Below are 55,567 nucleotides of genomic sequence, written 5' to 3' on the forward strand. Positions count from 1 at the left end.
CGGTTCCACACGAGCGGCAGCCGTCCCGGCACGGTGAAATCGTGCTGCTGCACCACGACCTCACCCGTGATGCCGTTGACCGGTTCGCCAAAGACCCATTGAGCGACGAGTCTGACGAAGTTGCCCCATCGTCCGTTGCCCACGCGATCCTGAATCGCTCTGGACACGTGGCAGGCACGCGACGGTTTGGACAGGCCATGCGAGAAGGCTGCACGCATCGCCATGCCCGCGAGCGCCGCGATGCTGGGCACGGGCGGACCGCCCACCAGCACCGGACGGGATGCCGGAATCGGCAGCATGATCGAGGTGGGCAGCGACATGCTTCCACGCCGGGTGTGCTCACTGTTGTGTGACAGCGAAAGCATGCCCGTGAACCAGCAGGTCAGCGCGGGCAGCACCGCATAGGCCATAGGATCACCGTTGGCCTGCACGGTCATGCTGCCTAGGAAGGCCTCGCCGTTACCCGCGGGCTTGGGCGCATCAGAGCCAGTAAAGACACCGCCGATCGGAAAATGCAGCCCAGGCAGATGCATGGTCTGCGTGCCGGCGGTCGAGCGCATCAGGCCGTTGATCCAGATCGGACCACCGCCACCGCCGGCAGTCACCGCAGCGGCCATCGCGCCCGCCGCGACCGCCGCCGCGCTCACACTGCGCATCCCAAGCTTGACGATGGCTCCCGCACTCATCGCCATCATGCCCGTCGACACCATGCTGCCGACACCTTCCGGCAGCGTCGACAGGTATTCCATCGGATCGAGCACGAAGCCCACGTGCGGATGCGGCAGCGGCATGACGACGCCCGCAGGCGTCTGAATCAGATGCACGTCCACGCCGACGACGGGCGTCAGGTGCGTGACCGCCGGCATGCCCATCAGACTTCTTCCCTGCCGATTGACTGCTGAACATGGATTTCCGCCATGCTCAGCTTGAGATCGATCCGGCAATGGTCAACCAGATGGATAAGGTGCCCTGTCTGCATCATGCGCCCGAAGCCTCGTTGATCGAAGCTATCAAGCCTCCTGCATCCAGGCCTGCAACGGAATGATTAAAGTCTGAATTGTGAAATTGATGAAGGGAAGCAGATGCGCTGCATTCCCGGGGACAGTTCCGACAGCTTCTTGATGGCCCTTGCCACTACCCCAACCAATGCCGCGATCACGCCCGGGCCCATCGTTCCAAACCGACACTGTGATGGCGGCGCGTCGTGCGGCCGTGTTGCCGGTGGCGGCGGCACGCATCCCATTTCCTCAACTTCCTCGAACAGGAGAATGCCATGCGCGTTGGTCAGAGCCCCTATCCTCAGCAAACCACCACCGACTATCTCGATCCTCAAAGTCATCAGAACCTGAACCGCGTCACTCAGAAACCCGACGGCGGTTACAGCGTTAAGGACTATAACGGCCGCCGCAACGTCGGCTCGCTGCACGAATACGACGCCTCGCGCAAGCCCCTCCAGTCGACGGTTTCGATCCCGGCGAAGGCCGGGGCGGCACGCTTACCAAGGTCAAGTTCCATCCCGACGGCAGTCGCACGGTGTCCAAGCTGGGGCAGAACGCGTTGATGACTTATGACGTCGGCAAGGATGGCAAGGATGGCAAGGAAACGAATATTCAAAGCCGGCCATTGACGGCGAATGAATTTCGGGATTATTTGAAGTGGCGATCCGAGGCTGACACGCCGGAAAACGGAGCCGATACGCAATCGGAGGCCGCGCCTTCACCTCAGGCAGCAACTCAGCAACAGACGGCCCAGGCTCCCGAGCCTCCGGCTCAGCAACCCATGGACGATGCCTCACAGAACGCCGGGCAGCAGCCGACGATGACCCCGCAGACCGCGCTCCAGCAGCAACCGGCGACGGCCATGCAAACCGCAGCGCAGCGGCAGACAACACCCGATCAGCAGACCGCCTTGCAGCCGTTGAAGCGACCACGCAGAGTTATTTCGATCCGCAAAGCGGCCGCGAATTGAACCGCCTGGTTACACGGCCTGACGGCAGTCACACCATTTACTCGTTCAACGAAAATGGCAAGGAAGCGAGACAGGACAGCTTTGACAGCAGCGGCAAGCCCACGCATTTGATCGGCTACGATCACGGCGAGGGTCCGGGGGGGACGTTGACGGTTTCCAACTTCAAGAACGACGGCCGCGACGTAACGAAGGCGAATCAAGCCGGCATGACAACTACTCGGTCGACGCCAACGGCAACGAGTCGAATATTCATGGGCAGGCGCTGACGCCGCAAAACAACGTGAACTATGCGACATGGCAGCAGCCGGGCGCCGCGGCACCACAGCTCGCCAGCGCACAGGCGCAGACTCCAACGCGGTTGCAGTTGGCACCGGCTCCGACGCAACAGCAGCAGCCGGCAACACAGACTCCGTCGCAACAGGATCAACGGGATCAACAGGATCAACAGGAGCAACAGGAGCAACAGCCAACACAAACTCCGACACAGCAGCAACAGCCGGAAGCCCTGCCCTCCGCTGAGCAAACGCCCGCCGCAGCCGACCCTGCCAACCAGCCCGACACCACGGCTGTGAACAGCGACGCTCCGGCCAAGGAAGCTCCGGAAGCCCCCACCGCTTCACAACCGGACACAAACTCCGTCGATACGTCCTCCACCCAGAGCGACTAACCTTCCCAGGCGCGCCCACCCGGGCGCCGAACCTCACCGCGTGCGCGCCCACCCCGCAAGCCCCGCGCACGCGATCAACAAACTGCCCGTCACAAAAAACACCGAATGCAGGCCGAGCATCACGCCGATCTGCCCGCCGATCACCGGCCCGATCACCTGTCCGCTGAACTGCGCGGATTGCAGATATCCGAGCAGCGTGCCGCTGCTGTTCTCATCGACGGCACTGCGCGCGAGCTTGGCGATGGACGGCAGCAGTCCCGCCAGCGTCATGCCCATCACCACGCGCAGTCCGGCGAGCTGCCACCAGTGGTGCACAAAGGCTTGCGGCAGCATCGCGAAACCCGTCAGCACGAGACAGCCGACGATCACGTTCCAGCTGCCGATACGATCCGCCAGCGCGCCCAGCCGCGCCGCCGTCAACATGCTGCCAAGCGCCGAGCACGCCATCACGAGGCCCGCGATGCGCGTCACGTGATCGCCCGCCACGCCGAGACCGCTGATGTACACCGTGATGATCGGCTCGATCGACATGTTGGCGAGCAGCACCATCATCGCCGTCGCGAGCAGCGCGGCGACCACCGCGTAATTCGTGCGCCGGGCCGGTTCGGCAACATGGCGCGCGCCGCGGCGCTTGGCATCGCCGGGATGGAAGTCCTCCCTGACGAACACGATGCTCAGCAGCGCGGCCACCGCGATCATCCCCGCGCCCGCGAAGAAGGTCCCGCGTATGCCGATCAGCCCAGGCAGGAACCCGCCCACCAGCGGCCCGGCGAGATTGCCGGCGAGCGCGCCCGTCGAGAGAATCCCGAGCGCCCAGCCCGCACGTTCGCGCGGGGCCTGCGTGCCGATCAGCACCGTCGAGGCCGACGCATAGCCGCCGATCAACCCCGCCAGCAGCCGCAGCGCCACGAGCTCATACACCGAATGCGCGACGCCGATCAGCGACATCACCACCGCCATGCCGATGGCGGCGCGCACGAGCATCGGCTTGCGGCCGTAGCGGTCGGCGAGCCGGCCCCAGAGCGGCGCGGTGACGGCGGTGCCGAGAAAGGTCGCGCTGAACGCGACGCCTGACCACTGGATCACACCCGCCTGCGACTCGACGCCCAGCTGCCGTACGTAGAGCGGCAGGAACGGCAGCAGCATGCTGAGACTGACGAGCGTCGTGAAGGAACCGAACACGCACACCGCGAGATTGCGCCGCCAGTAGCCGGCGTTGCGTTCGGCGTAGCCAGCAGGCGGCACGGCCGCTGACATGATCTGGCTCATCGCGTTTCTCCCCGTGTCGCCGCGAACAGGTCGATGGCGAGCGCCATCACGAGCGCCCCCGCGCCGATGCCGAACAGCAAGCGGTAGTCGCCGCCGCTGTTCGCAAAGAGAAACGACATGCCGTACGCCGCGAGCGCCTGCAGGATGGCGAAGGACGTCGTCGCGGTGCGCCACGCGCCCTTCTGCTCCGCCGGATGATGCGCGAGCAGTTCGTTGACCCGCCCCAGCACGAGCGGCACGATGCCCGGCGTGAACGCGCCGACCATCACGCTCGACACCATCAGCAGCGCCGTGTTCGAGGTCAGCGCGGGAATCGCGACGGCCAAGGCCTGCAGCAGATAAGCCACGCGCAGTGCCGGCCCGAAGCCGGCGCGATCGGCGAGATGACCGGCCAGCAACGGCCCGGCAATCGCGCCGATGCCGTACAGCACCCAGAACTCGGCGCCGGCATCGACACCCTTGCCGAGACCGCGCGCGACGAAATCCACCAGGAAAATCATGTGCGGCACCAGACCGGCCGCGTTCAGCGCGTATTCGGCGAAGAGCGCGCGCAACGCGGTCGGCCGCGCGGCCTTCGCGTGACGGCGCGGCGCTGCTTGAGTCACATGAGTCACATGAGCGGGTGCATCCTGCGCAGGCCAGCCCCGCCACGCGACAACGGTCAGCAGCAGCGACACCACCGCGAGCCCGAGCCACGTCGCCGTGAGTCCATGCCGCAGCAGCAACGGCACGATCGTGCCCGAGGCCGCGATGCCCAGCCCGATGCCCGTGAAGATCGCCCCGCTCGCAAAGCCGCGCCGCGCGGGCGCGACGTGCGCGATGATCGTCGGCGCGGCGAGTACCATCAGCGCGCCGCCCGCGATGCCCGAGAGAAAGCGCCACGCGAAGAACCATACGAACGACAGCGGGATCGCGCAGGCGACGAATGCCAGCGTGGCGAGCACCATCATCGCGCGCAGCACCGTCGCGGCGCGCGCGTGGCGGGCGAAGACACCCGCCATCAACGCGCCGGCGAGATAGCCGCCGAGATTGGCCGCGCCGAGATAGGCGGCCGTCGAGGCCGGAAACCACTGCGCGCCGATGATCGCCGGCAACAGCGGCGTGTACGCAAAACGCGCCAGCCCGATGCCCACCAGACTTGCACTCGCGCCGGCCAGCACGCCGCGCCACACCTGAAACGTGCTGCGTTCCGTCCGATTGAAAACTGCATCACTCATACCGCCTCCACGACTGCGGCGAACGCGGTCTACGCATCCTGCCCATGGAGTCAATATAGTTTCAACCGGATGTCGAGAGAATCAGCACTCAATGGAAGACACTCTTCCGAGCGGCGGTTGAATCACATGAAAATCAATCCAGTCGCAGCCGCTTGAATTCGCGGCGCAGGCGCGGTGTCGCGAAATCGACGAATGCGCGCACCTTCGGCACGGCAAGGCGTCCGTGCGGTGTGAGCAGATGTACGGGCAACGGCGCGTGCTCGCGATCATCGAGCACGATCTGCAGCGACGCATCGCGCACTTCCTTCGCGACGTGATACGAGAACAGCCGCACGAGGCCGTGCCCATCCACCGCCGAAGCAATCGCCGCCCGCACCGTATTGACGATGAAACGCGGCGCGAACTGCACGACTTGCGGAATCGCCACGCCGCCCGAGGTTGGAAAGCTCCACGAATCCAGGCCGAAATGGGTCATCGAGACAATCTCGTGGCGGGCGAGATCGGCGGGCTGGAGAATCGGCGGATGCTTCGCCAGATAGCGCGGCGACGCCGCCACGACGCGCCGCACCTCGCCCACTGGCACCGCCACCAGGGTCGAGTCCGGCAGATGCCCGATGCGCAGCGCGATATCGATGCCCTCGTCGATCAGGCTCACCGGCCGGTCCAGCAGTTGCAGCCGCACGGAAACCGCCGGAAAGCGCGCGATGAAGTCGTCGAGCATGGGGCGCAGCAGATCTTCGCCCGCCGCGACCGGCGCGGTCAGCGTCAACAGGCCGCGCGGCGCGGAGCGTTCGTGGGCGATCAGGAGATCGGCTTCCTCGAGATCGGTGAGGATCCGGCGGCACGCGGCGGCATAGCGCTCGCCGGCGTCGGACAGCTTGATGGTGCGCGTCGTGCGATGCAGCAGCGCCGTGCCCGTGTGCTCCTCCAGGAACGCAATCGCCCGGCTCACGGCGGCGGGCGAGCGGCCGAGCCGCCGTCCCGCGCCCGCCAGGCTGCCTTCGTCCAGCGTGGCGATGAAGACTTTCATCGCGTCGATTCGGTCCATTGGAGGATCGGCGGCGCCGGGTCGTCTTGAGAAGCGCCCAGTCTAACGCGGGCGCCCCTTCCGGGCCGCGTCAGACCACGGTGATCGTCACGTCGATATTGCTCTTCAGCGCCTTCGAATACGGACAGGTCTGATGCGCCATCTGCGCGATCTCTTCGGCCAGTGCGCGCTCGATGCCCGGCAGGCTCACGTTCAGGCGCGCACGCAGCAGATAGGCATCGCCGTTCATGCCGAGATCCACTTCCGCGTCGACGGCCGTCCCGGCGGGCAGGCGCGTCTTCAGTTTCGCGGCGGCCTTGCCCATCGCGCCGATGAAGCACGCCGACCAGCCCGCGGCCAGCATCTGTTCCGGATTCGTGCCCGGTCCGGTCGAGCCCGGCGGCGAGAGCTTCACGTCGAGACGGCCGTCGGTGCTGCGCGCATGGCCTTCGCGGCCGCCGACGACGCGGGTCTTGCCGGTGTACAGCACGGTATCGATCTGAGTGGTCATGATTAATCCCTGTCCTCTGTTGATGACTGATTGAACTGAATGGTTTAGTGATGAGCGAACAGCCGGGCGGTGTCGCTGACCGCCACGGCGCGCGCGCCGGATTGCGACCGGGTGTCGTCCATGCCGCCGTAGGCCTCGGCCGGCGCGGCTGCGGCTTCCTGCGCGAGGGTCTGCACGCTGACGCCGCGCTGCGAGGCGGGCGCGCCGGCCAGCGGGTCGTAGTGCGGCGCGGGGCCGTAGCCGCTGCTGGCGAAAGCGGAACCGGTGGCGGCCGCGCTGGCGGCGATGATGGCGGCGGTAACGAAGTGCTTGATCATGATCGGTGCTCCATACGAGAGAGTGATTAGGGATGACGGGTGCGTCGGCTGAAAGTCCCTGCTGCGCCGTCGGTGGATGCATTTGAATGCCCGGAGGTATCCGGCATGTGTCCGGCAAGCAGGTCCGCTGCAATGTTTTGTATCGGCCACGCGGCAGATACAGTGAGATACGAAGGCCGCGCGCGCCGCCGTTCGCCGCGACATGCGATGGCAACCTTATGTATCGCCCGGCATGCGGGATACACTGCGATACAAACCATCCGCCGGGACGCGCTATAACGCATTCATCGACGCAAGCAACGCGTCACCCGCCGGAGCTTCCCGCATGAAACGCTTGCTCGCGATGTTCGCCTTCCTCGCAGGCGGCCTCGCCACCGAATTGGCCCATCCGGTCCAGTGCCTGCTCGTCAATCCGGGCCGGATGCAATCCTGGCGTCAACGACCACGGTCCATCGATGGAAAACACTGACCACGTATTGATCGTCGACGACGATCGCGGGATCCGCGAACTGCTCGCGTCCTATCTCGAGAAGAACGGCATGCGCGTGTCGCTGGCCGCCAATGGCCGGCAGATGCGCACAGTGCTGGAGCAAGGCGCGCCGGACCTGATCGTGCTCGACCTGATGCTGCCCGGCGAAGACGGTCTCGTGCTGTGCCGCGAACTGCGCGCGGGCAAGTTCCGCGACGTGCCGGTGCTGATGCTCACCGCGCGCAACGAGGAAGCGGACCGGATTCTCGGCCTCGAAATGGGCGCCGACGACTACCTGCCCAAACCCTTCGCGGTGCGCGAGTTGCTGGCGCGCATCAAGTCGGTGTTGCGCCGCACGCGCATGCTGCCGCCCGGCATGGAAGTGAGCGAATCGAGCCCGATGCTCGGCTTCGGCGACTGGAAACTCGATACCACCGCGCGTCATCTGCTGGACGCCGAAGGCACGATGGTCTCGCTGTCCGGCGCGGAATACCGGCTGCTGCGCGTGTTTCTCGATCATCCGCAACGCGTGCTGACGCGCGATCAACTGCTGAATCTGACCCAGGGACGCCAGGCCGACGCCTTCGACCGCAGCATCGACCTGCTCGTGTCGCGCGTGCGCCAGCGGCTGCGCGACACCGCGCGCGAGCCGCGTTACATCAAGACGCTGCGCAGCGAAGGCTATGTGTTTTCTGCCGAAGTCAAACCGCTCGGACCCTCAGAATGAGCACACTATCCACCGCTTCCACGACTGCCGCCGCCGCTCCGGCTGCGGCGCTGCTGCGCGGGCCGCGCACGCTGTTCGCGCGACTCGCGCTGATTCTCGTCGTCGGGCTGGCGCTCGCGCAGACCTTTTCGTTCCTGCTGACCATGCACGAACGCGACGACTCGATGACCCACATGATGGTCGGCTACGTCGAGCGTGAGGTGGCCACGTCGGTCGCGCTGCTCGATCACCTGCCGCCGGACGAACGCGCGCAATGGCTGCCGCGCCTCGCGCGACGCAGCTACAGCTTCGTCCTCGGGCCGGGCGAGAGCGGCACGCCGCCCGCCGCGCCGCTCTCGGCGCGCTTCGCGCAATCGATGGTCGCGGGCGCCGCAGCGGGCCTCGGCACGCACGTTCCGCCCACCGTGAACGCCGTGCCCGGCGGCAAGGAACACTTCCAGGTGCATCTGAAGCTCTCGGACGGCACGCCGCTCACCATCGACATGCGGCCGATGGTCGGCATGCCGCTGTCCGACTGGCTGCCGCTGGTGCTGCTGCTGCAGCTCGTCGTGCTGGGCGCGTGCTGCTGGCTCGCGGTGCGCATCGCGACCGGGCCCCTCAAGCAGCTCGCGCGCGCCGCTGACACCCTCGGCCCCGATCTCAAGGCCAGCCGCCTGCCGGAAAGCGGACCGGAGGAAGTGGCGCATGCAGCGAAAGCGTTCAACGCGATGCAGGACCGCGTCGCGATGTACATGACCCAGCGCATGCAGATTCTCGCGGCCATCACCCACGACCTGCAGACGCCGATCACGCGCATGCGGCTGCGCGTCGACACGATGGACGACGACGCCACCGGCGCGCGCCTGCGCCAGGACTTGCAGGAAATGGAATCGCTCGTGAAGGAAGGCGTGACCTACGCGCGCACGCTGCATGGCACCCAGGAAGCGCCGCGGCGCATCGACCCGGACGCGCTGTTCGAGAGCATCGCCGACGACTATCGCGATGCCGGGCAGGACGTGACGCTGCGCGGCAGCATCGGCGGCGCGCTGATGGCGCCGCCGCAGGCGCTCAAGCGCGTGGTGGGCAATCTCGTCGATAACGCGCTGAAGTATTCGGGCGCCGCCGAGATCGAGACCGGACGGCAGGACGACGGCCGCGCGTTCATCGCGGTGCTGGATCGCGGGCCGGGGATTCCCGAGGAGTCGCTCGCCGCCGTATTCGAGCCCTTCGTGCGGCTGGAGGAATCGCGCAACCGGCAGACGGGCGGCACCGGACTGGGACTTGCGATCGCCCGTCAGCTGACGCTCGCGATGGACGCCTCGCTGACGCTGCACCGGCGCGAAGGCGGCGGACTGGAAGCGCGGCTGGTGCTCAAGCCGGCGTAGTCATCGCCCCATGAGAGCCATGAGTCTGCGGACGGCCAGAAGCGGCAGCCGCAGCACGAAGCCCGCCAGCAGCCTGAGGTGCATCCACGTCAGCAGGAGGTTGTCACGGCCATACTGGAAGTGCGACACGCCGCCCTCTTCCGCCGTGAAATAACGCACCGGCGCGTCCAGGTTGATCGGGCGCACACCGCGCCAGCACAGCCGCACCACCGCTTCGGGATCGAAGTCGAAGCGGCGCATGAACGGCTGCGAGCGCATCACGGCGGCGAGCGGCGCGATCGGATAGACGCGAAAGCCGTACAGCGAATCGCCGATGCCCATCCACAGCGTCTCCAGATTCGCCCAGCCGTTCGATATGCGCCGGCCCTGCACGCGCAGTTGCGGCGCGCTCGCGTCGAAGCGCGGACGGCCGAGGATCATCGCGTCCGGCGCGGCGCGCGAGCTTTCCATGAATTGCGGAATCAGCGCGGCGGGATGCTGGCCGTCCGAGTCCATCGTCAGCGCGTGAGTGAAGCCCAGCCGCGCCGCTTCCTCCAGCCCTGCGAGAATCGCCGCGCCCTTGCCGCGGTTGTGCGGCAACACGATCACGCGCAGGCCCGCATCGGCTTCGGCCATCTGCGTCAGGCGTTCGGCGCTGCCGTCGGTGCTGCCGTCCACGACGACCCACACCGGATTCCACTGCTCGCGCGCGCCGCGCACGGTTTCCTCGACTTTCACACCGGGGTTGTAGCTCGGAATGAGGACGAGGTGCGTGGACGATGCGCGTGACGAAAGCATTGAGAAGAAATCGAACAGAACGGGATGCGACGAATTTTAACGGCTGCGGGACAACCCGCCCGTCAGCCGCGTGGACGATGCGGGTCCAGTTCGCCGGCATAGAAGCGCTGCAATTCGGCGATGAAGCCTTGCAGCGCGGCGTGATCGCGTGCCGGCGGCGCGAAGCGGCGGCCGAGCGTGACGCGATAGGTGATCGGCAGCGCGGGCTTGCGGAAGATCTGCCAGCCCTTGCCGAGAAAGCCCGAATCCGTCTCGATGATGAGCGTCTGCACCGGCGCCTGCGCGCGCGCCGCAATCAGCGCAATGCCGCCCTTCAGCGGATTCACGGACCCGGAGCCGACGCCGGTGCGCGTGCCTTCGGGAAACAGCAGCAGTGGACTGCCGCGCTGCAATTCGCCGACGGCCGCGCGAATCAGCCCGACCGGCGAGTCGTTGACGATATAGCCGGCGAGCAGCGCGCCCGGCCCGAGGAACACGTTGCCCGCGACATCGCCCTTCATCACGCAGCAGGTGTCCGGCACGCGCGACGCGATCAGCAATGCGTCGAGCAGGCACGGATGGTTCGGCGCGAGGATCATGGCCGGCTGGCCGGCGAGCGCATCGAGGGCCGAGAGATCGAAACGGCACGCGCCAAGCGAACGCAGCAGCACGAAATACAGATGCCAGACGCGCTGCACCGCCGCGCGGCCGACGCGCCGCCCGTCAGCGGCAGACAGCACGCGCCGCAGCAGCCACGCGAGCGGACACCACGTCAGACACACGAGCGCCAGCACCAGCAGCGCAAAGTAGAACGCCACGCATTGCCACGCGTATTCGAGCCCGCCGCCCGCCGTGATGCGTTCGCCCGCGCCGCCGATCTTGCGCTGCGCGTCACTCATCGCTCGCCACCATCTTCGACGACTGCCCGAACACCCACGCCACCGCGATGCCGCCCGACAGCACGCTCTTCTGCCGCACGAGCGGGCTGTCGTCGAAGTGCGCGCCCGCGAGATTCGCATAGCGCACGAACGCGCCGACCCAGTAGCGGCTGAAGCGCCGCGACATCGACACCTGCGCCTGCGAGCCGGCGTAACCGCCGCTCGCATGGAAGGCCGGACGCGCGGCGGTCGCGTATTGCGGGGCGACGGTGTAGTAGTGGTCGCTGTACTTGCTGTCGGCGAACATCGGGCCGGCGAATACGGCCGCGTGCAGCCCGGAGACGTGGCCGACGTCGGTGAAATCGAGATTCAGGTTCGGCGTGAACTGCCAGCCGACCGTCTTCGGCGACGACTCCAGCGTGATGCCCAACCGCACCGGCATGCGCAGGTCCAGTTGCATGTCGCGCGATGCCGAACGCCACAGATGCACCTCCACCGAAGGCCCGACCTCGATGGTCGGCTTCAGGTCGGGCATGCCGGCGCGGGCGTTGTCGTCGCGGCTCGACACGGGCAGCGAACCGAGCACGCTGATGTTGAAGTTCACGCGATCGGTGTCGAGCAGCTGGCCGCGCACGCCGTCGCGATCGGCGCGCAGATACTTGCCGCGGTAGACGATGTACGGAAACGGAAAGACCCACGCGCGCGTCTGGTCCGAGCCGGGATAGTGCGGAAACGCGGCCACGCCTGCGCCGACGCCCACTTCCCAGAGCGGCTTTGAAGGCGGCGGCGCTTCATCGGCTGCGGCGGAGGCCGTCATGACTAGCGCGAGCCACGCGAGATGCGCTGGACGGAACACGGTCGGCGTGATCAATTGGCCGGCCGCTCCATGTGCTCCGCCTCGCTCAGGTTGCGCCGCCGCATGCGCCACGCACGCAGCGAATTGCGAAAGTCGAGCGCCGCCGTCACGTAATAGACGCCCTTGAACGCGCGCAGCGAATGCCAGATCGGCGTCTTGCCGAAGATGTCGCCCGCCAGCAGCGACAGCAGCGCCTCCTTCATGCGCAGCGGATTGCGCGGGCCCATGAAGAGATTGCGCATCGTCGGCGACGTCATGCGATAGATGAACCACGAGAATTCGCGCGGGCCATGCCGCACGTCGCGGTCGAACTTCGCGAGCGCAGCCTGGGCGCGCGCCGGATGCGCCAGCGCCGTGTCGATGGCTTCCGCGCCCGCGAAGGCGCTTTGCATCGCCAGCATCACGCCGGAGGAGAACACCGGGTCGATGAAAGCGAAAGCATCGCCGAGCAGCAGGAAGTTCGGCCCGTGCGTCATCTCGCCGGTGTACGAATAATTGCCGGTGGCGTGGACTTCGCTGACGAGCTCGGCGTCCTTCAGGCGTTTCGCGAGCGGCGCGCACAGCGCGATGGTGTCGCGGAAAAACGCTTCCACCGAAGTGCCCTTCGGCCGCTGCCTGAGATACGCGGGCCACACCACCGCGCCGATGCTGGTCGTGCCGTCCACGAGCGGAATGAACCAGAACCAGCCGTGCTCGAACCAGAACACGGTGATGTTGCCTTCGTTCTCGCCGGGGTTGCGCTGTGCGTGGCGGAAGTGCGCATAGAGCGCCGACGAATTGTGCCGCTCGTTGCGCCGCTTGGTCTTGAAGTGATTGGCGAGCAGCGTGTCGCGGCCCGAGGCATCGACGACAAAACGCGCCTGCACCGTCTCACTGCGGCCGTCATCGTGCTCGGCGTGGATGGTTGCGCTCGCGCCGTCCGCCGCGAACACGACTTCGCGGGCGCGGCACCCTTCGCTCACTTCCGCGCCGTGGCGGGCCGCGTTGCGCAGCAGGATTTCGTCGAGTTCGGAGCGGCGCACCTGATAGGCGCTCGGCATCGACTTGTCCCAGGCGTCGGCGAACAGGAAGCGCTGCATGCGCCCGTCGTGCTGCGGCGACACGAATTCCGCCGCCAGCTTGACCATGCCGATGCGGCGAACCTCGTCGGCCACACCGAGTTGCTCGAACAGGCGCAGGTTCGCGGGCAACAGCGACTCGCCGATATGAAAGCGCGGATGCCGCGCCTTCTCCAGCACGCGCACGCGATAGCCGCGCCCGGCGAGCAGCGTCGCCGCCGTCGATCCGGCCGGTCCGCCGCCGATCACGGCCACGTCCCAGGCCTGCGTCGCTTCAGTCATCCACGCTCCTTGTTTTGTCTCGTTTCGGCAGATGCGCCGGTTCAGGCGATCCCGCCATTGATCGACAGCACTTGCCCGGTGACATACGCCGCCGCGTCCGACACCAGGTACGCGACCATGCCCGCGACTTCCTCCGCCGTGCCCGCGCGCTGCGCCGGCACCAGCTGCTTGATGCGCTCGGGTGGAAACGCCGCGCCGAGCATCGGCGAATCGATGACGCCGGGCGCCACCGCGTTCACCGTGATGCCGCGCGACGCCAGTTCCTGCGCGAGCGCCCGCGTCGCGCCGATCAGCCCGGCCTTCGCCGCGGCGTAATTGACCTGTCCGCGATTGCCCATCAGCCCCGCCACCGACGACAGATTGACGATGCGTCCGTGGCGTGTGCGGATCATCGGCAGGAGCAGGGGCTGGGTGACGTTGAAGAAGCCGTCGAGCGTGACATCGAGGACGCGTTTCCATTGCCGGCGCGTCATGCCGGCCATGGGCGCGTCGTCATGGATGCCGGCGTTGTTTACCAGGATCTGCACCGGCCCGTCCGTCAGGATGCGTTCGATGGCGTGCTGGGCGGCGTCGGGATGGGTGACGTCGAAGGCGATGGCGTGCGCCGTGCCGCCCGCCGTGCGAATGGACTCCACGCACGCTTCGGCCCGCTCGACGCCGCCGTTGGCGTGCACCCAGACTTCGTGTCCCGCGGCGGCCAGGGTCCGGCAGATGGCCTGTCCGATGGCGCCGCTGCCGCCCGTCACGAGCGCGCGCATGGCTCGGCTTGTGTCATCGATTGCACTCCGCTGGTTGATTGCGCCGTCCAGTCTCGAGGCACTGGATTTCACCCGCGTGAAGGCGCCCGAGCCAAGAGGCTGAGCGCCGTTATGGGGTCTAGCGCGTGCGATGCGCCGCGACGTGTGCCGCGAGCGCGCCCAGGCTGGCGAAAATCTTCTGGTTGTCGGGATTGTCCGAGCGCAGCTCGAACCCGTATTTTTTCGAGATCAGCAGCGCGATCTCGAGGATGTCGATGGAATCGAGCCCGAAACCTTCTTCATACAGACGCGTGTCGGCCGATACGGCCTTGGGATCGACGTCCTCGAGATTCAGATCGGCGACGATCAGCTCGGCCAGCTCTCTTTCCAGTTCGTTCATCGTATTTGCAGAGCGGCGCAAAAAAACGCGCCAAAGGCCGCCCGGCGATAGTGCCCCGCGCGCTTGCGCACGCTTCCGGCGGCCTGATTTCGAGATAATTGCGGTTCGCGAAATTCTAGACGAAGCCCCTTGGGACGCCTAGTAGGAAAGGTAACCGCTCGTACGGCAGGCCCCTATGCGAAATTTCTGAGAAGAATCAGTGATTTCCACGCGGGACCGGGCGCAGGTGGCCGTAGGGTAGAATCCGGCCCGTCCGACGGTTGTAAGAGCATCGAACAATCGGTTACAGACCGGGCGCGCACCCGCACGAGAAAATAAGCGTCAGGCAGGCGACTGCCGCATTTTTGTTCAACAAACGGGCGTTTTCGACAACGCCGCAGCCGCAATTCATGGTGCGTACTCTTTTTCTTCCGCGAGCCTGCTCGCAGCCGTTGGTGCATCTGCTTCCGGAGTCCGGCCGGTGAAGGCCGCCCGCGTCCTGCGCGCGGCGGGCGTCGTCGCCGGCATCGTCGCGTACCAGTGCGCCGCGCATTACGCGGTGTCCACGCCGGGCGCGCACGGCATCGGCCTGGCGCTGGTCCTCGCGCCGCTCGCGCTGATCCTTTTGAACGCCGCCGCGCGTTCCTCGGCGCGCGCCTGGCTGCTGCCGCTCTGGGCGCTGGCCGGCGTGGTGCTGTGGCTCGGACGGGCGCCGCTCGTCGAGCATTTCGGCTGGGGGTTGTGGATCGAGCACGCGGGCTTCAACCTCGCGCTCGCCTGGACCTTCGGACGCACCCTCGCGGCCGGTCGCGAGCCGCTCTGCACCCAGTTCGCCACCCTCGTCCACGGCCGCATCGAGCCGCGCGTGATGCGCTACACGCGCGGCGTCACGCTGGCGTGGACCCTGTTCTTCAGCGCCACGGCGCTGGTCTCCACGGTGCTGTTCGCGGGTGCGTCCATCGTCACGTGGTCGACGTTCGCGAACTATCTCGCGCTGCCGCTCGTCGGACTGATGTTCGTCGTCGAATATGCGTGCAGGCGCATCGCGCTGCCGGGCATGAAGCCGTCGAGCATCATGGACGCCGTCCGCGCGTATTCGCAGTCCACGCAGATGCGCCGCGGCGCGCCATGATCCCGCCGGGCCCGTTACTCATGCAGACCTTTCCGCTGGTTTTCCACGCATCGCCCGATCAGACGCTCGCCTGGCGCGATGGCGCGCCCGTCAGCGTCCGCGCGTTCCTCGCCGACGTGCGGCGCGTGGCCGCCGCGCTGCCCGAGGGCGGGCATGTGTTCAACGTCTGCGCGGACCGCTACCGCTTCACCGTGAGCCTGTGCGCGACGCTGTTATCGGGCCGCATCAGCCTGCTGCCGTCCACGCACACGCCCGAGATGGTGCGCGCGCTGGCGTCGTTCGCGCCCGACGCGTTCTGCCTGCACGACAGCGACGACTGCGCGATCGACCTGCCGCGCATGCGCTATCCCGAAGACGCCGCGCCCTGTGACGGCGCCGACGATCCCGATGTGCCGATGATCGGCGGCGCGCGCGTCGCGGCCTATGTGTTCACGTCGGGCTCGACCGGCGCGCCGGTGCCGCATCGCAAGACCTGGGGCTTCCTGGTGAAGAACGTGCGCGCGGCGGCGGCGCGTCTCGGTCTGCTCGGCGGCGCGCCCGCCACGCTCGTGGGCACAGTGCCGCCGCAGCATATGTACGGTTTCGAATCGACGGTGCTGCTCGCCCTGCTCGGCGGCCTCGCGTTCAGCAACCGCCAGCCGTTCTATCCGGTCGATATCCGCGCCGAACTCGCCGCCGTGCCCGAACCGCGCGTGCTGGTGAGCTCGCCGATCCACCTGCGCGCGCTGTTCGCCAACGAAGCGCCGCTGCCGCCCGCCGCGCTGGTGCTGTCCGCTACCGCGCCGCTGTCCGAGAAACTGGCGCTGGACGCCGAGGCGCGGCTCGCCGCGCCGCTGATGGAAATCTACGGCAGCACGGAAACCGGCCAGATCGCGACGCGCCGCACCTCGCGCGGGGCGGCGTGGGAATTGTTCCCCGATGTCACCCTGACGCCGCGCGCCGATGACAACGGCGACACCACCATGTGGGCCTCGGGCGGACACGTCGAGACGCCGGTGCCGATGGGCGACGCACTCGAACTCATCGACGGCGCTTTTTTCCTGCTGCACGGACGGCGTGCGGACCTGATCAACATCGCGGGCAAGCGCACTTCGCTGGCTTACCTGAATCATCAGCTGAATGCGATTCCGGGCGTCATCGACGGCGTGTTTCACATGCCCGACGACACCCACGCCGACGACGAACCCGTGCGCCGACTGATGGCGCTCGTCGTCGCGCCGGAACTCGACGCGGCGGAATTGCAACGCGCGTTGCGCGAACGCATCGACGCCGCGTTCATGCCGCGTCCGCTGCTGTTCTTCGATTCGCTGCCGCGCAACGCCACCGGCAAGCTGCCGCGCGACGTGCTGACGCGGCTGGTCGCGCAGGAACGCGGGCGGCGCGCGGCGCTGTCGTTTTCCGTGCCGCCCGGCCACCCCGCGCTCGCCGGGCACTTTCCGGGGCGGCCGATCGTGCCGGGCGTCGTGCTGCTCGATCACGCGCTCGATGCGCTCGGCATCGCGCTCGGTCAGCGTTTCGATGCCTGCCGGATCGATTCGGCCAAGTTCCTGAGTCCGGTGGCGCCGGGCGAGGCGCTGGACGTCGCGTATGAGACGGCGGCGAGCGGCGCGATCCGCTTCACGATCCGCGCGGGCGCGCGTGCGGTGGCGAGCGGTTCGCTTACCGCACCGTCCGCACGGTCCGCGACGTGAGCGACATGAAGCGCGCGCGCATGAACCGCGACGACTGGGCCGAGCGCCAGGAACGCAGCAATTTCGCGTTGCTGCGCTTCATGACGTGGATTTCGCTGCGCTTCGGCCGGCGCGCCGGGCGCGTCCTGCTGCGGCTCATCACCGCTTATTTCGTGCTGTTCTCGCCGGCGGCGCGACGCGCGTCGCGCAGCTATCTGAATCGCGCGCTCGGGCGGCATGCGGGCTGGCGCGACGGCTATCGGCATGTGTTTTCGTTCGCCTCGACGATCCACGACCGCATCTACCTGCTCAACGATCGCTTTGACCTGTTCGACATCCGCACCCACGGCGTCGCGGACGTCGAGGCCGTGCTCGCGGACGGCGGCGGCGCGTTCCTGATGGGCGCGCATCTCGGCAGCTTCGAGGTGGTGCGGGCGATCGGCCGGGCGCAGCCACACATTCGCATTGCGATCACGATGTACGAGGAGAACGCGCGCAAGATCAACGCGATCCTCGCCGCGATGAATCCCGCCGCGCATCACGACGTGATTGGCCTCGGCAAGGTGGACGCGATGCTCAAGGTGCGCGAGCGGCTCGATGCCGGCAGCCTCGTCGGCATCCTGGCGGACCGCACGCTGCGCCAGGCCGGCGACACGCTCAAGGAACGCGACTTCCTTGGCGCGCCTGCCGCGTTTCCGCTCGGCCCGCTGCACATGGCGGCAGTGTTGCGGCGGCCGGTCATCTTCATGACGGGGCTGTATCTCGGCGGCAACCGCTACGATATCCACTTCGAGACGCTCGCCGATTTCTCGAAAGTGGAACGCGGCGAGCGCGCCGCCGCCGTCGATGCCGCGCTCACGCGTTACGTGGCCTTGCTGGAGAAGTATTGCCGGGCGGCGCCGTACAACTGGTTCAACTATTTCGACTTCTGGCAGGCCAATGCGGCGTCCGCGCCGCAACGCGCGGCCAAGGCATCCGGCGCCGCCCAGGCTGCAGATGCCTGCGTGCCCGAAGTCGCACGGGATTCCTGAGCTTATGCGAGTTTTGATCGCGGCCCTGACCGCTGCGCTGGTGTGCGGCGCTTCCTCACTCGCCACCGCCGCCGACGCGCCTTCCTCCGCGTGGACGCTCGACCGCCTGATGAACACGCTCGGCGCGAAGAAATCCGGCCGCGCGCATTTCACCGAGACGCGCTATCTGAAGATCGCGCAGGAGCCGCTGGAGTCGTCGGGCGAACTGGTGTTCGTCGCCCCGGATCATCTGGAAAAGCATACGGTCAGTCCGAAGCCGGAGAACCTGGTCGTCGATGGCGACATGCTCACCGTCGACCGCAACGGCCATACGATCACCATTCCGCTGCGCAATTACCCCGAACTGGGCGCGTTCATCGAGAGCATCCGCGCGACGCTCGCCGGCAACCGCTTCGCGCTGGAGCAGGCGTACCGGGTGTCGGTGACGGGCAAGGGCAACGACTGGACGCTGACGCTCGTGCCGATCGATTCGCGCATGCAGAAGAAGGTCAGTGAAATCACGCTCGCCGGGACCGGCGCGGCGCTGGCGCGCGTCGAGATCAGACAGGCCGACGGCGATCATTCGCTGATGCGCCTGCAAGACGCTTCCGCCCACTGACGCCGATGTCCTCAGGCGCGCGCGGCCTCGTCGCGGTGTGGCGGGTGCTGCGCCAGCCCGCCGTGATCCTCTGGGTGTGCCTGCTCGCGGCGTGCGCGGGCGTGATTGCGCGCACGCAGTTTTCCGCCGATCTCTCCGCCTTCCTGCCGCGCACGCCGAGCGAACAGCAACGCGTGCTGGTCGAGCAACTGCGCGACGGACTGGTGTCGCGGCTGATTCTCGTCGGCATCGAGGGCGGCGACGCGGCCGGGCGCGCCGAGGTGTCGCGCAAGCTGGCGGCGACGCTGCGCAATGACGCGCGTTTCTCCGCGATCCATAACGGCGAGCCGGTCGCGCAGGCGCGCGACGAGCGCTTCGTGTTCGAGCATCGCTATCAGTTGAGCCCTGACGTGACGCCCGAGCGTTTCAGCGAGGCGGGCCTCAAGGATGCGCTGGCGGGCAGCCTCGACCTGCTCGAATCGTCGGCGGGCATGATGGCGAAGGACCTGCTGCCGCACGATCCGACCGGCGAAGTCACCGCGCTCGTCAGCCAGCTCGACAGCGGCGCGCAGCCGCCGTTGCAAGATGGCGCGTGGGCGTCGCGCGACGGCCGGCGCGCCGTGCTGCTCGCGCAGACCGCCGCCGCCGGCTCCGATACCGACGCACAGTCCGCCGCGCTCGGCGCCCTTCAACATGCCTTCCGGCAGGCCGCGCCGGCGGCGTCGCCGTATCGGCTGCTGCTGACGGGGCCCGGTGTGTTCGCCGTCGAGACCCGCGACACCATCATGCGCGAGGTGCGCTGGCTGTCGGCGGCGAGCATCGCGTTGATCGTCGTGTTGCTGCTGGCCGTGTACCGCTCGCTGCCTACCCTCTTGCTCGGCCTGATGCCGGTGCTGACGGGCGTCGCGGCCGGGGTCGCCGCCGTGAGCCTCGTGTTCGGCACGGTGCATGGACTGACGCTGGGCTTCGGCACGACGCTGATCGGCGAGGCTGTCGACTATTCCATCTACCTCTTCGTGCAGTCCGCCGGCATCCGTTTCGGCGGCCGGCGCGAGTCGCTCAAGGACTGGGTCGCGGGCTTCTGGCCGACCATCCGTCTGGGCGTGCTGACGTCGATCTGCGGCTACGCGTCGATGCTCTTCTCGGGCTTTCCGGGCCTCGTGCAACTCGGGCTGTATTCGATCGTCGGCCTGGCGACGGCGGGCGTCGTCACGCGTTTCGTGCTGCCGTATCTGCTCCCGGCCAACTTCACGATTCGCGATGTCTCGCGCCTCGGCACGCTGCTCGCGCGCGGTGCGGCGCGCGCCTCGAAGCTGCGCGGCGCGCTCGCGGTGCTGCTGATCGCCGCGCTCGCCGTGCTGCTGATGCAGCGCCACGGCCTGTGGAGCCAGGAACTCGCGGCGCTGAGTCCGGTGCCGAAGGCCAGCCAGGATCTCGATGCCCGCCTGCGCGCGGATGTCGGCGCGCCGGACGTGCGCTATCTCGTGGTGGTGTCAGCGGCGACGGAGCAGGCGGCGCTCGAACGCGCGGAGGCGGTCGCGCGGCCATTGCAGCCGCTCGTCGATGCACACGTGATCGCTGGTTTCGAAAGCCCGGCGCGCTATCTGCCAAGCGAGGCGGCGCAGCGCGCGCGCATCGCCAGCCTGCCGCCCGCCGACACACTGCGCACGCGGCTCGCCGACGCGCTGCGCGAGCAGACCGTTCGTATCAAGCCGGAGGTGTTCGAGCCGTTCATCGCCGATGTCGACACGGCCCGCGCCCAGCCGCCGTTGCATCGCGCCGACTTGCAGGGCACGTCGATGGCGCTGGCCGTCGATTCGCTGCTCACCGGAAGCAATGGCCGCTGGACCGCGATGCTGCCGCTGCGCGCCGCCGCGGGATCGGACCTGCAGGCGCAGCGGATTCGCGCGGCGCTGGCGGAGGCGCACGTGCCCGACGCGCTGTTCGTCGACATGAAAGCCGAAGCCGACCGGCTCTACCAGAACTACGTGCACGAGGACATCCGGCTGTCGCTGGGCGGCTTTGCGGCGATCGTCGTGCTGCTCGTGCTCGCGCTGCGCTCGCCGGTGCGCGCGGCCCGCACGCTGGCGCCGCTGGTGGCGGCGGTGATCGTCGTGATCGCCGGGCTGGCGGCGGCGGGCAAGGCGCTGACGATCCTGCATCTGATCGGCATGCTGCTGATCGTCGCGGTCGGCTCGAACTACGCACTGTTCTTCAATTACCGCCCGCACGGCGAACGCGGCGCCGTTTCGCCGCAGACGCTCGTCTCGCTGCTGATCGCCAATCTCGCGACGGTGCTCGGCTTCGGCCTGCTCGCGTTGTCGCATGTGCCGATGCTCGAAACCTTCGGACTCACGGTCGGCCCCGGCGCGATTCTCGCGCTGCTGTTCTCGGCGATTCTCGCGCCGCGTGCGGAGTCCCGGCGATGACTTCGCCGCTTGCACCGCCCGGACAGCCGCGCCGCTGGCGTGCCACGCCGCTCGTCGGCGGCGCGGCGGCCGTGCATGCGGGCGCGCTGGCCGCGCTGCTGGCGGCGCCCGCAAGCTGGCCGTGGGCGGCGGGCGGCGTCGTGGCCTCGCATCTGGCGCTGACGGCGGCGGGACTCTGGCCGCGCAGCGCGCTGCTCGGCCACAACTGGACGACGTTGCCGGACGCGGCCGGCGCGTGCGTGGCGATCACCATCGACGACGGTCCTTCTCCCGAAGTCACGCCGCGCGTGCTCGACCTGCTCGACCGGCATCAGGCTCGCGCGACCTTCTTCTGCATCGGCGAGCGGGCGCGCGAACATCCGGACATCGTGCGGGAAATCGTTGCGCGCGGGCATGCGGTGGAGAACCACAGCCAGCGGCATCGGCATCATTTTTCGCTGCTGGGGCCGCGCGCGTTGCGGCGCGAGATCGAAGCCGCGCAGGACACGCTCGGCGATATCGCGGGCACGCGGCCGCTGTTCTTCCGCGCTCCGGCCGGCCTGCGCAATCCGTTTCTTGAGCCGGTGCTGTGCGGGCTCGGCCTGCATCTCGCCAGCTGGACGCGGCGCGGCTTCGACACCCGCACCGGCGACGCGGCGCTCGTCGCGCGCCGTCTGCTGGACGGCTTTGCGCCGCGCGACATCCTGCTGCTGCACGACGGCCACACCGCCCGCGATGCATCCGGCGCGCCGGTCATCCTCGCCGCGCTCGACACCGTGTTGCACGCGGCCGGCGCGCGCAGCCTCGCGGCCGTCACCTTGCGCGAGGCGATCGCGTAGACTGCACGGGCCCATCGTTCATCAGGTCCCGCATGGTCCCGGCCGAGCTCATCGAGACAGCCCGTCGTCCTTTCCGCGCCGCAGGGCGCTTTGCGTGGCATTTCGCGGCCGCCAAGCTGCGGCACGATCCCTTCTTCTCCCATCTGCTCGCGCACGGCCTGATTCCGGACGGCGCGCGCATCCTCGATCTCGGCAGCGGTCAGGGGCTGCTGGCCGCCTGGCTGATGGCCGCGCATGCCTGGCATCGCGATGGCGCGCCCGGCACATGGCCCGGGCATTGGCCCGCGCCGCCGCTGCTGGGCTCGCTGCATGGCATCGAACTGACGCCGCGCGATATCGAGCGCGCGCGCATCGGCTTGCGGGCGCATCGGGCGCGCGTGCAGTTCGTCTGCGACGACATTCGCGCCGCGCCGTTTCCGCAAGCGGACGTGATTGTCGCGTGCGACGTGCTGCATTACGTCGATGCCGACGCCCAGGAATCGGTCCTGCGCCGCATCCGCACGAGTCTGGCGCCGGACGGCGTGCTGCTGCTGCGCGTCAGCGACGCGGCAGCGGGCTGGCGAGCGGGCCTCGACCGGGCCGTCGATTTCGGCATGCAGATTGCGCGCTCCGGCCGCGCGAACGGTCTGACCTGCCGCAGCGAGGCGCAATGGCTGGCCTTGCTCGACGCGCTCGGCTTCAACGTGACGACCCGTCCGATGGGCGACGGCGCGCATGAGGCAAATCGGCTGATGATCGCCCGCCTTGGGCGCATCGGCCGCCTCGGTCGCTGAGCCCCTGAGCCCCTGAGCCCCTGAGCCCCTGAGCCCCTGAGCCCCGCCCGGCGCGCGACAGAGCGTTTGTTACAATTCATCGAATATCGAATGCCTGAGCCCGTAGTGAACCCTTTTCTGCTGACGCACTTCACCGCCACGAGTTGCGCGGGACGCGGCCTCGACGCGACGCGCGCCGCGCTCGTCGAAGGACGCGGCGGACTCGCCCCATGCGACTTCGACGGGGCCGATCTCAAGACCTATACAGGCAGGGTTGCCGGCATCGAGGACGAACCCGTCCGCGCCGATCTTTCCGCCTTCGACTGCCGCAACAACCGGCTCGCGCAGATCGCGCTGACCCAGGACGGTTTCGACGCGCGCGTGCGGGACGCCATTGCGCGGGTGGGCGCGGCGCGCGTCGGCGTGTTCATGGGCACGAGCACGGCGGGCATCCTCGAAACCGAGCTTGCCTATCAGCGCCGCGATCCGCTCACCGGCGCACTGCCCGCCGACTTCAACTACGCCGCCACCCACAATCCGTTTTCCCTCGCCGCCTTCGTGCGCGTGTATTTCGGCGTGCGCGGGCCGGCGGTGTCGGTGTCGTCGGCGTGTTCGTCGGGGGCGAAGGTGTTCGGCTCGGCGCGCCGCATGCTCGATACCGGCCTGATCGACGTGGCCGTGGTGGGCGGCGTCGATACGCTGTGTCTCACCACGCTCTACGGCTTCAATTCGCTCGAACTGCTCGCGCCGGGACCGTGCAGGCCGTTCGATCTGCATCGCAACGGCATCAACATCGGCGAAGCGGCGGCCTTCGGGCTGCTGGAACGCGATACGCCCGAGGCCGACGCCCAGGCCATTCGCTTCCTGGGTATCGGGGAAACGAGCGATGCGCATCATATGTCGTCGCCGCATCCGGAAGGTCTCGGCGCGCGCATGGCGATGGAACAGGCGCTGGCGAGCGCCGGACTCGATGCACGCGACATCGGCTATGTGAACCTGCACGGCACCGCGACGCCGAGCAACGACGCCGCCGAAAGCCTCGCGCTGAACAGCGTCTTCGACAGCGTGCCGTGCAGTTCCACCAAGGGCGCGACGGGGCATACGCTCGGCGCGGCGGGGGCACTCGAAGCCGTCATTGCGGCGCTGGCGCTGCAACACCAGATGATCCCGGCGGGCGCGAATACGACCGAACCGGACCCGGCGCTCGGCCTCGATTACGTCACGGCGACGCGCCGCGCACCGTTGCGCGCGGTGCTGTCCAACTCGTTCGGGTTTGGGGGCACCAATTGCAGCCTGGTGTTCGGGCTGGGCGCGCGCGAAGGGGGATCGGCATGATTCCGCTGCGCGCGTATATCGAAGGGATCGGAGTGATCGGGCCGGGGCTTGCGGACTGGCCGCAGGCTGCGGAGGTGCTGACGCAGCGCGCCGCGCTGCATGCCGCCCGGACCGTGTTGCCCGCGCCGGCCGGACTGCCGTCCGCCGAGCGTCGGAGGACGGGTCCGGTAGTGCGCGCCGCGCTCGCCGCCGCGCATGAAGCGGTGGCGCAGAGCGGCCGCGACGCCGCGACGCTCGCGGCCGTGTTCGCGGCATCCGGCGGCGATGGCGGCAACTTCCACGCGATCTGCGAAACCCTCGCGAGCGACGAGCCGCAACTCTCGCCGACCCGTTTTCACAACTCGGTGCACAACGCGCCGGCCGGCTACTGGAGCATCGCGACGCGCGCGATGGCGGCGTCGAACGTGCTGTGCGCGTATGACGGCAGCTTCGCAGCGGGGCTGCTGGAGAGCCTGGCGCAGGTGAGCGTCGATGGCGCTCCAACCCTGCTCGTCGCCTACGACACGGACTATCCGGAACCCTTGCGCAGCGTGCGTCCGATCGACGATGCCTTTGGCGTGGCGCTCGTGCTCGCGCCGCAGAAGAGCGAGCGCTCGCTCGCGTGCATCGAGGCGCGGCTGTGCGCGACGCCTGTCTCCGCGCTCGATGATGCCGCGCTGGAAGCGCTGCGCGTGTCGAATCCGGCGGCGCGGGCGTTGCCTTTGCTCGAAGCAATCGCCGCCTCGCGCACAGCGAGCGTGGTGCTCGATTATCTCGACGACACGCAGCTTGCCGTGGAAGTTGAATCGGTATGTTGAGCGCGGCCCGGACGTTGAATCGCGATGAAATCGCCGCGCGCATTCCGCACGACGGCGCGATGTGCCTGCTGGAATCCGTCGTGGCGTGGAATGCGGAACGCATCCGCTGTACCGCGACGAGCCATCTTGCCGCCGATAACCCGTTGCGCTTCAAGGACCGGCTCGCGTCGGTGTGCGGCATCGAATACGCGGCGCAAGCCATGGCGACGCACGGTGGGCTGATCGGCACGGAACGTGGGCAGCGTCCGCGCGCCGGTCTGCTGACGAGCGTGCGCGGCGTGGACCTGTTCGTTGATCGGCTCGACGGGCTGGATGGGCCGCTCGATATCGAGGCCGAGCGTATCGGCGGGGATGAGAACACGGTGCTGTATCGCTTCAGCGTGCAATGCGCCGGGCGGCTGCTGCTGAGCGGCCGCGCTGCTGTGATTCTCGATGCGGGTCAGTCGGCAGGTTGTGCTGCGCCGGGTTTGACTGCGCAGTAGGCTGAGAAGATGCCGAGTTCCACCTCGCGGCGCACTTCGATGAAACCGGCGCTCCTGATTGCCGCCAGCACGGTCGCAGGCGGCACGCAGGCTTCGATGCTGTCCCAGTAATAGCGCATCAGCTCGACGCTTTCCCCCTTCTTCCCCACGACACGCGCAATCAACGGCACCACGCCGCGCATGTAAAACTTCAGTGCTGCGAGACCCAGGCCATGTTCGGGGCGCGTGATTTCCAGCACGCACAAACGGCCGCCGGGCGCCAGCACGCGGAAGTATTCATCGAACACACGGGTCAGGTCGCCGACGTGGCGCAGCGCAAAGCCCATGCTCAGGAAGTCGTATGAGACGTCATCGCAGGGCAGCTGCTCGGCACTGCCGATACGCGTCTCGACGCCAACCGGCAACTGCGCCTGTCCGACCATGCCCGGGCTCGGATCGACTCCGGTGACGAGCGCCGCGTCGCCGGTGATCGCGACGGCCTCCTTCGTGACGAGACCGGTGCCCATGCCGACATCGAGCACGCGCATGCCCCGCTTGAGGCCCGCCGAGCGCAGCGCCCGATTGCGATACCACGGGCCGGAACCCAACGCCATCGCGCGTTCGATGGCGTCGTAGTCGCTCGCGGTGCGGTCGAACATGCCGCGCAGCCAGGTGCGTCGGTTGGATTCGTCGGGGTAGTAGGCGGTCAGGGGTTCGTGCGGGACCTCGGGGCGGGAGGGTTCACGCATGGTGGTTGGGGGTTGGTGGGGTGTTCGTCGAATGACGAGCATTCGGTTGCAGCGATTGGGTCATGAGAATCATGAAGGGAAATCCGCTGGAAGGGTTGACAACGGAGTATCGCGGGTGGAGGGGCTGGAGTAAATGGGTGGTTGGGGTTGGGGCATGCATGCAGCGTTCGTTCGGTCAGCGCTGCTGGATTCCAGACTACCCCTGTCTCTTATGAATGAATTGAAGATCTTTTGATGAGGATTCTCCATTTTCAATAAAAATGAATTGCAGCTCCTTATTAGAGAAATACGATGGGCTATGCAGTCCATCTTCTCTTGACATCGAATACTGGAGATATTCTTGAGAGCTAGCGAAAAACCCTCGTCTCTCCTTCCTTTGTTCGAAAAGGACAACGGTGTTTCCGTAGCTATTTTCCAGGAGAAATTGCGAATTCACCCGTTCGACCGGATGACTGACCCGCGTCCACAGGGGTCCGCAGGTGGAAGTATCCAAAGCGCAGTATTACGGCGGGGAAGGAAAGAAGCGCAGATATGCCTCTATCGCCCGGGCCTCATTGGACTGTGTTTCCCTTAGCGCCTGCGACGCCAGAAAATACATCCATCTTTGAAATCCGCTTCGATTCAAGTTCACATTCGTCGACGGCCAGTGCGCTGCGAAGTAGTGAAGGAACTCTGGCCGGAGTATAGAGTTCGGGTCGCTCTGGAATCTGCCAGCGGTTTTTCGATTCAGGCGCTTGCGATGCCGCATTCAAAACTCAGAAATTCATTTGGCATTGAGCATGCAAAAGGCTTGATGCAAGGGCGCTTCTAACAGGGAAGCTGGCACTCCACTCCGCCTCGACGGCGCGCCACATTACCTCGATCTCCAGTGCAGCATGTCGCCGCGGTAGTCACCACTGCAGCCAGCACTGCATTCATCGACGCCACCGTCGACCAATCCCGTGCAGCAACGCCGCCGTGCCGGCACGGCGTGCGCGACGCAATCCGACGCCGATGGGTCCTTCCTGACTGGTCAGCCGCCCTTGCTCAAGAGCGCGACGGACAACGCGCCCAGCACCTTGCATCATGCAATCCCGCACGCAGAACGCGAAATACTCTTTGGCATTCGGTATGCAAAAGGCTTAATACCGAGTCCCATCCGAAGCAAATGGAAGCGATTCGCAGTGCGTCAATCAGCCGCGACCGCAGCATGTTGTACTGTCCTTGCACTTCCGCCGACGGCCGCCGCAGCAAAGCCCGGATCCATCGTCCCAGAACTCACCACCGATCGATCAGCTGCAGGCGCCGGCAACGCCAGCGTCATCGCACGCTGTGCGCGCCGCATCGAGTTGCGGACACGCCGCTCCGGCCGGCTCAGCATTCCGCCGCCCACGAGCGCCACGAATGAAGCCACCAACGGAACCGCGAGCAGCATCGTCGCGAACTTGAACAACCCGAGCCGCAGCGGACTGCGCGCCGCCCATGCCGACCAGCCGGTTGCAAAAACAACATAGGCAAGGCCGGCGGGCGCGCCGGCAAGCTCGGGCGCACCCACCCACTGCGCGAAGGGCAAAGGAAAAACGAGTACGAAAAGCGCGACGCTCGCGAGGGCATGCACCAGCAGCGCCCGCCGACGTCTTGCCAGACCGCTCAACGACCAGAACGCCAGCACCAGCACGAACGGCGGACACGCGGCTACGACGATCGCCAGCGTCAGATAGACCAGCACGCCTGCCAGCAGATTGCGCGAGTAACCCGCCGACGACGCATACCACACCAGATACGCCGCCGCGGCCGCCCCCACGCAGGCGAAGTACGCCACCATGCCGCTCTGCCCGTCGGGCGCGACGACGAGTCTCAGCAACAGCAGGCTCGTGAAGGCGATGAGATAAACCAGAAAACGCAAGACCGAAAAACGTTGCTGCATGCCACACCCCAGTTCCCCTGACGGCTTCGCGGTCCTGGTCCGGCTGATGTGCCGGGGAGACCGTCTGCGTCCGTCTGTCGCCTGCGTCCGCGTTCGGATGACGGATCGCGAGGCTCAAGATGTCGCCGCCAATGGCCAATGAGGCGTTCGCGATCGACTTTTATTTATCGACTGAGGAATGGGAAATCTTTAGTGCGCAATAAAACGCACCGGCAGTCAGCGCGGCAGCGTCCTGGCCTTTTTCATCGCGGACGCACTCACGAAATTTCCCGCGCCGAGATGGTGCAGCGTATGCAGCGGCTCGTTGGACTCGTCGAGGTGCCAGTGGCCCTCCGAGAACACGACAGGGTCCGCGGCCGCCGCGACGACTTCCGCGAAACACGTGTCGTACGCGTCCTCGGTGTGCTTCTCGTCGATGAGCCTGCACTCGAGCCACGCCGCACAGTTCTTCTCGATCAGCGGCAGCCCGAGCACCGGACCTTCCACCGTTTCGATGCCGAAGGTATCGAACTTGTCGAGTTCGCGTCCGTCCGTCGTGCCGACCGCGTAGGTCATGTCCATCGCGGCCGCGCCCGGCACGATCACGCCGAATATCCCGCTCGCAGCGGCGAGTTCGCGTGTGAACGTGCGCTTGTCGATGACGATGGCAATGCGCGGCGGCGTGAATTCCACCGGCATCGACCAGGCAGCGGCCATCACGTTGCGACGGCCGCCGTGTGCGCTCGTGACGAGCACCGTCGGACCATGATTGATGAGGCGGCTCGCGTGTTCCAGCTTGACGGGAAGAAAGTGGCTCATGGGGTTTCTAAAAAAAGTGGAACGATTTGCGTGGAAAAAAAGCGGAACAGATGACGTGATTTTAGGCGGCGACCGGCGCACACGCCCTGGATCCGCTCGAAGCCGATAATTCAGCTTGACAGACACTCTTACGATATATATCTTTAGATATGTTTTACGACATATCTGGAGCGTACCTCATGAAATCCCGTTGCTTTCAACATGCACGTGAAGTCGGCTTCCGTGCATCTGGTTTCGATTTCCCCTTCGATGCACCCGAGTGGTTCGAACGGTTTGCCATCGAGCGCCGCGGCATGATCGGGCGCCATGGCCGTGGCGGCGGACGCTTCGGCGGCGGCCCTGGCGGTCCCGGAGGCATGGGTCGGATGGGCGGCATGGGCGGCATGGGCGGGTTCGGCGAAGACGGCATGCCGCGCGGCCGCAAGTTCTCGTCCGACGACCTGCAATTGCTTCTCCTCGCCATGCTGGCCGAGGCGCCGCGTCACGGCTACGAACTCATCAAGGCACTGGAAGACCGTTCGAACGGCTTCTACGCGCCCAGTCCCGGCATGGTGTATCCGGCGCTCACGTATCTGGAAGAACTGGGCCACACCACCGTCGAACTGGAAGGCAACCGCAAGCGTTACGCGCTGTCCGAGACCGGCCGCGAGTACCTCGCGGCGAATCGCGAACGCGTGGACATCATGCTCGCGAAGCTCACGCATTTCGCACGCAAGATGGATCTCGTGCGCCGCGCCTACATGGGCGAGGACGTCGAGGACCCGAGCGGCGACACCGGCTGGGTGCCCGAGCTGATCGCCGCGCGGCGCGCGCTGAAGAAGGCCATGCTGCTGCGCACGAACGCATCGGCGGACGAACAGCGCCGCATTGCCGCGATCCTCGCCCGCGCCACGGCCGAGATCGAACAGAACCCCGCGCCCAAGCAGGCGTAACCAGGACGCAAGAAAAAACGGAAAAAAGGAAACGCATACGATGATCGATTCCATCCTCCAACACCGGCCCGACCTCGAAGTCACCCGCGTCCGTCACCCGCTCAGGTTTCGCCTGGTGCGAGTGCAGCGCGTGCAGACGCTGAACCCTTTCCTCGTGCGCGTGACCTTCAGCGGCGACGATCTCGCTGACTTCGTCAGCGCCTCCTTCGACGATCACGTCAAGCTGTTCTTCCCGGCGCCGGGCGAGTCCATGCCCGCGCTGCCGCAATCGAGCCCGGACGGTCCGGTCTTCGATCCGTCGAAGCCCCGTCCCGTCGCGCGCGACTTCACGCCGCGCCGTTTCGACCCGGCCGCCCGTGAACTCGACATCGAGTTCGCGCTGCATGAAGCCGGTCCCGCCACCGACTGGGCGTCGCAAGCCGCGCCAGGTCAGTATCTCGGCATCGGCGGGCCGCGCGGGTCGTTCGTGATTCCAGTGCAGTTCGACTGGCATCTGCTGATCGGCGACGAAACCGCCTTGCCTGCGATCGCCCGACGCGTCGAAGAGCTGCCTGCCGGCACGCGCGTGGCTACCTTGATCGAGGTGGCCGAGCCATCCGCGCGCATTGAATTCGACACCCATGCCGACCTCTACGCGCAATGGCGTTATAGAAACGAAAGCGAGCATCCCGGCGGCGCGCTGTTGCTCGCCTTGAGGGAGACCTACATGCCCGAGGGCGAAGGCTATGTATGGGCCGCTGGCGAAGCGACGCTGATGCGCGCAGTGCGCCAGTTGCTGACCACCGAGCGCGGCATCGACAAGCGGCGCATCCGCGCGTCCGCCTACTGGAAGCGCGGCGAGCAAGGCGTGCATGGCAGCATCGAGGACTGAGCACACGCGGTCCGCTTTCATGGCGCGGACAGCCGGACCCAAAGCCGCGATAATCGCGTCATGGAGACAACCGGCAACCAGACATGACCGACGACACCAGCAATAAGCCACGCGGCCTGCGCAAATCGCTGACGAGCTATGGAGACAACGGCTTTTCGCTCTTTCTGCGCAAGGCCTTCATCAAGGGCGCGGGCTATACCGACAGCGCGCTCGACCGCCCGGTCATCGGCATCGTCAACACCGGCAGCGCGTACAACCCCTGTCACGGCAACGCGCCGCAGCTGATCGAAGCGGTCAAGCGCGGCGTGATGCTGGCAGGCGGCCTGCCGATGGACTTCCCCACCATCTCCATCGCCGAATCGTTCTCGCAACCGACGAGCATGTATCTGCGCAACCTGATGTCGATCGACACGGAAGAGATGATCCGCGCGCAGCCCATGGACGCCGTGGTGCTGATCGGCGGTTGCGACAAGACCGTGCCCGCGCAGTTGATGGGCGCGGCATCGGCGGGCATTCCTTCCATTCAACTGATCACCGGCTCGATGCTCACCGGCGCGCATCGCGGCGAACGCGTCGGCGCATGCACCGATTGCCGGCGCTACTGGGGCCGCTTTCGCGCTGAAGAAATCAATGCCGATGAAATCGCCGCGGTCAACAACCAGCTCGTCGCGAGCGTGGGCACCTGCTCCGTGATGGGCACCGCGAGCACCATGGCATGCATCGCCGAGGCGCTCGGCATGACGGTGCCCGGCGGCGCATCGCCGCCGGCGGTGACATCGGACCGCATGCGCATCGCCGAACTCACAGGCACCCAAGCCGTGAAGATGGCGCACGAGCAGCTCACCATCGACAAGATCCTCACCGCCGAGGCCTTGGAGAACGCCATGCGCGTGCTGCTCGCGATCGGCGGGTCGACGAACGGCATCGTGCATCTGACGGCCATCGCGGGACGCATGGGCTATGAAGTCGATCTGAAGGCCCTCGACCGCATGGGGCGCGAGACGCCCGTGCTCGTCGACCTCAAGCCTTCCGGCGCGCATTACATGGAAGACTTTCACAAGGCCGGCGGCATGGCGAGCTTGCTGCGCGAGCTCAAGCCGCTGCTGAACCTCGACGCCCTCACCGTGACGGGACGCACGCTCGGCGAGGAGATCGACGCGGCGGGCCCGGCGTTCGCGCAGGACGTCGTGCGCCCATTCGACAGGCCGGTCTATCCCCAAGGCGGCATCGCCGTGCTCGAAGGCAATCTCGCGCCGGGCGGCGCGATCATCAAGCAATCGGCGGCCGACGCACGGCTGATGGAACACGAAGGCCGCGCGGTCGTATTCGAGAACGGCGCGGACCTCGCGGCGCGTATCGATGCGGACGACCTCGACGTCACGCCGGACGACATTCTCGTGCTGAAGAACATCGGGCCCAAGGGCGCGCCGGGCATGCCGGAAGCCGGCTATATCCCGATCCCGCGCAAGCTCGCGGTGAAGGGCACGAAGGACATCGTGCGCATCTCGGATGGCCGCATGAGCGGCACTGCGTTCGGCACCATCGTGTTGCACGTGACGCCGGAGTCCGCCATCGGTGGACCGCTTGCGCATGTACGCAATGGCGATCGTATTCGTCTGAGCGTATCGAAACGGGAATTGAGCCTGCTGATCAGCGATGAAGAACTGGCGGCGCGCGCGCAGGCATCGCCCGTGACGGAACCGAGCGCGGATCGCGGCTATCGCAAACTCTTCTACGACACGGTGACGCAGGCAGACAAGGGCGTCGACTTCGACTTTCTGCGCGCGGCACGCATGCGCGGCGTGACGCCGCGCGGCTGATCAGTCTTCATGCGTGAGATGTCGCTGCCACGCCAGGAACAGCATGTTCACCAGCGTCGCGAACACGAACAGCATCAGCGCGAGCGCCATGATCGTGCTGGTCTCGTTGCGGTTCATCGCGATCATCAGCAGGCGGCCGATGCCGCTCTGCGATGCGAACATCTCGCCGATCAGCGTGCCGAGCAAGGTCAGCGAGAAGCCGATGCGCAGGCCTGCGACCACCTCGGGCACGCACGCGGGCAACAGCACGAAGCGCGCGAAATCGCCGGGACTCATGCGATAGGTTCGCGCCGCCCGCGCGTAAATGGGCGGCATGTTGCGCACGGCATTCATCGTGAATAATGCAATCGGCACGATGCCATGCATCACGCCGAATACGATCTTGGCCCATAGCCCAAGGCCACACGCCAGCAGCACCACCGGGTATAGCGTCACCTTCGGGATCGAATAGAAGCCCATCATCAGCGGCTCCATCACATCTCCGGCGAGGCGTCGCGCCCCCAGCAGCAAGCCGATGCCGACGCCCGCCACAGCGGATATCGCAAACGCCGATGCGAATGCGAGCGACGTCACATAGAGACTCTGCGGGAAGTCCACATCGCTCACGATATGCACGGCGCGCTGCACGGTATGCAAAGGCGTCGTCAGCACATCGGGGCCGAGCCATTCGCTCAGGATCTGCCACAACGCGACGAGCACGACGATCAGCACGAGCGCATCCGTCCAGCGTCGCGCGGCGCGCGGCTTCGCGACAGCGGAGGCAAGCGCCGTACTCATGCCGCCTCCCTGCGGATACGCCGGTACAGCCGCTTCTCGGCTTGCCGCAGCAAGCCGTTGATCGTCGTGACGAAGACCAGCATCAGCACCATGAGGCCATACATGACGGCGTTGTCGAACGCGTTGTAGGCGAACGCGATCTGATAGCCGAACCCCGAACCCGACAACACGAATTCGCCGGCCACGACCGCAATGAACGCATACACCACGGTCAGCTTGATGCCGGTGAAGACGAACGGCAGGCTGGCGGGCAGCGTAATCAGGCGAATCTCGTCGAGGGTGCTCAGGCGGCATACGCGCGCGGTGCGCAACAGAACACGCGGTACGCGCTCGAGACCGTTGAGCGTGTTGACGGCCATCGCGACCACCGCGAACAGGAAGCCGATGCCCACCAGCGGCCAGCGATTGAGCCCGAAGATCACGATCAGGATCGGATACAGCACGAACACGGGCACCGCGTAGTACGAGAGCAGCAAAGGGTCGAGCACCCGGCGCAGGCGCGGCAGCCTGAACAGCACCACCCCGCCGATGAAGCCCGCAATCACCGCGAGCACCACGGCCAGCAGGGCGCTGCTGAGCGTCTGCACGATATCGAGCGTGAACTGCCCCGACGTAAGGATCTGCCACGCGCTGAGCGCCATGCGCGAAGGCGGAATGAACGATACCGGGTTGATCCAGGCGAGACGCGTCGCCACTTCGAGCAGGGCGAGCAGCGCGACGACCAGCCCGATGCGCCAGCGCGCCGCTTCGTTCATGGCCGGCTCCCGAGCGCCTTCAATGCCTCGTCGCGCAGCAGGCCCCACACTTGCGCGGTCAGCTCGCCGAAGCGCGGATCAAGCGCGATGGTGCTGTCGCGCATACGCGACCAGCCGGTCTCGATGGTCGCAATGAAGCGCCCCGGACACGCCGACATCACGCCGATGCGATCCGAGAGCAGCACCGCTTCATCGATCGAATGCGTGATCAGCATCACGGTCGCGCCGGTATCGCGCCATAGCTTGAGGGTTTCGTCGCCCATCAGGAGGCGGGTCTGCTGATCGAGCGCGCCGAACGGTTCGTCGAGCAGCATGAGACGCGGCCGGACCACCATGGCCCGCGCAATGCACACGCGCTGCCGCATGCCGCCCGACAATTGCGCGGGATAGGCGCGCGCAAACGACGCCAGGCCCATGAACGAAAGCGCGTGCTGCACGCGTTCGCGCACTTCGTTTTCCGGAACGCCGGCGCGACGCGCGGCGAACGCGGCGTTATCGAATACATTGAGCCACGGGAAGCTCGCGTCTTCCTGGAACACGACCGCCACGCCGTCGGGCACCTGTCGTCCCACCGGCTGCCCCTCGAACTCGACCGTGCCGCCGCTCGCCGGATTCAGGCCCGCGAGCACGTCGAGCAACGTGGACTTGCCGCAACCCGAAGGACCGACGACAGAGAAGAATTCCCCCGCGCGCAATTCGAGGCTCACCGGTCCGAGCGCATGAAAAGGCGGCTTGCCCGCGGCGCCGGGATAGATGCGCGTGACGTCCGTCAGGCGCGCCTGGATGCGCTGCTCGCCGGACGCGGCGGGCTCGCTCGACACCACCGATATCTTCGTGCGACGGGGCAGCACGCTCATTGCTGACTCACTTCGCCGCGCGCAAGTCGGCGGGCAACTGCGATTCGTCGATGATCTTCGTCCAGTCGAACGCACCATCGGGGATGGCCTTGACGAGAATCAGGCCCTTGAGCACTTCGTCCATGCTCTTGCGATCGAAGCCGCCTTCGCTCCAGTATTTCGGATCGGCATCGAGCACGTTATTGATCGCCGAGGCCGCGACGCCCGGGTCCATCTTGTACTGCTTCGCGAGAATCTGCGCGGACTCCTCGCGATGCGCGCCAATGTACTGCACGGCCTTGCGGCGCGCCTTGATGATGCCGCGTATCACTTCCGGATGCTGCTTCAGGTAGTCCGTGCGCACGATGCCGACGGTCTGCGTTTCGTTGGGCACGATATCGCTCGAACGGAACGCGATGCGCAACTGATCCTTCTTCGCGCTATAAGACGGCTCGGTCATGTAGGCCACGTCTACGGCGCCCTGCTGCAGCGACGTCAACATGCCGCTCGAACTGCCGACCGGCTTGCGCTGCACCTGCCCCGTCAGACCGGCACGATCCAGCGCGATGGTGACGATGGTATCGGTCGTGGACTTCGGACTGCTGTAGCCGATGGTCTTGCCCTTCATCTGCTGGATGTTGGTGATCGTGCCGTTCTTCTGTTCGACCCACACGAGATCCGCGAGGCTTTGCACGCCGCCATGCACGATGGTCAGGTCGACGCCCTGCTTGACCGCCGAAATAGCCGCAGGCAGCGCGACTTCGCCATAGGGAATCTCCGACGCCATGGCATTGCGCACTGTCGTGCCGCCGCCTTCGGAGGTGATGAAACCCGTGACATCGACGCCTTCTTCCTTGAAGAAACCCTTGTCCATGGCCACCGCGAAGGGCACGCCGTACATGCCGTCGCCCCAGTGCGTGACGGTGAGCGGCGCGGCCTGAACACGAGCGGTCCCTGCTATGAGTGCAGCGGCCGCCATGAAGGAAAACAGACCGGCTCTCCCAAGCTTCCCAAGGGCAAACATGTAGGCGTCTCCGTGCATGAACGGCGGCTTCGTCCGTCGTGCGCGAAGTCGCGCACAGGCGGCCGCCTTTTGATTCTGGACACAGTTATCGCGGATAACCGTGCACGTTAATGTATGCATTAAATTCGTGAAAGTCCAGTTTGATGCAGGGCGTAGATACCCTTGTCTGGCACGCGCCAGACGATGTATCAGGCCTGCTGAATGCCGTATTGCTGCAGCACGGCGGTTTGATCACGCCAGCCCCGTTCGCGATGAGCGCGGTAGAGCGCACTCGCCTTCGCTGCATCGCCGCAGCGCAATGCTTCGATGATCGCGCGATGTTCCTCGATCGACTTGGCAGGCTGCGGATGCGGTCGGACTCGCTGCGTGAAGCGCCTGACGCGATGCACCTGGTCACGGCAATTCATCACGATGCTACGCAGCCGCGCATTGCCGCTGAGCGCCACGAGGCTTTCGTGGAAGACCTCGTCCGCTTCGGCCCAGGTCAGCATGTCGCCGGCTTCGAGTGCGCGGACCATCGTGTCGCAGGCATCGACGAGCGGCGTGAGATCGACGTCGGGCTGCGCGGCGACGAGCCCCGCGGCCGTCGATTCGAGGCTGATCAAGACCTGATAGATGTGTCGGATGTCGGAGATCGACGTGGGAACGATGCGAATGCCGTGACGCGGCACGATCTGCACGAGTCCCTCTCCCTGGAGTCTCAACGCGGCCTCGCGGATGGGCGTGCGGCTGAAGCCCAGCATCAGGCCCAGTTCCTGTTCGAGCAGATAGGACCCCGGCGTGAGTTCGCTTTCGATGATGCGGCGACGCAGTTCGCCGTAAGCGAGATCCGCTGTGTTGAGCCGGGCGGGCTTGGCGGTGGCGACGGGATGATCGTTCGAGATGACCTTCACGCGCCTTGCTGGATGCGGCGCGACCGTGCTGCGCGATGCGGCCATGCTGGACTCCCTGAAGGAAACTTCGCGTTGAGCCGATGGTACTGCATCGGAACCTTCATCATCCAACCCATCAGGCGCGCGCAAGATGGGCGACCAGTTTCCTGCACGCCTCGGGCAAGGCATCGGGGGAGCGTATGGCGATCAACAGTTCGCGCATCGCCCAGGTATCCGTGAGCGGAACGAAGCCCAGCCCGTGCTGCCGCGCCACCGCTTCCGGCATGACGCCGAAACCAAGCCCCGCTTCGATCATCAGGCACTGGGCGTCGTAGCTCGACACCTGCATCCGCACCCGCACCGAGCGCCCTATTTCGTTGGACGCCCGCGTGAGACTCAGCGTGATGGCGGCGTCGACGGGCAGCGTGATGAACTCGTGTTCGAGCACGTCGGCAAAGGCCGTCGCTTGCCGCTGCAGCAGCGCGTGTCCGGGCGGCGCGACGAGTACAAGGTGATCCTCGCGATAAGGCATCGTATGGATCGCATGACCATGCGGAAGGGACGTGAAGATACCGATATCAGCCGCATTGCCAGCTACCGCGCGCACTACGTGCACGCTCGGCTTCTCGTCGAGTTCGATGCGCACATGGGGATGGAGCACCGCGAACGACTGGAGATCGCGCGGCAGGAACTGCACGATCGACGAGACATTCGCCACGATGCGCACGACGCCGCTCGTGCCGCCCGAGTACTCGCGCATCTGCACGACGATGTCGTCGATCTGATGCAGTGCGCGATGCGCGAGCGTCCTGAGCCGCTCGCCCGCTTCGGTGGCTACGACACCCTTGTTCGTGCGGCGCAACAAGCGCACGCCGATGGAAGACTCGATCTCGCTGATGCGACGGCTGACGGCGGCGGCTGCAATGTGTTCGCGTTGCGCAGCGGCGGCGATCGTGCCGGCATCGACCACGGCAAGGAAGAGTCTCAGCGAGAGCGGATCGAGCGTCTGCATGAACGATGTCCTCGTTACGGCCAGCAGTTCGCGTCGTCTTTTTGGGGGCGCTGGCCATCGCATGCGGCGATGGCGGCATGACGAAGCGTTGCTTTGCCGTCATCGCCGCATCACGCAGAATGCGCGCAAACGTTACCGTCTGACGGAAAGACATGCAATAGGCATCTTTTGACGACTTTCTTTTTGCACGACACCACATCCTCATCACGCTCGGCCGCACATGGGCGGCAATCGGCCTCGGGGGCTTGGCGTTGCCGCAAGAAATCTGAGGTGCGATCGGCTTCTCTCCCGATCGCGCGGCCGCGCGCAAGTCCATTTCAGCCGCCCCTTCGGGGGCGGCTCTTTTTTGCCCGGAAAGCTCCGGCGCCGTACTGTTCAATGCATACATTAAACAATGCGGCGAGTTTCTTTTCTTATAATGAAGACAGCCTGTCGCCCGAAGGATCAGCGGGCCGACCTGTCCTCCGTGCATCGACGGCAACGTTATCGGAAAGCCCAGCATGGCTCCAGCCCGACCCGTTGAAGCAATCAGCAAGCCACGCGAGAAATCCACCGACACAGTCTATCTCGCGCTGCGTGAGCAGATCCTCAGCAACGCGCTGCGGCCCGGCACCCAAATGCTGGAACAGGAACTGGTGCAGTGGTTCGGGGTGAGCCGCACGCCGGTGCGCGAGGCGCTGATCCGCTTGCAGAATGAACGCCTCGTACAAATCATTCCGCGTCACGGCATGCGGGTGCGCAATGTGTCGCTGACGGACATCGAGGAAGTGTTCCAGGTGCAGACCAGTCTCGAAGCCACGGCCGCCGCTGCCGTCGCCGCGCGCAAGCCCGGCGTGAAGGAGTTCAGGCCGCTCGAAAAGGCCTGCACGGACATGGACCGCGCACTGGAGAAAGACGACCGCGATGCCTGGGCCGCGGCGCATGACGCGTTCTATGCGCGGCTCGTCGAACTGAGCGGCAATCCGCGTCTCAATGCAGATCGTCGGCGAATGCGTGGATCAGGTGCGCCGCGTGCGCGAACTCACGCTGCGGCTGATTGCGCCAGATGCGTCACAAGCACAGACCTTGCGCAAGGTAATTGAAGCCTTGCGCCAGAGCGATGCCGAAGCGGCACAGGCGCTGTGCCGCGACAATCGGCTGCTCAATCTTCAGACGCAGGTCGAAGCGCTTCAGCGCTACCGGATCCTCGACGTCTGAGCGGCTTCATGCGCTACGCGCATTGCAACGTGCGCGGGGTCGGGGCATACGCAATCAGCACGTTGCGGCCGGTCCGGCGGCGCACGATATTGCGCACATGATGCATGCCGATACCGCCGAACGACGACCTGCCCGCACCCAGCACGATGAGATCCACATCCAGCCGGTTCGCTTCGAGGGCGATCACGCCACCGATGCTATGGCCGTCCTCCGGTAGCCTGCGCGTTTCCCAGTCAGCCTTCATGCCCGCGTTCGCCAGCATCTTCTCGCAATGGCCGCGAATTGCCAGCGCGAGTTGATCGACGAGCTCGGGCATGTTGCAGAAAGTCTCCACTGACCACCCTGCCCACCACGGCGCGGATTCGATCACGTGCAGCAGCGTGATGCGGGCAGCGTTGCCGCGCGCGAGTTCGATGGCCTTCGACAAGGCGGCTTCGCTGAAGCCGGGGCCCACGGCGACGAGAATATGCGGGTACATGGCGTTGCCTCCGTTCGTTGTACGGCACTCTTTTCGAGTGACCGTCGTTGTTTGCATGAAGGCATGATGGCCGCGCAAAGTTAGGAAAGACTGAGCCTGACATTCCTCGCGATGCTTCTGATGCCGCGGCTCGCGATAAATTAAACTGATGGCATCATCCCCGCACGCCGCACGCTCATGGACTCTCGCGATCTTCTCAACCTTGCCTACCTGCGCGCGTTCCGCCTCGTGGCGGAGACCGGCAGCGCCACGCGCGCCGCCGCCGCGCTGTTCCGCGCGCAATCGGCGGTCACGCGTTCATTGCAGGAACTGGAGGCGGCCGTTGGCGAAACCTTGCTGGAACGCCGTCCATCAGGCATGTTGCCCACGCCCGCCGGACGCGCCGTGCTGCTGCGCTGCCAGCGCATCTTCGCGGAACTGGAGGAACTCGCGCAGTGGTGCGCGGCGCGGCAGTCGCGCCGCAGAACTGCGGCGGCCAGCACGCTGCCGGCGTTCCTGCTCAATACGCGCCGGCTGCAACTGTTCTCGGCGCTCGCGCGCCACCGGCACATGCCGAGCGCGGCGCAAACCCTTGGACTCAGTCAGCCCGCCGTCAGCAGCGCCATCCGCATCATGGAAACGGGTGCGGGCATGCAACTGTTCTATCGCAGCCCGCGCGGCCTCCTGTTGACCAGCGAAGGCGAGACCTTCGTGCTGCACGTGCGCCGCGCATTGAACGAACTGCGCCATATCCCCGACGATCTCGCCGCTCTGCGCGGCACCATTCAGGGCGTGGTGACGGTCGGCGCGCTGCCGCTCGGCCGTACGCTCATCTTGCCGGGCGCCATCGCCCGCGTGGCCGCACAGTATCCGGGCGTGCGCATCGTGACCGATGAAAGCGCGTACGAAACGCTCGTCGCGGGACTGCGCGCAGGCGAAATCGATTTCGTGCTCGGCGCGCTGCGTCCGAACGATGCATCGAGCGGACTGGTGAACGAGCGCTTCATGTCGGAGGATATCGTCGTGATTGCGCGCAGCGGGCATCCGCTTGCTCGCTCACGCGGCCTGGCGCTCGCCGATCTCACCACCGCTCAATGGATCCTGCCGCGCAACCAGGCCCCCGCGCGTGGCATGTTCGAAGCACAATTCAAACGCGGCAAACTCAAACCGCCGATGCCCACCGTCGAAACAGCGGACCTCGCCGTGATCCGCGGCTTGCTGCTGCATACCGACATGCTTGCGGCCGTATCGGCGCAACAACTGCATTACGAGCGCGAATCGGGACAACTGGCCGTGCTCGACATCGCGATGCAGAACACCCGGCGCGACATCGGACTCACGCTGCGCGCGGGCGGCTCACCCTCGCCGGCCGCGCGCGCGATGATCGACGCGCTGCGTCTCACCGTCGATCAACTGGGTCATGCCATGCGTCGCGATGCACAAGCTGCCGTGATGTCACGCGCATGACAAGCGCGAGGTGCAATCTGAATTATTTATCGGGGCAGCGGCTTTTGCGGTGCGTGCTTGCGGTGCTGTATGGTGACAGTCGCGCATGGCGTGAACCGCAGGACATCCCAGCGAATAAAGAGGAGTTGGCATGAACGAACAGCAGTGGATCGCAATGGACGAATACCTTTGCGAACGAACCCAGGCGCCGGATGAAGTGCTCGAAGCCGCGCTGCGCGACAGCGTGAACGCAGGATTGCCCGCCATCAACGTCGCGCCGAACCAGGGCAAGATGCTGCACATGCTTGCGAAGCTGCGCGGCGCACGACGCATCCTCGAACTCGGCACGCTGGGCGGCTACAGCACGATATGGCTCGCGCGCGCACTGCCTTCGGACGGCACGCTGCTGACACTGGAAGCCGTCGACGCGCATGCGCACGTCGCACGTGGCAACCTTGCGCGGGCGGGCTTGTCGAGCGTGGCATCGGTCATCGTCGGCGATGCGGTGCACACGCTGCGGTCCTTCGTGCGCGACGGCATCCCGCCGTTCGATTTCATCTTTCTCGATGCCGACAAGAAAAGTTATCCGGCTTATCTCGATCTTGTCCTGCTCCTCAGCCGCCCGGGAACGCTGATCGTCGCCGACAACGTGATTCGTCGCGGGCGGGTACTGGAAACCGGCAGCGATGACCCCGACGTGAATGGCGTGCGCACCTTCTTCGACATGCTCGCCACACATCCCCGCCTCGACTCCACGGCGATCCAGACAGTCGGAAGCAAGGGATGGGACGGCTTCTCGATGTCCATCGTGACTGAATGAAGTCATCAGGCACGCCTTGCGCGAGGTGCCGCGCAAGACGTGCAGCGAACGCTATTCCGATGCGGTACGCGGTCTTGCCGTGCCGAACCAGCGGTTCCGGACAGGCGTGAACGTTTCCTCCTCCACACGCGGCATGTTCCGGCATTCGACGTGCATGTTCCGCGCAGGCGCAGCGGCCACGAACTTGTCGATCTCCTCACGGACATCCGGATCGACATAGTCGGCTCGCGAAGCATCGAGAATCACAACGGCCCCGTCAGGGATCGCGGCGAGTCGGCGCTTCAGCGTCACCTTGCACAGAAACGACACGTCCTTGCGGAACGACAGCAGGTAATGGTCATCGTGCTGCGCCATCGTGATCGGGCGGCGCAGGTTGGCGCGCACGGCGAGGAACAGACTGCATGCAATGCCGATCACGATGCCGATCAACAGGTCGGTGAGCAGCACGCCCGCAATGGTCGCGATGAACGGTGCGAAACGTTCGAAGCCTTCCTTCGCGACGGACGCGAATAGCGACGGCTTGGCAAGCTTCAGTCCCGTGAAGATCAGAACGGCGGCGAGACATGACAGCGGAATCAGGTTGATCACACTCGTCAGGCCGAACACGCTCACGAGCAGCAACACGCCATGCACGAATGCAGACCAGCGGCTCTGTGCGCCCGCCGTCACGTTTGCCGAGCTGCGCACGATCACCGAAGTGATAGGCAGCGCGCCGATTGCGCCGGCCAGCATGTTGCCGATGCCCTGCGCCTTCAGTTCACGGTCCGGATTCGCGGTGCGCTTCTTTGGATCGATCTGCTCGACTGCTTCGAGGCTGAGCAACGTCTCGAGACTCGCGACGATCGCAAGCGTCACCGCAAGCCGCCACACGCCGGGATTGAGCAGTTGGGAGAAGTCCGGCAGTTCGAGCGCTTTCGTCAAGGCCGTGAACGATTCGAGCGAGGGCAATGCCACGCGATACTGCTCGGGCGGCGCGAAGCCCGGCGCAAAGCGGTCGATCAGCAGCGTAGCGCCCACGCCGAAGACGACCACAGCCAGGGGACCGGGCACCAGCCGCACGAGGGCGAAGCGGCGCAGCGCGGCCGTTTCCCACGCCGCGAGCATGCCGAGCGAAACGACCGCGATGACGCAGGCCGCGATCGATACATGTCCATAGGATGTGGACAGCAAGCCGTCACCGCCCGTGACGTGGACACCATCGTTCGCGAATCCCGCGGCCAGCGGAATCTGCTTGATGATCAACAGAAGGCCGATAGCCGCCAGCATGCCCTTGATGACCGACGAGGGCACATAAGCGGCGAAGCGTCCCGCCTTGAGCATACCGAAGCCGAACTGGATCACGCCCGACAACAATACGGCGAGCAGGAACGCGGAGAAGCTGCCCAGCCCCGCAATGCCACCGACGACGATCACGATCAACCCCGCCGCCGGGCCGCTGACGCTCAATTGCGAGCCGCTCAGCAAGGCAACGACGACGCCGCCGATGATGCCCGCCATCAAGCCGGCAATCGGCTCGACACCGGATGCATTGGCAATGCCGAGACATAATGGCAATGCCACGAGAAACACGACAATGCCCGCGAATAAATCGCGTGGAAGATTGGCTAAACGATTAGCTGCTTTCATGGTTCATTCCGTTTACGCGAGTGAATGCCTGCGAGCGTCGCTTTCGCGACATCGCATAAGAATCAACGGCTGAATTGAGTGCCTAGACTGTTTCAAGCAGAGCAGCGCTTACCTGATCGCTGCCTTGATGACCGGATTCGTTTTCATAACCTGAAGCCAGCACCTTGAGATGTCCGTCATGCAGGCCGAAGATCCACCCATGCACGAGCGGAGGGTTATCGCGTTCACGGATGATGGCGTGCTCGCGCAGCAGACGCACCTGTTCGAACACGCTCAGTTCGGCGAGCCGATTGGCGCGGGTTTCGAGGTCCGCAAAGGTGGCGAGATGGTCGCGATGCGTCTCGCCCAGTGCGCATAGCGGCGCGATGCGGCGATTGACATGCGGCAGGTCGTTCGACAACGGCAGCAGCGACGCACGCACGCCGCCACAGCCGTAATGGCCGCAGACGATGACGTGATCCACCTTCAGCACACGCACCGCATATTCGAGCACGCTCAACGTGTTGTCGTCGGATGGACAAAACAGATTGGCGATGTTGCGATGAACGAAGAGGTCCCCGGGATCCGCATTCGTCACGGTCTCGGCAGGCACGCGGCTGTCCGAGCAACCGATCCACAGCACGCGCGGGCTTTGACCTTGCGCCAGGCGCGGAAAGAAGTCCGCATCGGCATGCGCTGTTTCACGCGCCCAGGCAATGTTCTCCAGCAACATTCGTTTAGGTCGTTTCATCCACATTCTCCATAAGCGACATTCAAATAAATAGGGACAAGGTTTAACGTAGCGTGGCGCGCATTCTTACGAATGACTTTCGCAGAAAAAGTTCAGGCAAGTCCAGAGAAAAAAATCCAATGGACTGAGAAACCTGTTTTTTGTGTGTTGCTTGCGATTCAATAGCTTTATTCATTACCTTGCATGCACTGTTCCAATGCATGCTCGCAAGGGAGATTCGCATAACCGCCCGACGGTGTCTGTTAATCTTTGTGCTCTATCTTGCCGATCTTCCAATATGACATTTCAGACAGGCCAGTCTGTTTCTTTTGCCGATTTGAACGGCGGCGCATATCCCGTGCGGGTCGAATACGAATGGCTCAATGCCGAACGCGGCGATGCGCACATCGCCGTATTCCTGCATGAGGGACTGGGATCGGTCAGGTTATGGAAGCGTTGGCCACAAGTGTTGTGTGACCGGCTGCAATGTCGCGGGCTGGTCTTCTCGCGTCCGGGCTATGGGCGCTCGACTCCGCGCCGGCCCGGCGAAACCTGGCCGGTCAGCTTCCTGCATCATCAGGCGCAGGTCGTATTGCCCGCGTTGCTCGATGCGTTGCGCATCGATGCCCGGGAGCGCGCCCGCATGTGGCTCATCGGTCATAGCGACGGCGGCACGATCGCCCTGCTCCATGCCAGCGCATTCCCCGATGCTCTGGCGGGCGCCGCCATCATGGCGCCGCATGTGTTCGTGGAACCCATGACGGTGCAGGCGATCAGGGAAACGCGCGCGGTCTATGAGACCAGTGCGCTGCGCGACAGGCTAGGCGCCTATCACGATGACGTGGATTCGGCCTTTTACGGCTGGAACGACGCGTGGCTCAATCCCGAGTTCCTGCACTGGGACATCACCGCCGAGATCGCCGCGATAAGAAAGCCGCTGCTCGCCATTCAGGGACACGATGACGAATATGCATCGATGCTGCAACTCGACAGGATTCAGGAAGCCGTGCCGCACGCGCGGCTCGTCAAGCTGTCGCAATGCGGACATTCACCGCATCGCGATGCCGCCGATGCCGTGAACGAAGCGATCGCCGCCTGCATTGCGGAACATCGCGAATGACGCTGGCGTGAACGCACGCTGGACCGGCATGTGCTGCGGGCCGTGATAACGTCACCGTTATCCGCAGGGAGAACACCATGTTGCTGTCCGATGAAGAACTGGCGCGTTTGCAGGACGTCGCTCCTTTCCTGGCAAGCGAAGCACGCGGCGCACTGGAAGCCGAGGCGCCCTGTCAGGTGACCGCGGAACTGGCGTCGCACCTGCAGCCCGGCTTGCGCATACGAGCACCGGGTTCGCCGACGACCGATGCCGACCCCGATGCGCCGCCTTACCCAATCGATCTGTTCGTAGGCTTGCCGTTGAGCGAACTGCGTGCGCTCTCGCATGCCGATGAAGCCACACGCAATGACGCCCTTGCACGTTTCGGCGCGGGCTTCTCGCCACGCCTGCTGCGCGCCATTGCGAAGATGGCGCCGCACGAAATTGATCTCGATGCAGGTGTGCAGAACGAAGCCGGCACGCTCTCCGTGATGCTTGACGAGGCGTAGCACGCAGGCTCCAGGCAAAGCGGCTCAGCTCGCCTCCTGGCCCTTCCCCGAAGCCTCATGCGCGCGACGCAGACGCTCCCGGCTGTTCGACAGGTGCATGCGCATTGCGGCGCGCGCGGCTTCGGGATCGCGACGCTCGATGGCGTCGAAGATATCTTCGTGCTCGCGATTCACGCGATCTAGATAGCTGCCGGGATCGTGATGAGCGAGCGCCGCGGAGTTGACCCGCGTGCGCGGAATGATGGTGTTGCCAAGCTGGCTCAGGATGCTGTGGAAGTACCGGTTGCCGGTGGCCTTCGCGAGTTCGAGGTGGAAGGCGACATCGGCGGTGACCGCACTGCTCTCGCCCGCTTCGATCAGGCGTTCGAACTCGTCGAGCGCGCGGCGCATCTGCGCCAGATTCTCGTCCGTGCGGCGCATTGCGGCGAGCCCGGCCGCCTCGGCTTCGAGGCTGATACGCAGTTCGAGAATCGCCATCACGTCGCGTACGGTGAGGTCGCCCGCAGCTTCGATCTGGAAGCGGTCGTGATCGGTTGCCTCCAGCACGAAGGTGCCGATGCCATGCCGCGTCTGTACGAGACGCGCGGCCTGCAGGCGCGAGATCGATTCACGCACGACCGTGCGGCTGACGCCGAGCTGCGCCATGATTTCCGATTCCGTCGGCAGCTTGTCGCCGGGCTGAAGTGCACCGCTGCGAATGCGCTCCGACAACTCGGCGACAACCTCCTCGGTCAGGTTGCGGGAGCGGCGCAGCGCGCCGGACGACAGTGCTTGGGACATGGGAGGACCGGTCTTGAATAGGCTCGATCGCCCATTATAGGGCGCAAGTCAGCTTGTACGATGACTGATCGTTCACGCGGTTTTTTGTATGCATCATGCAGCATGCCAAAGCTGAAACCGCCATGCCGCTGCGACGAACTGCCCCGAAAAAACCTTGCGTTTCAATCGATTAGGGCCGCATCAAACCGTTGATAATCGGTCCTTTGCGGCGTAAAGTTCATGTACCGCATGAAGTGAACGCGCCTGGCACCGCAACCGTGGGCTCCGGGTGTCGGCTGTATCTGCCCCGGCCCCCGGCCAGTGGGTTCATTTCGTCGTCAGGCTCGCGTATCCCGGTCCGCATCCGTTGGATTCGCCATCTCCTCGCGCACTCGCGAGCCTGAATAAGGGTTTTCCGGCGTGTCGCTGCCGCGCCCTCGTGCGCCGCTCCCTGTGCCTCTCGCGCTTTTCCCGATCCCTCGGGGCGACAACCGGTATGAACCCGTGTTCACAAAGGCTCGCTTCACGGCGATACTGAATTCGTGGCACCGAGGCAGCAAGGAGACAGGCAATGATGCGAGAAGTATCCGGAGCTTTTTTCGGCTCCCGCAAGCTCGACGAAGCACTCGAAGACCTCCGCGCGGAAGGCATCGCGGGAGACCGTGTCCGCGTGGCCAGCATGACCGGCTTTGCGGACTTTCACAGTTCGGTGGTGCAAAGCGCGGCGGCGCAAAACCAGTGGATCTCAGCCGAATACGCCGGTCACGGCGAACATCTCGGCGTCGTCGATACGCATGAGTACCCGTTCGGTCTCGACATCACCGGCGACGACATTCTTCCGTCGTTCGGCGCGGACGGCGGCGACGCCGACACGCTGTGCGGCCTGACGCGCGTGGTCGTCAGCATCCGCGATGAAGCGGAGATGCGCGCAGTCTGCGATATCTTCTCGCGCCTCGGGACCGACGACATCGACATCGAAGGCGTCGCGGCAGCCTGAAACATTTCGCGCGGACGCGTGCTCCTGCCGTGCTCCGCCGTGCTCGTCATCATCACTGCGCGCTGGACGGCGCGGGCTTCGCCTTCTTTTTGTGCTTCAAATGCAGGCCCTGGCGCGTACTGCCCGGCACGGAGGTATTGTCGCCTCCGGCCGTCGGTCCGGCAGTCGCCGCGCCGTGCGCATTGCCTCCGCCTGAACCGCCATTGCCGTTCCCGCCCGCCATTGCAGCGCCCGATACGCCCATCGCCAGGCTTGCCGTCAGTGTGAGCAGTATCTTCAATCCGCTTGTCTCTGATTTCATCGCATTGCCTCGCCTATCAGTCTCATCACGGTTCTGAACGAGCGCTGACGCCCACGCGATCCACGCGTGAAAGAAATTCTCGTCCGCATTCTGCATTCAACATGCATAACGCAAAATGCCGTCCGGCATATGGCATGCTGCATGCAATCTCGAAGCCATCACCACTTTTTGCCATGGATGTCCGCAAAGCCCATCACGCTGTCGCCGCACACGACGATGCCAATGAAAAGTCCAGAGCAGGTTTCGTGCGCGTTCGCGGCGCGCGTGAGCACAACCTGAAGAACGTCGATGTCGACGTCCCCCGCGACGCCCTCGTGGTCTTCACCGGCGTCTCGGGGTCCGGAAAATCCTCGCTGGCATTCGGTACGCTTTACGCGGAAGCGCAGCGCCGCTATTTCGAATCAGTCGCGCCGTACGCACGAAGGCTCATCGAACAGGTCGGCGTGCCGCAGGTCGATTCGATAGAAGGCCTGCCGCCCGCGGTCGCGCTACAGCAGCAGCGCGGCGCGCCGAATGCCCGTTCTTCCGTAGGCAGCGTGACGACCCTGTCCAGCCTCGCGCGCATGCTGTATTCCCGTACGGGCAGCTATCCGCCGAAGCAGCCCATGCTTTACGCGGAGGACTTCTCCCCGAACACCGTGCAGGGCGCGTGTCCCGTCTGCCATGGTCTCGGACGCGTGTACGAGGTCACGGAGAAGTCAATGGTGCCGGACGACTCCCTCACCATCCGCGAGCGCGCCATCGCCGCGTGGCCGCCCGCCTGGCACGGTCAGAACCTGCGCGACATCCTCGTGACCCTCGGCTATGACGTCGACACCCCCTGGCGCGATCTGCCGAAGAAGGACCGCGACTGGATCCTCTTCACCGAAGAGCAGCCGACCGCACCGGTCTACGCCGGACTCACACCGAAGGAAACCCGCGCGGCATTGAAGCGCGGCGCCGAGCCGAGCTATCAGGGCACCTTCACCGGTGCGCGGCGCTACATCCTGCATACCTTTGCGCACACGCAAAGCGCATTGATGAAGAAGCGCGTATCGCGCTTCATGGTGGGCAGCGACTGCCCTTCGTGCCACGGCAAACGGCTGAAGAAGGAAGCGCTCTCCGTCACCTTCGCGGGACTGGACATCGCCGGGTTCGCGCATCTGCCGATGAACCGCCTCGCCGACCTGCTCGCGCCCATCGCACGCGGCGACTGGTCCACGCAGACGCAGCCGCATGGCGAGACATTGGACAAGGCCGCTCGCCGCGCGGCCACTACGCAACGAGTCGCGGCCGGCGGCTCGGCTCACAAGGCGGCGCCCGATGTGCGCCGCACCGCGAATCTTTCGGACGAAAAACGCGCCGCAGCCGAACTCATCGCCGCCGATCTGCTGGAGCGCTTACGAACGCTCATCGATCTTGGCCTCGGCTATCTGTCGCTCGACCGCGCGACGCCCACGCTCTCGTCCGGCGAACTACAGCGCCTGCGGCTCGCCACGCAACTGGCGTCGCAACTGTTCGGCGTCGTGTATGTGCTCGACGAACCCTCGGCCGGACTTCATCCTGCGGACAACGAGGCGCTCTTCGTCGCGTTGCAGCGTCTCAAGGCCGCGGGCAATTCGCTGTTCGTCATCGAACACGATCTGAACACGATGCGCCGTGCCGACTGGCTCGTCGATGTCGGTCCGGCCGCGGGCGAAGGCGGTGGTCATGTGCTCTACAGCGGCCCGCCGGAAGGCCTTGCAGCCGTCGATGCCTCGCAGACCCGTGAACACCTGTTCGCGCAACATCGTGCGGTCGAGCGCGCGCCGCGCCGGCCGCGTGGCTGGCTCAGGCTTGCGCGCATCGAGCGCAATAACCTCGATGGCGTCGATGCCGCCTTTCCGCTCGGCGCCTTCACGACGGTCACCGGCATCTCGGGCTCGGGCAAGTCGAGCCTCGTCAGCCAGGCTTTGCCGGAGCTCGTCGCCGAACACCTCGGACGCGCCCTCGACGACGCCACCGAAGACGAATCCGACCCATTGCTCGCGACACCGGACGCGCCCGCAGGCGGAAGCATCGTCGAAGGCATGGAGACGATCAGGCGTCTCGTGCGTGTCGATCAGAAGCCCATCGGCCGCACGCCCCGCTCGAACCTCGCGACCTATACCGGCCTGTTCGATCACGTCCGCAAGCTCTTTGCGGACACGCCGAGCGCGCGCAAGCGCCGCTATGGCGCGGGCCGCTTCTCCTTCAACGTCGCACAGGGGCGCTGCCCCACGTGCGAAGGCGAAGGCTTCGTCAGCGTCGAACTTCTGTTCCTGCCGAGCGTGTACACGTCCTGCTCGACCTGCCACGGTTCGCGCTACAACGCGCAGACACTGGAGATCGAATGGCACGGCAAGAACATCGCGCAAGTGCTGGACATGAGCGTCGATGCCGCATGCGCTTTCTTCGCCGATGAACCCAACATCATGCGTGCGCTTGCCGTGCTGCGCGACATCGGGCTCGGCTATCTGCGCCTGGGTCAGCCGGCCACCGAGCTATCGGGAGGCGAGGCGCAACGCATCAAGCTCGCGACGGAACTGCAGCGCGCCCATCGCGGCGACACGCTCTACATCCTCGACGAACCCACCACCGGCCTGCATCCCGCCGACGTCGACCGCCTGATGCGCCAGTTGCAAGGCCTGGTCGATGCGGGCAACACAGTGGTCGTCGTCGAACACGACATGCGCGTGGCCGCGCATTCCGACTGGGTCATCGACATGGGCCCGGGTGCCGGCGAGGATGGCGGCAAGGTGGTGATTACGGGTGTTCCCGATGCAGTCGCGAAGGATGCCGAAAGCCGCACTGCGCGCTATCTGAAAGAAGCGCTTCAGCGCTGAGCACCGGGCTGCACGCCCGGATACAGCCCGATCCAGTGCCACACCCAGAACCGCATGATGCCGATCAATTCATGCAGCGCGAAGTTCGAATCGATCCATCCTTCAGGATGCGGCACCCACCATGATTTGGGATTCCGTATGAAGGCTACGCCGGGCTGCGGATCGATGCCGAACACCTGAAAAGCCAGCAGCGCGCGCTGCATGTGCAGCGAGGACGTGACGAGGATCGACGTGTCGTATCGCCGCGACCGTAGGATTTTCTCCGTATTGCGCGCGTTGGCGTAAGTGTCGAGACTCGTGTTTTCGAGGATCAGGTCGCGGCTTTCGACACCCCGTTCGAGCAGCAAAGGTCCGATGACATCCGCTTCGCTCAGCTCGTGACGCTGCGGATTGCCGCCGCTCACGATCACGAGGCAGTCCGGTTCGCGCATCCGGCACCGCTTGTACAGCGACGCGCCGAGATCCACGCGTGTGATGGTGTCGCCTTTCGGAATCAAATGCCGGTTGCGGTCGTACTCGGTCCCGCCGCCGAGCACGATGATGACCGTGTGCGGACCGAAGCGCGGCTCGGTCATGACGGCATGCCCGTCGTTTGCAAGCCTCATCAAGGGTCCGGCCAGCCAACTGCCGACCAGCCAGAAGAAGGCGCCCGCCATCAGCAGAACCGCCACGCGGCGCTTCCTCCACACGATGAACAGTGCGACGAAGCCCAGCAGAAAGGAGAACAGTACCAATTACCTCACCCCGTGAGTCAGTTTTCAAATGCCTTGCAGTCTCGCATAGTTTTTGCAAGGCACAGGCTCGTGGAAGCTGCAGGTCTTACCTGAAGCAGTGCAGCAGCCAGTCTGAAGGACTGACGCGAAATGCTGCGTGCCGGATATCGCACATAGCACGCCTTTGCTCTTGAAGGCCCACCGTGCGCCATCGCACGGACGTCCCGGCCTCGTAATTCGTTAAATACGATCAAACAACAAACAAGAAGGTGAGTGCGAGGGCTCTCGTGAAATCGTCTTCACGAAAGTGAACAACACCACCCCATTTCGCTCCGGAGCGAAGACGACATTCGACCACCACGCTACGTCGCCTTCCGGATTTAATGCACCGTTGGCCGGGTACAAGGGAAAACACAGACAATGAAAACTGAATTGCGCCGCATCCTCGCCGAGTCCGCTCGGCTCGACGTGCCTGTCGATACGCTCTCCGACAGCGACGATCTCTACGCCGCCGGTCTCTCATCGCTCGCCACGGTTCACGTGATGCTCGCGATCGAAGACGAGTTCGGCATCGAGATCCCCGATCACATGCTCACGCGCCGGCTCTTTTCGAGCGTCGATTCGCTCGCGGCCGCCGTCGAGGAGTTGCGCCGCTCGCAGGCGGCCGCATGAACGCGCCCGCTCAGGAGCTCGAGGCGGCGCAACTGGCACAGAGCATGAACGCACGCAGCGAAAGCGCGTTGATCGATGCTGCAAAGCGTGTCGCCGCCGTCGCGGCGCAGCACGCCGATGCAGTGGATCGTGAAGCGCGCTTTCCTGCGGAAGCGGTCGCTGCGATGCGCGAGGAGCGTCTCTTCTCCGCGATGGTGCCGGTGGAACACGGCGGCGACGGACTCTCGCTGACCGGCGTGGCCCGCCTGTGTGAAGCCCTCGCCCAGGGCTGCGCCTCGTCCGCGATGATCTACGCCATGCACCAGAGCCAGGTCGTGTGCATCGTCGATCATGGCGCCAACGTGCCCTGGCAGCGCGCGTTCCTCGCGCGCATGGTGAACGAGCAACTGCTGCTCGCGTCGGCCACGTCCGAAGAGAACATCGGCGGCAACATGCGGACGAGCGCATGCGCGGTCGATCTCGTCGACAACGCGTTCCAGATCGAGAAGATGGCGCCGACCATTTCGTACGGCACCTACGCGGACTGCATTCTCGTGACGGCGCGCCGTCATCCGGATGCACCGCCTTCCGATCAGGTCCTGATCGTCGCGCCGCGTGAAACGCTCACGCTCGAACAGCGCGGCACGTGGGACACGCTGGGCATGCGCGGCACGTGCAGCCAGGGCCATCGGCTCACGGCAAGCGGCATCGCCGAGCAGATCCTGCCCGCGCCGTTCTCGAAGATCGCCGACGAAAGCATGCTGCCCGTATCGCACACGTTGTGGTCGTCGGTGTGGTGCGGCATTGCCTGCGATGCAGCGAATCGCGCGCATCAGTTCTTCCGCAACCAGGCGCGCGGCAAGCCCGCCCTGCCTCCTTCGGCGGCGAGGCTCTCGCAGATCATCACGCTCATCAGGATGATGCAGGCGCGCCTGCGCGAATCGCTCGCCAACGTCGAGGCCGCGAGCGCCGAACGCGCCATCCGCCGGGCCACGCAAGGCAACGACGACGACGCGCCGCTTACGGCGTCGATCGGCATCAACGCAGACCTCAACATGCTCAAGCTGGCGATTTCGCAGTCGGCGCTGCACGTGGTGCAGGAGACGCTGATGATCTGCGGCATGGCCGGCTACAAGAACGACACGCCGTTCAGCGTGGGACGCCATCTGCGCGATCTGCATTCGGCGCCCCTCATGATCAGCAACGACCGCATTGAATTGAACACGGCGAACCTGCTGCTTGCGCAGCGCGCCGCAACGGGAACCCTTTGACGCTATGAACATGCCGACAGAACAGGCCGCCATGATGCAGGCCGAAGCACAAGCTCAAACACAAGAGACGCAGGCACCGTACGACAAATCGGACCTGACCTTGCGGGACCGCCTGATTGAAGCGGGCATCCTCATCGATACCGGCGAAGACGGCCTCTATGGCCGCAGCGAAGTGTTCGAGGACATCGTCGAGCGTCTGAACCAGGCGATCACGCTGCTCGGCGCCGACCAGCATGCCGAAGTGCTGCGCTTCCCGCCGGCCATGCGCCGCCGTGACTTCGAAGACAGCGAATACCTGAAGAGCTTCCCGAACCTCGCCGGCACGATCCATTCGTTCCAGGGCAACGATCGCGGGCATCATCGCCTGCTCGAAGCGCTCGACAAGATCGTGCACATCGGTGAAGAGGAAGAGCGCTCCGACGACTGGATGGATCAGCAGAAGCCCACGCGCCTCGTGCTCACGCCGGCCGCATGCTATCCGATCTATCCGCTGGTCGCGAAGCGCGGCAAGCTCGCTGCCGACGGCGCGATCTTCGACGCCTTCTCGTACTGCTTCCGTCACGAGCCGTCCATCGATCCGGGCCGCATGCAGATGTTCCGCATGCGCGAATACATCCGCGTGGGCAGCCCCGAACAGGTGATGGCGTTCCGTCAGAAGTGGATCGAGCGCGGCTCGCTGCTGATCGAACTGCTGGGCCTGCCGTATGAGATCGATCTCGCCAACGACCCGTTCTTCGGCCGCGGCGGCAAGATCGTCGCGGACAGCCAGCGCGAACAGCAACTCAAGTTCGAACTGCTGGTGCCGGTCGCGACGCCCGACCGTCCCACGGCGTGCCTGTCGTTCAACTATCACCAGGACCACTTCGGCGAGCTGTGGCACATCAGCCAGGCCGACGACCAGGTCGCGCACACGGCCTGCGTGGGCTTCGGCATGGAACGCACGACGCTGGCGCTGTTCCGCCACCACGGCCTCGACGTCAACGCATGGCCGGAGCAGGTGCGCCAGCTGCTGTGGGGCGACAAGGCCGCGCTCATCGCCCAGGGTCTCGACAAACTGGGTAACCGGGCATGAACGCACGCTCGCCGGCTGATGCCGTGACGGACACGTCCGCGCCCGCGCATGGCGAATATCGCCAGCACGCGCTGCATCGCGACGAGCGCGTGTGGCTGGAGACGAACTGCTACGTCGACTTGTGGATCGAGCTGCTGCATCACTACGGCTGCGATCCGCACGCGGCGCTCAGTTTCACCGTGACGCAGGACTTCGAGGGCGATCAGTTCACGTTCCCGAAGTTCTCGCTCGACGATATCGCGCGGCTCTATGGTCTCCAGGCCCAGGAGCTCGCGATCTACGACACGGTCGAGGCGCACGTGGTGGAGCAGACGAAGCGCGGCCAGATCGTGGTCGCGGAGATGGACTCGTACTGGCTGCCGGATACGCGCGCCACCGCGTACCGGCAGACGCATACGAAGACGACCATCGCCATCGACGCCATCGACGCGCAAGCGAAGCACATCACGTATTTCCACAACGCGGGGTATTTCTCGCTGTCCGGCGAGGACTACGACGGCGTCTTCCGTCTGACGCCCGGTCTCGCGAGCGACGTGCAGGCGCTGTTTCCTTACGTCGAATTCGTGAAGCGCGCGCGCGATCCGCTGCAAGGCGAAGCGCTCGTGCAGCGTTCGGTGGAACTGCTCAAGCTGCGTTTGCAGGACCGGCCGGCGTCGAACCCGGTGGCGCAATGGCGTGCGGCGTTCCCCGAGCACATGCGTGCGATGCTCGAACGCGACCCGGCGTATTACCACCTCTACACGTTCAACATGATGCGTCAGATCGGTTCGAACTTCGAGTTGCTGTCGAAGTATCTCGGCTGGCTGAACGCACATGGCGTGGACGTGCCGGGCGAGATCCAGGCAAGCGCTCAGGCGATTGCAAGCGAAGCGATGGTCATGCAGTTCCGTCTCGCACGCGCCCGCATGCGCTCGCGCACCGACCTGTGCGAAGACTGCCTCGGATCGATGCAGACTTCGTACGACAAGGTCATCGAGCCGCTCGCCGCGCGCTTTCTCTGAAGACCGAAGCCGCGTCGCGATGACGCGGCTTCTTCAATGTTCTCTCATTCCATTCACGAGGAAGAGTCATGCACGTCTCGCTCGCGCGCGCGCCGCGACGCCTCGCCGACGGCTGGCAATGCGTGAGCACGCCCGCGGGTGCCTGCGCGACACCGGCTTCGCTCGACACGCAGACACACTGGATCGACGCGCCCGTGCCGGGCACGGTGGCTTCGGCATTGCGCGCAACCGGCGTGAAAGACGAGGCGCTGGCTCAGCCG

At 65.5% G+C, this 55,567-nt stretch carries 60 protein-coding genes (1 of these 60 cut by a window edge); 33 read left to right on the forward strand and 27 right to left on the reverse strand.

Annotated features, from left to right (window positions below; genetic code table 11):
- The coding region (locus QCE62_RS24740; RefSeq protein ID WP_309924181.1) for a DUF6531 domain-containing protein at positions 1-872 on the reverse strand (872 nt) is incomplete at its 3' end.
- A gap of 32 nt (positions 873-904) precedes the next feature.
- Here QCE62_RS24740 and QCE62_RS24745 point away from each other — a divergent pair.
- The 4 genes from QCE62_RS24745 to QCE62_RS24760 all read left to right on the forward strand — a co-directional run bounded on the left by QCE62_RS24745 (position 905) and on the right by QCE62_RS24760 (position 2,635).
- Positions 905-1,045 carry a hypothetical protein gene (locus QCE62_RS24745; protein WP_309924183.1) on the forward strand — a complete coding sequence of 47 codons (141 nt, stop codon included), beginning with the start codon at positions 905-907 and terminating at the stop codon, positions 1,043-1,045.
- 228 nt (positions 1,046-1,273) lie between these two features.
- Positions 1,274-1,561, forward strand: coding sequence for a hypothetical protein (locus tag QCE62_RS24750; protein WP_309924185.1), 288 nt, complete (start codon positions 1,274-1,276; stop codon positions 1,559-1,561).
- A complete protein-coding gene (locus QCE62_RS24755; RefSeq protein WP_309924187.1) occupies positions 1,534-1,968 on the forward strand; it encodes a hypothetical protein in 435 nt (144 codons plus the stop codon). The genes QCE62_RS24750 and QCE62_RS24755 overlap by 28 nt, the downstream gene beginning before the upstream one ends.
- Positions 1,969-2,248: 280 nt before the next feature.
- Positions 2,249-2,635, forward strand: a complete 387-nt coding sequence (locus QCE62_RS24760) for a hypothetical protein (RefSeq protein ID WP_309924189.1) — start codon at positions 2,249-2,251, stop codon at positions 2,633-2,635.
- A 33-nt stretch (positions 2,636-2,668) separates the two neighbouring features.
- On the opposite strand, the gene QCE62_RS24765 is transcribed toward QCE62_RS24760, so the two are convergent.
- The 5 genes from QCE62_RS24765 to QCE62_RS24785 form a co-directional block, all read right to left on the reverse strand.
- Positions 2,669-3,904: an MFS transporter gene (locus tag QCE62_RS24765; RefSeq protein ID WP_309924191.1), complete on the reverse strand. Its 1,236-nt coding sequence runs from the start codon at positions 3,902-3,904 to the stop codon at positions 2,669-2,671.
- Entirely contained in the window at positions 3,901-5,121 is a 1,221-nt protein-coding gene (locus QCE62_RS24770) for a YbfB/YjiJ family MFS transporter (RefSeq protein WP_309924195.1), read from the reverse strand. The genes QCE62_RS24765 and QCE62_RS24770 overlap by 4 nt, the downstream gene beginning before the upstream one ends.
- 133 nt (positions 5,122-5,254) lie before the next feature.
- A complete protein-coding gene (locus QCE62_RS24775) occupies positions 5,255-6,169 on the reverse strand; it encodes a LysR family transcriptional regulator (protein WP_309924198.1) in 915 nt (304 codons plus the stop codon).
- Positions 6,170-6,239: 70 nt separating this feature from the next.
- Positions 6,240-6,659 carry an organic hydroperoxide resistance protein gene (locus QCE62_RS24780; RefSeq protein WP_309924200.1) on the reverse strand — a complete coding sequence of 140 codons (420 nt, stop codon included), beginning with the start codon at positions 6,657-6,659 and terminating at the stop codon, positions 6,240-6,242.
- A 44-nt stretch (positions 6,660-6,703) separates the two neighbouring features.
- Entirely contained in the window at positions 6,704-6,976 is a 273-nt protein-coding gene (locus QCE62_RS24785) for a hypothetical protein (RefSeq protein ID WP_309924202.1), read from the reverse strand.
- Between the two features lie 325 nt (positions 6,977-7,301).
- Between QCE62_RS24785 and QCE62_RS24790 the strand changes: the two genes are divergently transcribed.
- Genes QCE62_RS24790 through QCE62_RS24800 form a run of 3 tightly spaced genes read left to right on the forward strand, consistent with a single transcriptional unit; the run spans position 7,302 to position 9,536 of the window.
- The gene (locus tag QCE62_RS24790) at positions 7,302-7,445 is read left to right on the forward strand and encodes a hypothetical protein (RefSeq protein WP_309924204.1); all 144 of its coding nucleotides are present in this window, start codon (positions 7,302-7,304) and stop codon (positions 7,443-7,445) included.
- Positions 7,432-8,172, forward strand: coding sequence for a response regulator (locus QCE62_RS24795; RefSeq protein ID WP_309924206.1), 741 nt, complete (start codon positions 7,432-7,434; stop codon positions 8,170-8,172). Before QCE62_RS24790 ends, QCE62_RS24795 begins: the two co-directional genes overlap by 14 nt.
- The gene (locus QCE62_RS24800; RefSeq protein ID WP_309924209.1) at positions 8,169-9,536 is read left to right on the forward strand and encodes a HAMP domain-containing sensor histidine kinase; all 1,368 of its coding nucleotides are present in this window, start codon (positions 8,169-8,171) and stop codon (positions 9,534-9,536) included. The genes QCE62_RS24795 and QCE62_RS24800 overlap by 4 nt, the downstream gene beginning before the upstream one ends.
- Here QCE62_RS24800 and QCE62_RS24805 read toward each other — a convergent pair whose 3' ends face one another.
- The 6 genes from QCE62_RS24805 to QCE62_RS24830 form a co-directional block, all read right to left on the reverse strand.
- Positions 9,537-10,313 carry a glycosyltransferase family 2 protein gene (locus QCE62_RS24805; protein WP_309924210.1) on the reverse strand — a complete coding sequence of 259 codons (777 nt, stop codon included), beginning with the start codon at positions 10,311-10,313 and terminating at the stop codon, positions 9,537-9,539. It lies immediately after the preceding gene.
- Positions 10,314-10,375: 62 nt separating this feature from the next.
- A complete protein-coding gene (locus QCE62_RS24810) occupies positions 10,376-11,191 on the reverse strand; it encodes a lysophospholipid acyltransferase family protein (RefSeq protein ID WP_309924212.1) in 816 nt (271 codons plus the stop codon).
- Complete coding sequence (locus QCE62_RS24815; RefSeq protein ID WP_309924214.1) at positions 11,184-12,041, reverse strand: MipA/OmpV family protein; 858 nt, start codon at positions 12,039-12,041, stop codon at positions 11,184-11,186. Before QCE62_RS24815 ends, QCE62_RS24810 begins: the two co-directional genes overlap by 8 nt.
- The gene (locus QCE62_RS24820) at positions 12,038-13,366 is read right to left on the reverse strand and encodes an NAD(P)/FAD-dependent oxidoreductase (protein ID WP_309924216.1); all 1,329 of its coding nucleotides are present in this window, start codon (positions 13,364-13,366) and stop codon (positions 12,038-12,040) included. The genes QCE62_RS24815 and QCE62_RS24820 overlap by 4 nt, the downstream gene beginning before the upstream one ends.
- A 41-nt stretch (positions 13,367-13,407) precedes the next feature.
- Positions 13,408-14,124: a 3-oxoacyl-ACP reductase FabG gene (gene fabG, locus QCE62_RS24825; RefSeq protein ID WP_309924218.1), complete on the reverse strand. Its 717-nt coding sequence runs from the start codon at positions 14,122-14,124 to the stop codon at positions 13,408-13,410.
- A 118-nt stretch (positions 14,125-14,242) separates the two neighbouring features.
- Positions 14,243-14,503 (reverse strand): phosphopantetheine-binding protein, encoded by a 261-nt coding sequence (locus QCE62_RS24830; protein ID WP_309907769.1) that lies wholly within the window; start codon positions 14,501-14,503, stop codon positions 14,243-14,245.
- A gap of 460 nt (positions 14,504-14,963) precedes the next feature.
- Here QCE62_RS24830 and QCE62_RS24835 point away from each other — a divergent pair, with 460 nt between their 5' ends.
- From QCE62_RS24835 to QCE62_RS24880, 10 genes are all read left to right on the forward strand, one after another.
- Positions 14,964-15,614, forward strand: coding sequence for a hypothetical protein (locus QCE62_RS24835; protein WP_309924220.1), 651 nt, complete (start codon positions 14,964-14,966; stop codon positions 15,612-15,614).
- Between the two features lie 20 nt (positions 15,615-15,634).
- On the forward strand, positions 15,635-17,305 hold the full coding sequence (locus tag QCE62_RS24840) for an AMP-binding protein (protein ID WP_309924221.1): 1,671 nt from the start codon (positions 15,635-15,637) through the stop codon (positions 17,303-17,305).
- 20 nt (positions 17,306-17,325) lie between these two features.
- Positions 17,326-18,315, forward strand: coding sequence for an acyl-CoA synthetase (locus tag QCE62_RS24845; protein WP_309925285.1), 990 nt, complete (start codon positions 17,326-17,328; stop codon positions 18,313-18,315).
- Positions 18,316-18,319: 4 nt separating this feature from the next.
- Complete coding sequence (locus QCE62_RS24850; protein ID WP_309924223.1) at positions 18,320-18,913, forward strand: LolA-related protein; 594 nt, start codon at positions 18,320-18,322, stop codon at positions 18,911-18,913.
- Between the two features lie 5 nt (positions 18,914-18,918).
- A complete protein-coding gene (locus QCE62_RS24855) occupies positions 18,919-21,321 on the forward strand; it encodes an MMPL family transporter (RefSeq protein WP_309924225.1) in 2,403 nt (800 codons plus the stop codon).
- Positions 21,318-22,139, forward strand: a complete 822-nt coding sequence (locus tag QCE62_RS24860; RefSeq protein ID WP_309924227.1) for a polysaccharide deacetylase family protein — start codon at positions 21,318-21,320, stop codon at positions 22,137-22,139. Before QCE62_RS24855 ends, QCE62_RS24860 begins: the two co-directional genes overlap by 4 nt.
- A gap of 32 nt (positions 22,140-22,171) precedes the next feature.
- Entirely contained in the window at positions 22,172-22,912 is a 741-nt protein-coding gene (locus tag QCE62_RS24865; protein WP_309924229.1) for a class I SAM-dependent methyltransferase, read from the forward strand.
- Between the two features lie 105 nt (positions 22,913-23,017).
- Positions 23,018-24,226, forward strand: coding sequence for a beta-ketoacyl-[acyl-carrier-protein] synthase family protein (locus QCE62_RS24870; protein ID WP_309925287.1), 1,209 nt, complete (start codon positions 23,018-23,020; stop codon positions 24,224-24,226).
- Positions 24,223-25,023 carry a beta-ketoacyl synthase chain length factor gene (locus QCE62_RS24875; protein WP_309924230.1) on the forward strand — a complete coding sequence of 267 codons (801 nt, stop codon included), beginning with the start codon at positions 24,223-24,225 and terminating at the stop codon, positions 25,021-25,023. The genes QCE62_RS24870 and QCE62_RS24875 overlap by 4 nt, the downstream gene beginning before the upstream one ends.
- Positions 25,017-25,505, forward strand: a complete 489-nt coding sequence (locus QCE62_RS24880; protein WP_309924232.1) for a hotdog family protein — start codon at positions 25,017-25,019, stop codon at positions 25,503-25,505. Before QCE62_RS24875 ends, QCE62_RS24880 begins: the two co-directional genes overlap by 7 nt.
- Here QCE62_RS24880 and QCE62_RS24885 read toward each other — a convergent pair.
- The 3 genes from QCE62_RS24885 to QCE62_RS24895 form a co-directional block, all read right to left on the reverse strand.
- Positions 25,463-26,233, reverse strand: a complete 771-nt coding sequence (locus QCE62_RS24885; protein ID WP_309924234.1) for a class I SAM-dependent methyltransferase — start codon at positions 26,231-26,233, stop codon at positions 25,463-25,465. The genes QCE62_RS24880 and QCE62_RS24885 overlap by 43 nt on opposite strands.
- 1,168 nt (positions 26,234-27,401) lie before the next feature.
- Positions 27,402-28,139: a hypothetical protein gene (locus QCE62_RS24890; protein WP_309924236.1), complete on the reverse strand. Its 738-nt coding sequence runs from the start codon at positions 28,137-28,139 to the stop codon at positions 27,402-27,404.
- Positions 28,140-28,355: 216 nt separating this feature from the next.
- A complete protein-coding gene (locus QCE62_RS24895; RefSeq protein ID WP_309924238.1) occupies positions 28,356-28,937 on the reverse strand; it encodes a flavin reductase family protein in 582 nt (193 codons plus the stop codon).
- Between the two features lie 179 nt (positions 28,938-29,116).
- Here QCE62_RS24895 and QCE62_RS24900 point away from each other — a divergent pair, with 179 nt between their 5' ends.
- The 3 genes from QCE62_RS24900 to QCE62_RS24910 all read left to right on the forward strand — a co-directional run bounded on the left by QCE62_RS24900 (position 29,117) and on the right by QCE62_RS24910 (position 32,560).
- Positions 29,117-29,869: a PadR family transcriptional regulator gene (locus QCE62_RS24900; protein WP_409017907.1), complete on the forward strand. Its 753-nt coding sequence runs from the start codon at positions 29,117-29,119 to the stop codon at positions 29,867-29,869.
- A 40-nt stretch (positions 29,870-29,909) separates the two neighbouring features.
- On the forward strand, positions 29,910-30,740 hold the full coding sequence (locus QCE62_RS24905) for a siderophore-interacting protein (RefSeq protein ID WP_309924241.1): 831 nt from the start codon (positions 29,910-29,912) through the stop codon (positions 30,738-30,740).
- Positions 30,741-30,823: 83 nt separating this feature from the next.
- Entirely contained in the window at positions 30,824-32,560 is a 1,737-nt protein-coding gene (locus tag QCE62_RS24910) for an IlvD/Edd family dehydratase (RefSeq protein ID WP_309924242.1), read from the forward strand.
- Here the strand turns inward: QCE62_RS24910 and QCE62_RS24915 are convergent, their stop codons facing one another.
- From QCE62_RS24915 to QCE62_RS24940, 6 genes are all read right to left on the reverse strand, one after another.
- Positions 32,561-33,337 (reverse strand): ABC transporter permease subunit, encoded by a 777-nt coding sequence (locus tag QCE62_RS24915; protein WP_309924244.1) that lies wholly within the window; start codon positions 33,335-33,337, stop codon positions 32,561-32,563. It lies immediately after the preceding gene.
- Entirely contained in the window at positions 33,334-34,092 is a 759-nt protein-coding gene (locus QCE62_RS24920; protein ID WP_309924246.1) for an ABC transporter permease subunit, read from the reverse strand. The genes QCE62_RS24915 and QCE62_RS24920 overlap by 4 nt, the downstream gene beginning before the upstream one ends.
- Positions 34,089-34,949: an ABC transporter ATP-binding protein gene (locus QCE62_RS24925; RefSeq protein ID WP_309924248.1), complete on the reverse strand. Its 861-nt coding sequence runs from the start codon at positions 34,947-34,949 to the stop codon at positions 34,089-34,091. Before QCE62_RS24925 ends, QCE62_RS24920 begins: the two co-directional genes overlap by 4 nt.
- A 7-nt stretch (positions 34,950-34,956) precedes the next feature.
- Complete coding sequence (locus QCE62_RS24930; protein ID WP_309924250.1) at positions 34,957-35,952, reverse strand: ABC transporter substrate-binding protein; 996 nt, start codon at positions 35,950-35,952, stop codon at positions 34,957-34,959.
- A 188-nt stretch (positions 35,953-36,140) separates the two neighbouring features.
- The gene (locus QCE62_RS24935; protein WP_309924252.1) at positions 36,141-36,890 is read right to left on the reverse strand and encodes a GntR family transcriptional regulator; all 750 of its coding nucleotides are present in this window, start codon (positions 36,888-36,890) and stop codon (positions 36,141-36,143) included.
- 70 nt (positions 36,891-36,960) lie between these two features.
- Complete coding sequence (locus QCE62_RS24940; RefSeq protein ID WP_309924254.1) at positions 36,961-37,836, reverse strand: LysR family transcriptional regulator; 876 nt, start codon at positions 37,834-37,836, stop codon at positions 36,961-36,963.
- Positions 37,837-38,336: 500 nt separating this feature from the next.
- Here QCE62_RS24940 and QCE62_RS24945 point away from each other — a divergent pair, with 500 nt between their 5' ends.
- Positions 38,337-38,918: a GntR family transcriptional regulator gene (locus QCE62_RS24945; protein ID WP_309924256.1), complete on the forward strand. Its 582-nt coding sequence runs from the start codon at positions 38,337-38,339 to the stop codon at positions 38,916-38,918.
- Positions 38,902-39,033, forward strand: coding sequence for a hypothetical protein (locus QCE62_RS24950; protein WP_309924258.1), 132 nt, complete (start codon positions 38,902-38,904; stop codon positions 39,031-39,033). Before QCE62_RS24945 ends, QCE62_RS24950 begins: the two co-directional genes overlap by 17 nt.
- Before the next feature lie 13 nt (positions 39,034-39,046).
- Here QCE62_RS24950 and QCE62_RS24955 read toward each other — a convergent pair whose 3' ends face one another.
- Positions 39,047-39,511 carry a universal stress protein gene (locus QCE62_RS24955; protein ID WP_309924260.1) on the reverse strand — a complete coding sequence of 155 codons (465 nt, stop codon included), beginning with the start codon at positions 39,509-39,511 and terminating at the stop codon, positions 39,047-39,049.
- Positions 39,512-39,688: 177 nt separating this feature from the next.
- Between QCE62_RS24955 and QCE62_RS24960 the strand changes: the two genes are divergently transcribed.
- Positions 39,689-40,957 (forward strand): LysR family transcriptional regulator, encoded by a 1,269-nt coding sequence (locus QCE62_RS24960; protein WP_309924262.1) that lies wholly within the window; start codon positions 39,689-39,691, stop codon positions 40,955-40,957.
- Positions 40,958-41,087: 130 nt separating this feature from the next.
- Positions 41,088-41,756 (forward strand): O-methyltransferase, encoded by a 669-nt coding sequence (locus tag QCE62_RS24965; protein ID WP_309924264.1) that lies wholly within the window; start codon positions 41,088-41,090, stop codon positions 41,754-41,756.
- Between the two features lie 51 nt (positions 41,757-41,807).
- On the opposite strand, the gene QCE62_RS24970 is transcribed toward QCE62_RS24965, so the two are convergent.
- Entirely contained in the window at positions 41,808-43,382 is a 1,575-nt protein-coding gene (locus QCE62_RS24970) for a SulP family inorganic anion transporter (protein ID WP_309924265.1), read from the reverse strand.
- Between the two features lie 82 nt (positions 43,383-43,464).
- Positions 43,465-44,112: a carbonic anhydrase gene (locus tag QCE62_RS24975; RefSeq protein ID WP_309924267.1), complete on the reverse strand. Its 648-nt coding sequence runs from the start codon at positions 44,110-44,112 to the stop codon at positions 43,465-43,467.
- Between the two features lie 277 nt (positions 44,113-44,389).
- On the opposite strand from QCE62_RS24975, the gene QCE62_RS24980 reads away from it, so the two are divergent.
- Positions 44,390-45,211, forward strand: coding sequence for an alpha/beta hydrolase (locus QCE62_RS24980; RefSeq protein ID WP_309925291.1), 822 nt, complete (start codon positions 44,390-44,392; stop codon positions 45,209-45,211).
- Positions 45,212-45,288: 77 nt separating this feature from the next.
- A complete protein-coding gene (locus QCE62_RS24985; protein ID WP_309924269.1) occupies positions 45,289-45,699 on the forward strand; it encodes a hypothetical protein in 411 nt (136 codons plus the stop codon).
- Between the two features lie 24 nt (positions 45,700-45,723).
- On the opposite strand, the gene QCE62_RS24990 is transcribed toward QCE62_RS24985, so the two are convergent.
- On the reverse strand, positions 45,724-46,479 hold the full coding sequence (locus QCE62_RS24990; RefSeq protein ID WP_309924270.1) for a FadR/GntR family transcriptional regulator: 756 nt from the start codon (positions 46,477-46,479) through the stop codon (positions 45,724-45,726).
- A 550-nt stretch (positions 46,480-47,029) separates the two neighbouring features.
- Between QCE62_RS24990 and QCE62_RS24995 the strand changes: the two genes are divergently transcribed.
- Positions 47,030-47,455 (forward strand): hypothetical protein, encoded by a 426-nt coding sequence (locus tag QCE62_RS24995; RefSeq protein WP_309924272.1) that lies wholly within the window; start codon positions 47,030-47,032, stop codon positions 47,453-47,455.
- Between the two features lie 52 nt (positions 47,456-47,507).
- Here the strand turns inward: QCE62_RS24995 and QCE62_RS35320 are convergent, their stop codons facing one another.
- Positions 47,508-47,852 carry a hypothetical protein gene (locus QCE62_RS35320; RefSeq protein WP_409017909.1) on the reverse strand — a complete coding sequence of 115 codons (345 nt, stop codon included), beginning with the start codon at positions 47,850-47,852 and terminating at the stop codon, positions 47,508-47,510.
- A 77-nt stretch (positions 47,853-47,929) separates the two neighbouring features.
- On the opposite strand from QCE62_RS35320, the gene QCE62_RS25005 reads away from it, so the two are divergent.
- Positions 47,930-50,599 (forward strand): excinuclease ABC subunit UvrA, encoded by a 2,670-nt coding sequence (locus tag QCE62_RS25005; RefSeq protein ID WP_309924274.1) that lies wholly within the window; start codon positions 47,930-47,932, stop codon positions 50,597-50,599.
- Here QCE62_RS25005 and QCE62_RS25010 read toward each other — a convergent pair.
- Entirely contained in the window at positions 50,590-51,333 is a 744-nt protein-coding gene (locus QCE62_RS25010; protein ID WP_309924276.1) for a YdcF family protein, read from the reverse strand. The two genes, QCE62_RS25005 and QCE62_RS25010, sit on opposite strands and share 10 nt — an antisense overlap.
- A 399-nt stretch (positions 51,334-51,732) precedes the next feature.
- Between QCE62_RS25010 and QCE62_RS25015 the strand changes: the two genes are divergently transcribed.
- The 5 genes from QCE62_RS25015 to QCE62_RS25035 form a co-directional block, all read left to right on the forward strand.
- Entirely contained in the window at positions 51,733-51,984 is a 252-nt protein-coding gene (locus QCE62_RS25015) for an acyl carrier protein (RefSeq protein ID WP_309817013.1), read from the forward strand.
- Positions 51,981-53,234 carry an acyl-CoA dehydrogenase family protein gene (locus QCE62_RS25020; RefSeq protein WP_309924278.1) on the forward strand — a complete coding sequence of 418 codons (1,254 nt, stop codon included), beginning with the start codon at positions 51,981-51,983 and terminating at the stop codon, positions 53,232-53,234. Before QCE62_RS25015 ends, QCE62_RS25020 begins: the two co-directional genes overlap by 4 nt.
- A gap of 4 nt (positions 53,235-53,238) precedes the next feature.
- The gene (locus QCE62_RS25025) at positions 53,239-54,306 is read left to right on the forward strand and encodes an amino acid--[acyl-carrier-protein] ligase (RefSeq protein ID WP_309924280.1); all 1,068 of its coding nucleotides are present in this window, start codon (positions 53,239-53,241) and stop codon (positions 54,304-54,306) included.
- Complete coding sequence (locus QCE62_RS25030; RefSeq protein WP_309924281.1) at positions 54,303-55,307, forward strand: DUF1839 family protein; 1,005 nt, start codon at positions 54,303-54,305, stop codon at positions 55,305-55,307. The genes QCE62_RS25025 and QCE62_RS25030 overlap by 4 nt, the downstream gene beginning before the upstream one ends.
- 68 nt (positions 55,308-55,375) lie before the next feature.
- A protein-coding gene (locus tag QCE62_RS25035; protein WP_309924283.1) for a glycosyl hydrolase 2 galactose-binding domain-containing protein crosses the window boundary here: on the forward strand, positions 55,376-55,567 show its beginning. 2,274 nt of this gene lie beyond the right edge of the window; only the first 192 of its 2,466 coding nucleotides appear in the window; it begins with the start codon at positions 55,376-55,378; the stop codon falls past the right edge of the window.

Origin of the sequence: Caballeronia sp. LZ033, assembly GCF_031451265.1 — a bacterium.
Taxonomy (GTDB): domain Bacteria; phylum Pseudomonadota; class Gammaproteobacteria; order Burkholderiales; family Burkholderiaceae; genus Caballeronia.

Bases quoted from the DNA above. Each gene is read 5' to 3' on its own strand.
- QCE62_RS24745 (WP_309924183.1), top strand. From the start codon at position 905: ATGGATTTCCGCCATGCTCAGCTTGAGATCGATCCGGCAATGGTCAAC.
- QCE62_RS24750 (WP_309924185.1), top strand. From the start codon at position 1,274: ATGCGCGTTGGTCAGAGCCCCTATCCTCAGCAAACCACCACCGACTAT.
- QCE62_RS24765 (WP_309924191.1), bottom strand. From the start codon at position 3,904: ATGAGCCAGATCATGTCAGCGGCCGTGCCGCCTGCTGGCTACGCCGAA.
- QCE62_RS24770 (WP_309924195.1), bottom strand. From the start codon at position 5,121: ATGAGTGATGCAGTTTTCAATCGGACGGAACGCAGCACGTTTCAGGTG.
- QCE62_RS24775 (WP_309924198.1), bottom strand. From the start codon at position 6,169: ATGGACCGAATCGACGCGATGAAAGTCTTCATCGCCACGCTGGACGAA.
- QCE62_RS24780 (WP_309924200.1), bottom strand. From the start codon at position 6,659: ATGACCACTCAGATCGATACCGTGCTGTACACCGGCAAGACCCGCGTC.
- QCE62_RS24785 (WP_309924202.1), bottom strand. From the start codon at position 6,976: ATGATCAAGCACTTCGTTACCGCCGCCATCATCGCCGCCAGCGCGGCC.
- QCE62_RS24790 (WP_309924204.1), top strand. From the start codon at position 7,302: ATGAAACGCTTGCTCGCGATGTTCGCCTTCCTCGCAGGCGGCCTCGCC.
- QCE62_RS24795 (WP_309924206.1), top strand. From the start codon at position 7,432: ATGGAAAACACTGACCACGTATTGATCGTCGACGACGATCGCGGGATC.
- QCE62_RS24800 (WP_309924209.1), top strand. From the start codon at position 8,169: ATGAGCACACTATCCACCGCTTCCACGACTGCCGCCGCCGCTCCGGCT.
- QCE62_RS24805 (WP_309924210.1), bottom strand. From the start codon at position 10,313: ATGCTTTCGTCACGCGCATCGTCCACGCACCTCGTCCTCATTCCGAGC.
- QCE62_RS24810 (WP_309924212.1), bottom strand. From the start codon at position 11,191: ATGAGTGACGCGCAGCGCAAGATCGGCGGCGCGGGCGAACGCATCACG.
- QCE62_RS24820 (WP_309924216.1), bottom strand. From the start codon at position 13,366: ATGACTGAAGCGACGCAGGCCTGGGACGTGGCCGTGATCGGCGGCGGA.
- fabG (WP_309924218.1), bottom strand. From the start codon at position 14,124: ATGCGCGCGCTCGTGACGGGCGGCAGCGGCGCCATCGGACAGGCCATC.
- QCE62_RS24830 (WP_309907769.1), bottom strand. From the start codon at position 14,503: ATGAACGAACTGGAAAGAGAGCTGGCCGAGCTGATCGTCGCCGATCTG.
- QCE62_RS24840 (WP_309924221.1), top strand. From the start codon at position 15,635: ATGCAGACCTTTCCGCTGGTTTTCCACGCATCGCCCGATCAGACGCTC.
- QCE62_RS24845 (WP_309925285.1), top strand. From the start codon at position 17,326: ATGAACCGCGACGACTGGGCCGAGCGCCAGGAACGCAGCAATTTCGCG.
- QCE62_RS24850 (WP_309924223.1), top strand. From the start codon at position 18,320: ATGCGAGTTTTGATCGCGGCCCTGACCGCTGCGCTGGTGTGCGGCGCT.
- QCE62_RS24855 (WP_309924225.1), top strand. From the start codon at position 18,919: ATGTCCTCAGGCGCGCGCGGCCTCGTCGCGGTGTGGCGGGTGCTGCGC.
- QCE62_RS24860 (WP_309924227.1), top strand. From the start codon at position 21,318: ATGACTTCGCCGCTTGCACCGCCCGGACAGCCGCGCCGCTGGCGTGCC.
- QCE62_RS24865 (WP_309924229.1), top strand. From the start codon at position 22,172: ATGGTCCCGGCCGAGCTCATCGAGACAGCCCGTCGTCCTTTCCGCGCC.
- QCE62_RS24875 (WP_309924230.1), top strand. From the start codon at position 24,223: ATGATTCCGCTGCGCGCGTATATCGAAGGGATCGGAGTGATCGGGCCG.
- QCE62_RS24880 (WP_309924232.1), top strand. From the start codon at position 25,017: ATGTTGAGCGCGGCCCGGACGTTGAATCGCGATGAAATCGCCGCGCGC.
- QCE62_RS24885 (WP_309924234.1), bottom strand. From the start codon at position 26,233: ATGCGTGAACCCTCCCGCCCCGAGGTCCCGCACGAACCCCTGACCGCC.
- QCE62_RS24890 (WP_309924236.1), bottom strand. From the start codon at position 28,139: ATGCAGCAACGTTTTTCGGTCTTGCGTTTTCTGGTTTATCTCATCGCC.
- QCE62_RS24895 (WP_309924238.1), bottom strand. From the start codon at position 28,937: ATGAGCCACTTTCTTCCCGTCAAGCTGGAACACGCGAGCCGCCTCATC.
- QCE62_RS24900 (WP_409017907.1), top strand. From the start codon at position 29,117: ATGAAATCCCGTTGCTTTCAACATGCACGTGAAGTCGGCTTCCGTGCA.
- QCE62_RS24905 (WP_309924241.1), top strand. From the start codon at position 29,910: ATGATCGATTCCATCCTCCAACACCGGCCCGACCTCGAAGTCACCCGC.
- QCE62_RS24910 (WP_309924242.1), top strand. From the start codon at position 30,824: ATGACCGACGACACCAGCAATAAGCCACGCGGCCTGCGCAAATCGCTG.
- QCE62_RS24915 (WP_309924244.1), bottom strand. From the start codon at position 33,337: ATGAGTACGGCGCTTGCCTCCGCTGTCGCGAAGCCGCGCGCCGCGCGA.
- QCE62_RS24920 (WP_309924246.1), bottom strand. From the start codon at position 34,092: ATGAACGAAGCGGCGCGCTGGCGCATCGGGCTGGTCGTCGCGCTGCTC.
- QCE62_RS24925 (WP_309924248.1), bottom strand. From the start codon at position 34,949: ATGAGCGTGCTGCCCCGTCGCACGAAGATATCGGTGGTGTCGAGCGAG.
- QCE62_RS24930 (WP_309924250.1), bottom strand. From the start codon at position 35,952: ATGTTTGCCCTTGGGAAGCTTGGGAGAGCCGGTCTGTTTTCCTTCATG.
- QCE62_RS24935 (WP_309924252.1), bottom strand. From the start codon at position 36,890: ATGGCCGCATCGCGCAGCACGGTCGCGCCGCATCCAGCAAGGCGCGTG.
- QCE62_RS24940 (WP_309924254.1), bottom strand. From the start codon at position 37,836: ATGCAGACGCTCGATCCGCTCTCGCTGAGACTCTTCCTTGCCGTGGTC.
- QCE62_RS24945 (WP_309924256.1), top strand. From the start codon at position 38,337: ATGGCTCCAGCCCGACCCGTTGAAGCAATCAGCAAGCCACGCGAGAAA.
- QCE62_RS24955 (WP_309924260.1), bottom strand. From the start codon at position 39,511: ATGTACCCGCATATTCTCGTCGCCGTGGGCCCCGGCTTCAGCGAAGCC.
- QCE62_RS24960 (WP_309924262.1), top strand. From the start codon at position 39,689: ATGGACTCTCGCGATCTTCTCAACCTTGCCTACCTGCGCGCGTTCCGC.
- QCE62_RS24965 (WP_309924264.1), top strand. From the start codon at position 41,088: ATGAACGAACAGCAGTGGATCGCAATGGACGAATACCTTTGCGAACGA.
- QCE62_RS24970 (WP_309924265.1), bottom strand. From the start codon at position 43,382: ATGAAAGCAGCTAATCGTTTAGCCAATCTTCCACGCGATTTATTCGCG.
- QCE62_RS24975 (WP_309924267.1), bottom strand. From the start codon at position 44,112: ATGAAACGACCTAAACGAATGTTGCTGGAGAACATTGCCTGGGCGCGT.
- QCE62_RS24980 (WP_309925291.1), top strand. From the start codon at position 44,390: ATGACATTTCAGACAGGCCAGTCTGTTTCTTTTGCCGATTTGAACGGC.
- QCE62_RS24985 (WP_309924269.1), top strand. From the start codon at position 45,289: ATGTTGCTGTCCGATGAAGAACTGGCGCGTTTGCAGGACGTCGCTCCT.
- QCE62_RS24990 (WP_309924270.1), bottom strand. From the start codon at position 46,479: ATGTCCCAAGCACTGTCGTCCGGCGCGCTGCGCCGCTCCCGCAACCTG.
- QCE62_RS24995 (WP_309924272.1), top strand. From the start codon at position 47,030: ATGATGCGAGAAGTATCCGGAGCTTTTTTCGGCTCCCGCAAGCTCGAC.
- QCE62_RS35320 (WP_409017909.1), bottom strand. From the start codon at position 47,852: ATGCAGAATGCGGACGAGAATTTCTTTCACGCGTGGATCGCGTGGGCG.
- QCE62_RS25005 (WP_309924274.1), top strand. From the start codon at position 47,930: ATGGATGTCCGCAAAGCCCATCACGCTGTCGCCGCACACGACGATGCC.
- QCE62_RS25015 (WP_309817013.1), top strand. From the start codon at position 51,733: ATGAAAACTGAATTGCGCCGCATCCTCGCCGAGTCCGCTCGGCTCGAC.
- QCE62_RS25020 (WP_309924278.1), top strand. From the start codon at position 51,981: ATGAACGCGCCCGCTCAGGAGCTCGAGGCGGCGCAACTGGCACAGAGC.
- QCE62_RS25025 (WP_309924280.1), top strand. From the start codon at position 53,239: ATGAACATGCCGACAGAACAGGCCGCCATGATGCAGGCCGAAGCACAA.
- QCE62_RS25030 (WP_309924281.1), top strand. From the start codon at position 54,303: ATGAACGCACGCTCGCCGGCTGATGCCGTGACGGACACGTCCGCGCCC.